The following is a 55,666-nucleotide window of genomic DNA, read 5'->3' on the forward strand; positions in this document are numbered from 1 at the left end:
GTGTTGAGCATCGACTCGCCCTTGGCGTGCGAGGCGTAGTTGAAGATGTCGGCGCGCGGCTGGCCGGCGCGTTCCAGCAGGTCCTTGCGGATGATCACGACCGTGATGCCGACCGGGCCGAGGTTTTTCTGCGCACCGGCGTAGATCACGCCGTACTTCGAGATGTCGACCGGCTCGGAGGCGATGTTCGAGCTGAAGTCGGCGACCAGCGGCACGTCGCCGACGTCCGGGGTGTCGCGGAATTCGACGCCGTGGATGGTCTCGTTGGCGGTGATGTGGACGTAGGCGGCGTCGGGCGTGAGCTGCCAGGTGTCGCGGGCCGGGATGTCGCGGAAGCCGCCGGCCTCGCTGGTCGCGGCGACGCGCACGTCGACGTAAGGCTTGGCCTGCTTCACCGCGGTCTTGCCCCAGTGGCCGCTGAGGACGTAGTCCACGGCCTGGCCGGGGGCGGCGATGTTGAGCGGGATCAGCGCCTGCTGGGTGGTGGCGCCGCCGCCGAGGAACAGCACGGCGTAGTCGGACGGGATCGACATCAGGGTGCGCAGGTCGGCTTCGGCCTGGGCGGCGACTTCGATGAACTCGGCACCGCGGTGGCTGTGCTCGACGATCGACGCCCCGGAATCGCGCCATTCCAGCATTTCGGCCTGGGCCTGGCGGAGGACGCTTTCGGGCAGGGCGGCGGGACCGGCACTGAAGTTGAACGCGCGCGACATCGGAGTTCCAGAAGGTGTGAGGTGGGCCCCCGAGTATGCCGCAGCGCAGCAACCTTGTGGAACTGAACGGAGGTCGATCCGGCATGTCGACATGCCCGAAACCCGCGAATCCGGCGCAACCGAATGCCCGCTGGCCTCGTCTTATAGTCGAATGTGCCGGTCGGCCCCCTTTCCCGGAGATATCGCATGCCCCTGCCCGCCTCCCTCCGCGACGCCCTGCGCGTCCCCGCCGACGAGATCACCGACGAGTCTGTCTGGCGCGACCGCCGGCGGCTGCTCGGCCTGCTCGCCGCCAGCCCCACCCTCGCCCTGTCCGGTTGCGCCGAGGCCGACCCGCCCCCGCCGCCGAAGACGGCCGCCAACCCGGCGCAGGTCAAGGCCGGTTTCCGCACGTCCGAGGAACTGACCCGCTACGAGGACGCCACCCGCTACAACAACTTCTACGAGTTCGGCACCGGCAAGGGCGACCCCGGCGAGGCGGCCAAGACCCTGCGCACGTCGCCGTGGTCGATCGCGGTGTCCGGCGAATGCGCCAAGCCCGGCCGGCTGGATCTGGCCGAGCTGATCAAGTCCCGCAAGCCGGAGGAACGGGTCTACCGCATGCGCTGCGTCGAAGGCTGGTCGATGGTGCTGCCATGGCTGGGCATCCCGCTGGCGGAGGTGCTGAAGCGGTTCGAGCCGACCTCGAAGGCGAAGTTCGTCGCCTTCACCAGCCTGGCGGACCCGCAACAGATGCCCGGCGTGAACTACCGCTCAATCGACTGGCCGTACCGCGAGGGCCTGCGCATCGACGAAGCCATGCATCCGCTGACCCTGCTCGCCACCGGCCTGTACGGCAAGCCGCTGCCGCAGCAGAACGGCGCGCCGGTGCGGCTGGTGGTCCCGTGGAAGTACGGCTTCAAGGGCATCAAGTCGATCGTCGCCATCCGCTTCGTCGAGAAGATGCCGCCGACCTCCTGGAACATGCTGCAGCCGGACGAATACGGCTTCTTCAGCAACGTCAACCCGAATGTCGACCATCCGCGCTGGAGCCAGAAGACCGAGCGCCGCATCAGCGGCACCGCCAGCAAGCTGTTCGCCGAACGCATCCCGACGCGCCTGTTCAACGGCTACGCGGAACAGGTGGCGGGGATGTACAAAGGCCTCGACCTGAAGAAGTGGTTCTGAAGTCCCCTGTTCGGTAGAGCGGCCTTCAGGCCGCTCCATTCCCTCGAAACAGCGGCAGGCGGAACACATTTCCGCTGCCTTCACACGTTTCCTTCGTTTCAAGCGGCCTCAAGGCCGCTCTACCGAACCCGTTCCCATGCCCAACGCTTCCAAACGCCCCATCGCCGCCAAGACCCTCGTCCACGCCCTCTGCCTGACGCCGCTGGCGATCCTCGGCTGGCAGTTCTGGGCGGTCTTCAAGACCGGCAGCGACGCCCTCGGGGCCGATCCGGTGGCCGAGGTCGAGCACCGTCTGGGGCTGTGGGCGCTGCGGTTCCTGATCCTGGTGCTGGCGATCACGCCGCTGCGGCACCTGACCGGGCAGACCGGGCTGCTGCGGTTCCGGCGGATGCTGGGCCTGTACGCCTTCGCCTACGCCACGCTGCACTTCGCCGCGTACCTGGCGCTGGACCTGCGCGGCTACTGGACGCAGATCTTCGAGGAGATCGCCAAGCGCCCGTACATCACCGTCGGCTTCGCCGCCTGGCTGCTGCTGGTGCCGCTGACGATCACCTCCACCCGCGGCTGGATGCGGCGGCTGGGCCGTCGCTGGGGCCAACTGCACAAGCTGGTCTACGCCATCGGCGTCTTCGCCGTGCTGCACTTCTGGTGGCTGGTGAAGTCCGACATCCGCGAGCCGGCGCTGTACGCCGGACTGCTCGCCATCCTGCTGGGCGCGCGGCTGGTGCGGCGGTTGCGGACGCGGGCGGCGACGCCGTCGCGGTCAGTGGCCGCCCAGCAGCAGTAGCGCAGCGATCACCGCCGCCAGCAGCAGGGCGGCCAGCAGCAGCCACGACAGGTTGCGGTCGCGACGCGGCGGCGGCGCAGGCTCCTGGGCGGGCTCGACCACGACCGTGCTGCGCGCGGGCGTCGCGCCGTGGGCCGCGGGGGCCTCGATCACGAACCGATGGTGCTGGTCGAACACGATCTGGTCGCCCGGCGCCAGCAGCGCGTCGCGCACCGGCATGCCGTTGACCACGCTGCCGTCGCCGCTGCCGAGGTCGCGCAGCACCACCCGGTTGCCGATCATCTCGATGCGGGCGTGACGCTCGGCGAAGGCCGGGTCGTCGATGCGGATGTGGGCGTCTTCGCTGCGCCCGACCAGCCGCGGGGATTCGAGCGTGAAGCTGCGGCCGTGGTGCCGCCCGCCCACGCCGCGCACGACCACCCGGCAGTCGCCCTGGAATTCGCCGGGCACGTGGCGCATCGCATCGGGCAGCTTCTCCACGGGTTTCGACGACACCAGCAGCATTTCCACGCCGTCGAGATAGATCGCATCGCCCAGGCGCAGCATCGCCATGCGCTTCACCGGCCGACCGTTGACGTGGATGCCGCGGGCGCCGTCGGCCACCGTCATCCACACCCCGCGCCGATCGACGAACAGCCGCACCGACGGCGCCTCGTCGTCGCCGACCAGGCCGACCGTGTCACCGATGCGGCCGATGGCGTGCACCCCGGCGCCGAGTGGCATTTCCGGATGGTGGTGCTGGGGGAAACGGAGTTTCAGACCTTCCATGCGGGCGCAATCTAGCATGCTCCACGGGCCTGGGCTCCCGGCGACAACAGTCCGCGGCATGGTTAGACTTCCGCCGATTCGACCCTTCGCACGCCCTCGGGAGCCTTCATGTCCGGCATCGACATCCGTCATTCGCATTCCCTCCCGCACGCCAAGGCGCGCAAGGCCGTGGAGGAAGTCGCGAAGAAACTCGCCGAGCGCTTCGATGTCGAGTACAGCTGGCAGGGCGACGACCTGCACTTCAGCCGCTCCGGCGTGGACGGCAAGATCGCGCTCAAGCCGAAGGAACTGCACGTGACCGCGAAGCTCGGCTTCCTGGTGTCGGCCTTCAAGGGCCCGATCGAGCACGAGATCCAGCGCGTCCTCGACGAACGCTTCAGCTGATCGGCTTCACCTGATCGGGCGAGCCCGGCAATCCCCGCGCCTCAGCGCTTCGCGCGCCGGGTCCGGCGGGCGCCGGGCGGATGCGCGTCCGGCAGCGGCGCGAACGGCTGCGGGGCCCCGGCGAACAACCGGCGCGAGACCTCGCGTTCGCTGCGCTCGATGTCGGCAAGGAAGTCCTCGACGTCGTCCAGCTCGCCGTAGGCGCCGAAGCCGCGTTCCAGGAACGACTGCAGCTCGCCGAAGCCCGCCGCCCGCGCCGGGCCGCGCAGCATCGCCAGCAGGGTCGCGACGCCGCGGGTTCGCAGCGCGTGCCCGAGCCCGACACCGGCGACCACGATCAGGTCGATCTGGTGCGCCCGCAACCGCGGCAACCCCACCTCGCGGTAGGCACGGGCGTAGAGATCGTCGTCCAGCACCTTGCGTCGCGGCGCCAGCCGTTCCAATGCCTCGGCCATGCGCAGGTCGAAGGCATGGCTCAGCGCCCCGAGCTCGACCGCGTCGGCCAGCGTCTCCACCAGGCTCTGCGGCATCAGCCGCAGCATCATCGGCGCGACTCGGGCGATGTCGGCGTCGCGGCGACTGAAATCGCGGTCGCCGTAGAGATCGGTCAGGAAGAATTCCGCCGCCGGCCGCCGCTTCGGGTCGCTCATGAAACCCTCGAAACTCGCCGCCAGCCGCGCCGCCTGCCAGCGCCGCAGCTCGGGCAGCCAGCGCAGCCCGTTGCGCGGCTCGCGCGCGGGATCGTGCAGCGCCTGATGCCAGGCGAGCCGTCGCGTCAGCGCCGCGCCGAGGCTGCGGCGATCGAGCCGGCGTCCTTGGAACGCCTTGCCGGGGGTGACCGTCTTCATCGCCGGGATGATCGGCCGCTTGCCGCGATGCGGCAAGCATCGGCGAGACGGCCCGTGAGGACATGCGCCGAATCAAGGACTTGATCGTGCCCGACACCGGAAACCGCGACGGCCGACTGCGCCCCGCGTTGGCCGAACGACCTTTCGGCTACACTCGACCGGTTCCCTTCGTAGCGTCCGCATGCTCTCACTCCACGCCGCACCGCGACCGGTCCAGTCCGGGCCGAACCGTCGCCGGGCCAAGTCCGCCGCCGTCTCCGCCCCCTCCAACGCCCGCATCGGACTCGCCATCGCCGGCGGCGGGCCGATCGGTGCGATGTACGAGCTGGGCGCGCTGCGCGCCCTCGACGACGCGCTCGACGGCCTCGACCTCACCCGGCTGGACAGCTATGTCGGCGTCAGCAGCGGCGCGTTCCTCGCCGCCGGCCTCGTCAACCGCATGAGCACGACCGAGATGTGCCGGATCTTCATCACCGGCGACAGCGACGACGTGCCGTTCCGCCCGGAACAGTTCCTGCGCCCGGCGGTGTTCGAATACATGCGCCGGGCCTCGGCGCTGCCCCGGCTGGCGTTCGAGTGGTGGAGCAGCCTGCTGTCGCCGCGCGAATCGCGCCTGACCGACCTGATGCTGCGCTTTGGCAGCCTGGTGCCCACCGGGCTGTTCGACAACGCCGAGATCGAACGCTTCCTGCGCGAGGTCTTCTCCCGGCGCGGCCGCAGCAACGATTTCCGCCAGCTCGATCGCGACCTGTTCGTGGTCGCGGTCGATCTCGACAGCGGCGAGGCCGTGCGCTTCGGCGCCGACCCGTGGAAGGACGTCCCGATCTCCCGGGCCGTGCAGGCCAGCGCGGCGCTGCCGGGGCTGTACCCGCCGGTGGAAGTGCGTGGCCGGCACTACGTCGACGGCGCCCTGCGCCGCACCATGCACGCCTCGGTGCTGCTGGACCGCGGCATCGACCTGCTGATCGGCATCAATCCACTGGTGCCGTTCGATTCCACCCAGGTCGATCGCGACACCGGCCCGCGCCCCGCGCAAGGCCCGCACCGCATCTGGCAGGGCGGCCTGCCGGCGGTGATGTCGCAGACGTTCCGCACCCTGCTGCAGTCGCGCATGCAGGTCGGTCTGGCGAAATACGCCCAGCAGTACCCGGGGATCGACCAGTTGATCTTCGAACCGAACGCCAGCAACGGCGAGATGTTCTTCACCAACGCCTTCAGCTTCTCCAACCGCCGCCGTGTGTGCCAACTCGGCTACCGCAACACGCTGCAGGACCTGCGCGATCGCGCGGACACCCTCGGCCCGGTGCTGGCCGCGCATGGCATCCGCCTGCGCCGGGACGTACTGGACGATCGTCATCGCACGGTCCTCAGCGGACTGGGCAGCGCGCCCCCGCGCAGCACCGAGACCACGGCGCGCCTGCGCCGCGCGCTCGACGAAACCGAACACCTGCTGCGCAGCCGGCGCGGCTGATCGCCGCGTCACGCGCCTGCGCCGGCCATCGCCAAGCAGGCATGCTGCACGGCGATCCGATCCGATCGCGTGATCGGATCGCGCTTCGTGTGAATACTCTAGACAACTCCCGCATTCTGCCGCGCAATCGATCACGCGCCCGCTGGGAGGGCATATGGCCAAGTTCAAGAAGACCACCGCGAAGAAGACCAGCTCCAAGGCCAAGGCTGCACCGGCCGGCAACGCCGAACAGTTGTCCAAGACCCTCAGTGAATCCGCCCAGCAGGTGTGGCTGGCCGGCGTCGGCGCGTTCTCGCGCGCGCAGGCCGAAGGCGGCAAGCTGTTCGAGGCGCTGGTGAAGGAAGGCATGGGTCTGGAGCAGACCATGCGCAAGTTCGCCGGCGGCCGCGCCGACGTCGTCCGCGATGCGGTCGAGAGCCGCGTCGGTCAGGCCCGCGAGCGCGCCACCGACACCTGGGACAAACTGGAGAAGGTGTTCGAAGACCGCGTCCAGCGCGCCCTCGTCAAGCTGGGCGTGCCCAGCCGCGAAGACCTCAACGACCTCAGCGCCCGCGTCGAGGCCCTGACCGCCGAGCTGCGTCGCCAGGGCGGCAAGCCGGCCGCCGAGCCGCGCAAGGCAAAGGCTGCGAAGAAGGCCGCCGCTCCGGCCGCTGCCGCCAAGGCCCCGGCCAAGCGCGTGCGCAAGCCCAAGCCGACCACCGCGGAGTGATCGCCGGAAGATGAACCGGAACGCCGGCGGGACGCATTTCCGTCTCCCGCCGGCCGCTTTCCTCTGCTAGGGTACGTAAACGGTTACACCGCACTCTCTCGCGCCGCGGAAGCGACGCCCAAGTTGACGGCTCCGACCGTCTCTTACACCCGCCGACCACTGACGAAGTCCGTAGCTCCCCTCCCCTCACGGCTTCTGGTAGGCGGGTTTCTTTTTGCCCGCGATCCGGGAAGCACGGCGACGGAGGCGACTCGCTCGCGACGCGCCGGGATGGCTCCCCCGAACGACGAAAGGCAGCCTCCCGGCTGCCTTTCGTGTGCCCGGCGCAGACGTTCAGGCCTGCATGCATCGATTCACCAGTGCACGCCGCGCATCAGCGCCGCGAAGGCGATCTGTTCCTGGCTCGGCTGTTCTTCCTTGAGCGCCTTCTTGTCGCCCTTGGCCGCGGCCGAATCCGGGAACAGCTCGAACGCGGTACTCATGATGACCTCGTAGGCCTTCGGCGCCACGGCGTTGAGCAGCGCCGAGAAGATGCCCAGGCGCGTCGCGATCCGGCTGGGCTTCTCGATGACGCCCTTCACCACCAGGTCCGCCGCTTCCTCCGGCGTCAGCGTGGGCACGCTGTCGTACATCTTGGTCGGCGCGATCATCGGCGTCTTCACCAGCGGCATGTTGATGGTGGTGAAGCTGATGCCCTTGCCCGACAGCTCGCCCTGCGCGCAGCGGCTGAAGGCGTCGAGCGCGGCCTTCGAGGCCACGTACGCGGAGAACCGCGGCGAATTGGCCAGCACGCCGATCGAACTGATGTTGATGATGTGGCCCTTGCGGCGCTGGATCATCGTCGGCATGAAGCCCATGATCAGGCGCAGGCAGCCGAAGTAGTTCAGCTGCATCGTGCGCTCGAAATCGTGGAAGCGGTCGTAGCTCAGCTCGATCGAACGGCGGATCGAGCGGCCGGCGTTGTTGATCAGGATGTCGACGTGGCCGTGTTCCTTCAGGACGGTCGCGACCAGCCGGTCGCAGTCGGCCATGTCCGCGAGGTCCGCGGTGTACGCGAAGACCTTGCCGCCCCTGGCCTTCATCTCGTCGCGCGCCTTGAACAGTTCCTCCTCGCCACGCGCCACGATGATCGTGACGGCGCCCGCCTCGGCCACGCGCTGGGCGCTGGCCAGACCGATGCCCGACGAACCGCCGGTGATGACCACCACCTTGTTGCGGACCTTGCCCTTGAGGGTGCGGTCGATGAACAGGTCGGGATCGAGGTGGCGCTCCCAGTAGTCCCACAGGCGCCAGGCGTAGGTGTCGAGGTTCGGCACCGCGATGCCGCTGCCCTTGAGCGCACGCTCGGTCTCGCGGTTGTCGAAACGGGTCGGATAGGTGATGAACTTCATCACCGCTTTCGGGATCTTGAAGTCGCGCAGCAGCATGCCGACGAAACGCTTCACCGGCGGCAGGCTGCCGATGGCGCCGCGCACGCCGCCCGGGATGAAGGCGAACATGCGCGCATCGAGGCGCATGGTCATCTCCGGCGCATGTCCGGCGCGGGCGAAGGTGTTCAGCACCTCGCCGACGCGCATCGGATCGGGATCGACCAGGTGGAAGCAGTGGCCGTCGAGCTTGGGCTTGTGCGCGATGTGGTCCATCGCGTCGACGACGAAGTCCACCGGCACCACGTTGATGCGCCCGCCCTCGACGCCCAGCATCGGCATCCACGGCGGCAGCACCTCGCGCATCTTCTTCAGCAGCGTGAAGAAGTAGTACGGGCCGTCGATCTTGTCCATCTCGCCGGTCTGCGAATGGCCGACCACCATGCCCGGACGGTAGATGCGCCATTTGACGCGCTTCTCCTTGCGCACCAGGCCTTCGGAATCGTGCTTCGTGCGCAGGTAGGGATCGTCCAGGCCCTCGGCCTCCTCGAACATGTCCTCGCGGAAGATGCCGGGATACAGGCCGGCGGCGGCGATCGAACTGGTGTGGTGGAAGCAACCCGCGCCGATGGCCGCGGCAAGATCCAGCGCATTCTGCGTGCCGTCGACGTTGGCCTTTCTCTGGCTCTCTGCGTCGGCGGTCAGGTCGTAGATCGCGGCGAGGTGGAAGAAGTGCTTGATCTTGCCCGACAGCGTGCGGAGCTGGGCCGGGGTCAGGCCGCACTTGGGCGCGGTCATGTCGCCATGCACCGGTACCACGCGCTTGGGATCCCACCCCATCTTCTTCGCGAGCGCGTCGTATTTCTTCTGCGAATCCTTGCGCACCAGCACGTAGATCGTGCCCTTGCGCTTGAGCAGGTTGCCGACCAGGAAACGGCCGACGAACCCGGTGGCACCGGTGACGAAATAACTCATGTCCTCGCCCTCACGAGAATGGTGATCAAATGCAAACGGCCGCGGCGCGACCGGCGACCTAACTTGCCAGACCGGGCGGACGAGGACAATCCGAGACCGCACGGTCGCCTCGGATCACGTCCCGGGACCACCTCGGCCGCCCCGCCCCGAGGGAGGCCCGTTGCGGCCTCCCCCGTTGACCCGCCCTCCGGGCCATGCTGTCATGCCGGCCTGACCGGAGGGGAGCACGCATGTCCGACCTGCAGAACAAATTCGAGCAAGCCGCCAAGGACGTCCAGGGCCTCGCGGAGCGCCCCGACAACGACACCCTGCTGCGCCTGTACGCGCTGTACAAGCAGGGCGCCGAAGGCGACGTCCACGGCGACAAGCCCGGCTTCTTCGATTTCGTCGGTACCGCCAAGTACGAGGCCTGGGCCAAGCTCAAGGGCACCGCGCAGGACGACGCGAAGAAGAAATACATCGACCTCGTCAAGAAGCTGGCCGGCTGACGCGGGCGGCCGTCACCCGACGGCCGGACCGCCCGATCGATGGCGAGACAGACCCGCCAACGCATCCTCGATGCCTCCCTCGCGATGTTCAACGCGCAGGGAGAGCCGAACGTCACCACCAATCACATCGCCGACGAGCTGGAGATCAGCCCGGGCAACCTGTACTACCACTTTCGCAACAAGGACGACATCATCGAGCAGTTGTTCCAGCGCTACGAAGAGCGCATGGACGACGCGCTCGCATCGCCGGGCGGACGGCTGCCGGAGCTCGAGGACATCTGGCTGCAGTTGCACCTCGTGTTCGAGTGCATCTGGGACTACCGCTTCCTGTATCGCGACCTGGTCGAGATCCTCAGTCGCAACCGCCGCCTGCGCCTGCGCTTCGCGCGCATCCTCAAGCGCGCCGACGATCGCGCGCACGGGGTCATGCGCGGGCTGACGCAGGCGGGCATCATGCGCGCATCGGCCGACGAGCTGGACGCGGCCGCGACCAACGTCCTCGTGCTGTCGACGTTCTGGCTCAACTATTCCTCGGCGCGCGGCGACCGCGACGAACAGGTCGCGATCCGCCAGGGCATCGTCCAGGTGATGATGCTGCTGGCCCCGTTCCTGCGCGATGCCGAGCGCGTGCATCTCAACACGCTGATCCGCGCCTACTTCGACTGAGCGCCGGCGAAAGCGCCAAAGTGTGGCGGTTGGCAGGAAAACGTGCCGCCATCAGGCATTAAGGTGCGCGCACAGGGGACACCAAGGAAGAAGGAGGATCCACGTCATGAAACGCGCCAAGATCGCCGCCCTCTGCGCCGGCTTCACGCTGATGGTCGCCGCATCAATCGCCGATGCCTGCACGACGAACACCTGCTACTCGGATTACCTGAAGTGCCGCCGCTCCGGCAGCGTATCGATGGCCGAGTGCTATGCCCGCTACGAAGACTGCCTCGCCGCGCACAACTGCCCGATCCCCTGATCGGACGGGCGCATCGACGATGCCGCACACGAAAAAGGGCGCCTCGCGGCGCCCTTTTTCGTTCGACGATGGAATCCGGGGCTCAGCCCTTGCGCGCGCGGCGCGTGGCGACCGGCTTGCGGGCGGGACGGCGGGACGTCTTCTTCGCAGCGGGCTTGCGGCCGCGACGGGCCGGACGCTTGGCCTTGCCCGGAGCGAACTTCGCGACCAGCGGCGACAGCGCCTCGTCGAGCTTGAGGCCGGCCTGGGCGACGCCGGTTTCGACACGGCTGCGCAGCTCGCCGGCACCTTCGAGCAGACGGGACCGGGTCTGCTCGACCATCGCCTTCGCCTGGCGACGCGCCTGGGCGGCGTTGTCGACCGCCTGCGCTGCCGTGGAGACGGTGGCGCGGCTGGCCATGGAGACGAGACCGAGGCCGGCGAGCCAGAAATGACGCGCATTCGCGCTCGGGACGGTGCGGGTGATCTTCTTGCGTGCCATGGATGTGCTCCGTTGCGGGGGTGCCGGTCGATCCGGCAAGGGACACGATCAGCATGCCCCGCACCCGCAGAGCAAACACACTAGGCAAGTGCACCCCCGCAAGGCACGGGGCTTGCCTCGCCCGATGACTCGCGGGATGCTGAATGCTTCCAACGCGAGGATCCGACACATGGCCAAGTCCGATTGGGCCGCCTTCCCCCACGACGCCAAGGGCTACGCCTACGCCGGCGATGCGCTGAAGAAGGCCTGGCCGAAACTGCACGCCGGCGACTGCGAACCGTTCCCGGACGACAAGCGCGCCGCCGCACTCATCAAGGCCGCCGGCAAGGCCGCGCCGAAGGGGCTGGACGCCGCCGGGCTCGCCGAAGCGCTGCAGGACGCCTGGCGGGCCTTCCATCGCGGCGATTTCAAGGCCGCCTACGACGCCGGCGAAGCGCTGGGCCCGGTCGGCGCATCGGTCGCGACCAAGGCGCTGGGCATCCACGCCACGTACCTCGTCGACGACGACAAGGAAAAGCTCAAGCGCTTCGAGCAGGCCGCGAAGCTGGCCGAGGCCGCGATCAAGGCACTGCCGGACGAGGCGAACAGCCATTATCGGCACGCCTTCGCACTGGGCCGCTACAGCCAGGGCCTGTCGATCACCAAGGCGCTGAAGGAAGGCATCGCCGGCAAGGTCCGCGCCTCGCTCGATACCGCGCTGGAACTGGCGCCCAAGCATGCCGAAGCGCACACCGCGATGGCGCTGTACCACGCCGAGATCATCTCCAAGATCGGCGCGATGATCGGCGGCCTGACCTACGGCGCCAAGGCCGCTGAAGCCGAAAAGCACATCAAGGAAGCGCTGAAGCTGACCCCGGCCTCGCCGATCGCGCTGATGGAATCGGGCAACGTGATGATGCTGCTGCACGGCGACAAGAAGGAAGACGACGCGGCCGCGGCGTACGAGAAGGCCGCCAAGACCAAGCCGCTCGACGCGATGGAAGCCCTGGACGCCGACCACGCCCGCTCCGAAATCGAATGACCGCGCCCCCGCTTGCCCGCGGCGGGCCGGGCCCGTAGAATGGCGGGCCCGAACATCGGGCGGTTAGCTCAGCGGTAGAGCATTGCCTTCACACGGCAAGGGTCGCAGGTTCGAACCCTGCACCGCCCACCAGACAGACGTCGCGCTTCGTGCACGACATGACAAAAGCCCGGCTTCCGCCGGGCTTTTGCTTTTCCGCCTTCCCGATACGGGGATGCGGGCGCCTTCGACACCACCGCACCCGATCGGATGCGGTGGTGTCCCTGGGCATCAGCGCTGGGCCACCGTCCGCGGCTGCGGGTCCTGCGGAGTGCCCTGCTGCTGCGGCGCCTGCTGTTGCTGCGCTTCCTGCGGAGCCGTCTGCTGTTGCGCGCGCGCCGCTTCCGCCATGCGCGAACTCTGGTCGACCGTCTGCGTCGTCGCCTGGGTGTAGTCGACGTACGAGTTCTTCGACGCCGGATTGGTCGGATTGCCCTCCACCGCCACCAGCAGCGACTGCCCGCTCGGCGTATTGGTCCTGGCGACGTGGTCGATCGAGTTCAGCCCGCTCGCCTTTGCATCGGCCGCGACGGCCGCCGCGGCCTTGATCAGTTCGTCCTGCGACTTGAAGCCGCCGCTGGGGCCGAGCTGTTGCAGGTTCGCCATCGCCTGCTCGTACAACCGGTGGTCCGGGTGCTTGGGATCGGCGATCGACGGTTTCTCCGTTTCCACCGAACGCTGCGGCTGGCCGGCATCGGTCGGCGGCTTCTCGGACGAGGACGCCGCTGGTTGCTGCGGATTGGGCGTCTGTTGCGGGGCGGTCTGCTGCGGCTGCTGCGGGTTGGGCGTCTGCTGCGGGGCGGTCTGCTGCGGCTGCTGCGGGTTGGGCGTCTGTTGCAGCGCAGTCTGCTGCGGCGGCGTCTGCGGAGCCGGAGTCTGCTGCTGGTCCGGATGGATGCCCAGCGCGGTCAGGGTGTCCTTGCCGGCCTTGCCGTCCACGGGGTGCAGCCCTTTCTGCTCCTGGTACTGCTTCACCGCCTGCTCGGTCAGGTCACCGAAGTGGCCCGTCGTCGGCAGCGGCTTGCCATTGACCTGGATGCCCGCCGCGTTCAGCGCTTCCTGCAACCGCTTCACGCCGGGGCCATCCTCGCCCTTGATCAACAGCTTGTCGTCGAGGCCGCCGCTCTGGCCATGGGCCGGACTGGGCTGGTTCTTGCCGAAGTTCTGCGGATCGCCGCTGAGTGCGCGATACGCATCGGCCTGGCTCATGCCGGCGGCGACGTTCTTCTGGTACTGCTCGCGCATGGCGTCGAGGCGGGTACCGACCTCGTCGGGCGTGATCGATGCGGAATTGTTGGCGGTGCCGCCGTAATGGCTGGCGCCGCCCTTGCGCGGATCGCCCACGCTCGCCCATTCCAGCGCCGCGGCGTACTGCGCGCGTTCGCGACCTTCGGGGCCGTTGGTCTGGCCGGTGATGTAGGCCTTGATGTCCGGGCGCTTCTCGTCGATCAGGTAGTCCGCGAAGATGCGCTCCTGCAACTGCGGGGTGAACTTGGCGTTCGGATCGATGCCCAGCGTGTTGACCGCACCGGTCATCGTGCTGGGGATCACCTGGTACTTGCCGACCGCGAACAGGCGATCGGGATCGCCGGACGGCAACCCCTGGCGACGCATGACCTCGCCGACGGTCATCTCCGAGAAGTCGATCTTGGCGCCATTCGCGTCACCGGCGCGGCCGCGGTTGTACGAGCCGTAGTCGCCCTCGCCGCGCGCAATGAGGTTGCCCAGCGGATTGTCGGAGCCGTAGTCGTTCGGCCCGCCCGAGATCCGGCCCGGCTGCTGCTGCTGCGGCTGCTGCTGCGGCTGCGGCTGCTGCTGCGGCTGCGGCTGCGGCTGCGGCTGCGGCTGCGGCTGCGGTTGCTGCGGTTGCTGCGGTTGCTGCGGTTGATTCTGCGTCGGCTGCTTCAGTCCGAGTGCCGTGAGCGTTTCATCACCCGCCTTACCGTCGACACCGAGACCATGCTGCGTCTGGTACTTGCGTACCGCTGCCTCGGTCATGTCGCCGTAGTAGCCGGTGGTCGGCAACGGCTGACCCCGGTCATCCCGGATGCCCGCAGCGTTCAACGCTTCCTGCAAATGCTTGACGGCATCGCCCCGTTCACCGTGCTTGAGCACGCCGTCGGCCATCGGATCGGCCGGAGTGGTCTGGCCGGTCGGTCCGGGTGTGTCGGGATACTGCTTCGTGTTGATTCGCTCACTCAGCACATCGCCGAGATAACGCTTGAACTGGGCCGGCTCGACCTCGATGTGCGCATGCACAGCCCCGGGACTCCCCACATCCGACTGACGCACGAGCGGCGCACCATACGGCACGAAGTCACCTTCCTTGTACGGAGAGCTGCCTCGTGCGCCGTGCAGGACCTGACCGACCAACTCGTTGTCCGGCGATCCCAGCGGCTTGCTCCAGATGCTGATGGCATTGGTGCCGTCGTTGCGGAACTGGACATAGCCCTGCACCGGATTGGGCACCATCACGGACTTGTTGCCGCTGGTCGTCTCGAGAATGAGATCCTTCATCACCAGTGGAATGCCATTTTGGTCGCCACGGGTGCGGACAGCCTCCAGTTCGCCATCGACGAACGCCCCGGGACGGTCCACTGCGGCCGGGTTGCCGGCGCGTACGGCCGCTGCATTGGTCTGGGGGTGATGAATCGCAAGCCACTCATAAGCTTGCTCGCCGCTGAAATCGCGCGGTACTTCACGATTGGTGCCGAGATCGATGCGGGGTTCGCGGAGAACGATGCGGTCGTCACTCATGGGATGTCCTCTTTCCTTGGTCCTGGTCTTGGTCTGTGTCGGTTATTCGATCTGCTTCGGCCCTGGATCAGGGCACCACATCGGGATCCGAGGTGAGCTGCCAGCAGTCGTTCCGGCGCTCGAAACGATAGGAAATGCCTTCGACATTGCCGGGAAGCGTGACGTAATAGGCGCCGTTGTCTTCGGGTTTTACGGCGACATCCGCCGGGATCACGCGGCCTTCGAGGTCGGGTTGCGGCTTGAGAATCCACTTGCCATCACGAAAGCGCAGCACGAAAGCGTCGTACTTCGCACCCTCCTCGTACACCATCACCGTATCGTCGCCATCCTCGCCGCCGCCGAGTTCGGCGACCTTCACCACCGGCGCGGTGAACGCCTGCTCGATCTTTGCATCGGAAGCGAAGGCCTTGAGGAACGCATCGAAGTCCTGCGACGGACAGGTCGCGGCCGTCGGGGCGGCGATCGGCGTGACTTCCCACGATTTCACCGCGAGCGACGATTCCTGGCCGGGCGTGTTCCAGCGCTCGTACGGGCCGTAGGTGGTGATGCCCATGCGCTGGCCGGTGGCGGTACTGGCGAAGTACATGTTGCAGTAGCCGTCGCCGCTGCAGCTCTCGACCTCCGGCAGCAAGCCGCAGACCTTGGAGCCATCGCCGGCGTTGTTCCAGCACTCCGGATCGCGCAGCGGCAGCCAGCCGGCGTCGGTCAGGCGCTTGCGCAGCGTCGCGTAGGGCATGCCTTCGCTGAAGCCGGCCTCGATCGACGCCGTGGGCGTCACCGCAGCGGTCGCCAGGACGGCCGCTGCTGCAGGCGTTGCCGCGGCCGTCGTGGCGGCGGCGGGCGCGGCATCGCCCGCCTGTGCGGCGGGCTTGCAGCCGACAAGCAGCAGGCCGGCGCTCAGCAGGGAAACGCTCAGCAGGGAGGGGCGGGAAGTGCGCATGGTCCAGTTCCTCGGATCCGTTGGAAGGGGTGATCGAATGAAGGGAAGTCGGACGCCGGCGTCAGAGGCCGCGTCCTCGCGATTCGGGCGACTGGGCGACGGCCGGGGACTCGGCGACGGCGGGCAGCGCCGCCAACTGCGCGGTCGAACGCTCCAGCGGCTGCGAGACGAGCTGCGCCACGTTGAGCGGGACGGCCTGCTGCGACGGCGCCCCGAGCTCGCCCTGCACGGCGAATACCGTGCCCGGCTGGCCGGGAACGACATGGTCGATGCGCACAAGCCCGGCGGCACGCGCGGCGACCAGCAGCGAACCGGCGGCGCGACCGCGCGCCGCCTCGTCGTCCAGGCCGGGCACCTTCGCCAGCGCGTCGCAGGCGCTGCGGAAACGGCCGTGTTCGGGATGCGCGGGATCGGCGAGCGTGCCCGCCAGTCCCGGCGGCACGGCCGCGGCCGCGCGCGCCTGCGGGTCGAGGGCCATGAGCTTCTCGAGGCCGTCGCCGTTGCGGGTGATGTCGTGCATGCGGTCATAGTTGCTGGCGCCGCTGGCGTCGCGGTAGACGCGTCCGCCGACCATGGCGTCGCGGGCGCTGTTGAAACCGACGATGTGCGCGGCCTTGAGGAAACCGGCGACGCGCGCGGGCTTCTCGTCCTCGGCCAGGAAGCCCTGCTCGCGAGCACGGGCATAGTCGCGCTCGGCATTGATGCGGAAGGCCTGGTCCTGCAGCGCGGGCGAAGCCTTGTAGGCGTCCAGGCTGAGGCCGTTCTTCCAGTTGGCCGGGTCCTGCAGGAACTCGGTCATTGCCCCGGTCCGCGCCCATGCCCATTCCGACCGATGGCCGCTCATGGCCCGGTCGAGCTTGTCCTGATCGAGATAGCCGGCCGCGGCGAGAAAGGCGGCGCCGGCCTTGTAGCGGCCCGTGAAGCCCAGACGATCGACGGCGTCGAGGTCGCCGCCGCGGCTTTCGCTGAGCACGGTCGATGCGACCAGCCTGCGCGTGGTCGCATCGTCGAGTGACGCGATGTTCCCCGCGTCCCAGGTGTCGGCAGTGGCCACTGCCTTCTGTCGAATATCAGCCATCCACCGATCTCCAATGGATATTCAACGGTCGAATTGTTCAGCGCGTCCGGACGGGCCGGGCCACGCAGCGATGTGGTGCATCGACCGGGTCGATGCCGTACCGGGACAGGGCCCTCCGCGTCCGTCGGGCGCCGGTGCATGCACCGGCGGCTCCGGCCGCGTGTCGTCCCCGACGGCACGCCGGCAGGAACGGCCTGTCACGGCCGCGACCGGCAGGCTAGCAAGTCCACCCCCGGCTGGAAAGTCCCCGAGTCCGCGCTGCTAGACTTCCGACCCTCTCCCGCACCGGATTCATGTCCATGAAGAGCGCCGGCATCGCCCTGGTTTCCGCGGCCGGCCTGGTGGTCGGCATCCTGGCGTACGAGGCCCTCAAGCCCTCGCCCCTGTCGGCCCCCGACCCGAGCATGGTCCAGGCCGAGGTCGACCGGCTGGAGACGGAGGCCCGCCAGGCACATCCGGGGATGGCGCCCAGCGATGCCATGAAGGAAGTCGCACTGCGCAAGGCCCGCGAAGCCATGACCCAGGGCGACGCCCGGACCCGCGCGCAGAACGCCGCCGGCATCTTCTTCGGCGCCTACGTCATGAACACCCGCGCCCGCGCCACCTACTGCCGGCAGCGCGGCGTCGACCTCACCCCGTTCACGTCCGCCTTCGCCAGCGTCCATCGCGACGAGCTGGCGCGGACGCAGGCGATCTTCCGGGAAGCCGGCCTGAACCCGGACACCTTCGCCGGCACGCTGGAAGCCCAGTTCGTGCCGATGGTCGAGCAGGACATGCGCGACTTCGCCAACGGCGCCGGCGTGCCGGTCGACAAGGCCTGCACCCTGTTCAACGAGAAGGCGACGCAGATCGCACAGCTGATCAGCGTGCCGCAGGAAGTACGGCAGGCGTTGTTCGCCGCGCGCTGAGCCGCGAAGGGCGATGACGACCTCCCCGACGCCCGCCTCCGTCGCGGACGCGGTCGGTCGTCGCCGCGCCTGGTGGATCGCTGCCGTCGTCGGCACGTTGGCGAGCCTCGGGGCGCCGGTGCTGGCACCGTTCCCGCTGCTGGTGGTGTCGCGACTGCGGGGCTGGCGCCTGCCGGAACGTCTGTCGCCGGCAAGCCGCCTGCTGATCGCGACCGTCGTCGCCGGGCTGCTGCTGGAAACCGGTGCATGGGCGCACAACCTGATGCGCGCGGCGCCGGAGCCGGCGTTGTTCCACCCGCAACTCTTCGCCGACCTGCTGATCGGCTTCGGTTTCTATCTCGGCTGGTGGCTGGCGTGGTGGCTGCTGGCGCGGCGGTTCCGCTTCACGGTCCGCGAGGTGTTCGTCGTCACCGCACTGTATGGCGTGCTGATCGAACAGCAGGGCCGCGTCTTCCTGGCCGGCCTGTCGACACTGCCCGCCGGCGTGCTGCTGTGGCTGTTCGTCGCGCTGGCCTACGGCTCGACCATGGCGCTGGCCTGGACCTGGGCGGGCGATCCATGGCCGCCGCAGCCCGGGGCGCCTCGTCGCCGCCGGAAATATCCGTTGGCCTGGATCGCCCTGTTCGCAGGTTCGACGCTGCTGATCATCCTCTGGAACCTGCCGATCGAAGCCCTGCACCTGCTGCCGCCGAAGCGGCTGCCGATGGCCGAACACCCGTTCTGGTGACGACGGCGACGCGCGCAGCGGTTGCGCGCGGTTCACGGCCCGCGCCGGTTTGCTGCGATCATGCACGGGTTTTTCCCAACGCCGGTCCGCCATGCGCCGCTTCCGCCCCGCTTTCGTCGCCTGTTGTCTCGTCGTGCTCGCCGCCTGCGGCAGCCCCACGCGCCCCACCCCGCCGCCGGCGGTCGTGACCCCGCCGCCCGCGCCGAAGCCGGTGAAGATCCGCATCGGCCTGGCCCTCGGTGGCGGTGCGGCCAAGGGCTTCGCCCACATCGGCGTGATCAAGATGCTCGAAGCCAACGGCTTCAAACCGGAAGTCGTGTCCGGCACCAGCGCCGGCAGCGTGGTCGGAGCGCTCTACGCCAGCGGCATGAACGTGTTCCAGATGCAGGAAAACGCGGTCGCGCTGGACGAGGCCGAGATCCGCGACGTCACGTTGTTCAACGGCGGCCTGATCCAGGGCCAGAAGCTGCAGGACTACGTCAACCGCATGGTCGGCAACCGGCCGTTCGAGAAGCTCGCCCTGCCCTTCGCCGCGGTGTCGACGAAGCTGGAAACCGGCGACCGCATGGTGTTCGCGCGCGGCAACGTCGGCCAGGCGGTGCGCGCCTCGTGCAGCATCCCCGGCGTGTTCGAGCCGGTGCGCATCGGCGATGTGCATTACGTCGACGGCGGCGTGGTCAGCCCGGTGCCGGTGGACGCCGCACGCCAGCTCGGCGCCGACTTCGTCATCGCCGTCGACATTTCCACGAAGACCACCGGCGCGACGCCGAAGAACATGCTCGGCGTGGTCAACCAGTCGATCACGATCATGGGCCAGCGCCTCGGCGCGCAGGAGATGACCCGCGCCGACGTGGTGATCCGGCCGAAGGTCAACGACATCGGCGCCGCCGATTTCGAACAGCGCGGTCGCGCGATCCTCGAAGGCGAGAAGGCCGCGCTGGCGGCGATCCCGCAGATCCGCGCGAAGCTGGCGCAACTGCGTGCCACGCGCCAGCGCGCCGAAGCCGACCGCCTCGCCCGCCAGCGCGCCGCCGAGGAAGCGAAACGACCGAAGTGCGAGAAGCCCGGCATGATCGGCGGCCTGTTCGGGAAGGACGAAACCTGCGTGCCGGCGTCGAATCGCTGACGCTGTGCAGCCCTCGCCACTGAAAGAAGAAGGGCCGGCAATGCCGGCCCTTCTCGCGAGGATCACGGCGGGAGCGAATCAGTGGGTGAAACGCAGTTGTCCAGCGAAGAAGTTCTGCAGGAGATTGCTCGCCTCGCAGCTGCCGGATGCGAAGTCCGCGAAATCCTGCCGCCTACGAAGCAGGTCGCCCAGCCGATGCGGGCCGCCCATTCCCGCGGGATCCGGCTTGAGGAAGGTCGACGGCGCGGACAGGCTGCCCTCGCCGACCAGGAACTTCGACAGCGCGCTGGCATGCCCGGGCATGCGCACGTCGACATGCACGAAGCGGGTGTGATCGCCCGCGAGGTTGTCGCGCGCCTCTCCGCCATGACAACCGTTGCAGGTCGCGAGCGAGAACTTGTGCCGGACCTCCGCCCCCACCGGCCAACCGGCGGGAGGCATCCACACGCGATCGTCGGTCACGTCCGGCGTGACGGTCGCCCCGGCGAGAAACGGCACCACCTCGAATATCCGGGGAGAAAAGCTCGCGGGTACCACGTGCCGATCGCCGAGGATTTCGGCGCGACGCTGCGCCATGAACGCCGCCAGCACGGGATCGCGATCGTATCCGGCATCAGGCGTCTGCGCCGTCGACACGAGTTTCAGCCGGGTGTCTCCCGTCGGGATCACGAACTGGCGCAATTCCCATGGTGCCCCGAGCGCGATCTCGTTGGTGCGGACCTGGTTGATCGCACTGCCGTTGGGCTTCGCCGGAGCGGCATTCGCCACGGTCACGCGATCCGTGATGGCCTGCAAGGCGGCGTTGTATCCCGGCGTTCCGAGCGGTGAGACCGACAGGCCCCGCCATTCGCCAGCGTAATCCTTCACGGCGGAACAGCCACGGATCGGAACACCGTATTCGAAGATCACCGTGAACGGCAGCGCCGAGCACCCCTGCTGCTCCTGGCCGTCGACCACGCCGAACACGAATCGCAGTTCGCCGCCGTTGCCGCCGCCGTAGATCGGATTGCCGCGCAGGTCGAGGCGGTTCACGATGGCCAGCAGCCGGAACGGAGCCCGATCCAGATCGAGGCGACCATCCGGCCGGCGCCGCCAGTGATCCAGCACCCGGCTTTTCATCGCAAGCCGGCTGCGCACGGGATGCGTGTTGACTTCGTGGTACGAAAGCCAGTCTTTCATCCACAGTTCCACGAAATCGTCGACCGTGACACCACTGCGGGGCGTGTTGGCCATGCCGGTCATCAGGGTCTTGAAGGTCCACGCACCATCCGGATTGCCGCGGTTGGCGCAGATGTCGTAGGTCCGGACCGGATCTTCGACCACGCCCAGATCGGTGACGGTCAACATGCGCGCAGGGTCGATGGCGCCTGCAGGCACACCCACCGTTCCCCGCGGAATGCGGAACGCGCTGCCGTTCGCACGGGCCAGGCTGACGATGCCCGGATCGAGCACGTCGAGCCGTTCCTCGCCGACCATGTCGCGCCCGTCGAAACGCGGCGCGACCGGTTCCTTGTACTGCGCCAGGTCTGCGGCACGCGCCTTTTGCTCGGCGACGAACGCATCGAAATCGAAATGGACATCGCCCTCGAAGCGCCGCGGATCCTGCTCGCTCCGCTTGAAGACCGCGGAACGCTGGTCGACTTCGATGTCGAACGTGTCCGGAAGCGTTTCCTCGCCGCCGAACCGCACCGAAAGCCTCGCATTGCGTTCGGGATCCTTCGCCCATTCCATCGGCGTGATCTCGATGTCCTCGGCCGGAGGCATGTCGACGGGCGATGCCGACGTCGCGGCAGCAATCGCGTCGGGCATGGCGCCAGGCTTCGTCTTGGCACCGGCCCTTGCGGACATCCCGGCGGCGTCTGCCGGGACCATGCTCGTCGACGCCGAGCGCCCCGCATCCGTCGGCGCGCACGCCGCAAGGCCGAACGACAGCGCGATCGACGCGATCGCATGTGCCGCCGGGAAAGGCCTGCGGCCTGTCCGTGATGGTTTCCTCATCGTGAATTCCCTCTCCGATTGTGGTGCGGGCTCACGATGCGTCCTGCAAGTGACGCGGGGTCACACCGCCCGCACCGGAAGCGCACCCCGGTCAGCGAACGAGGAACGCTCGATGAAGGGGACAAGCGCCGCCGGTGGGGCGGAACAGTCGTCGATCAGACGCTCGAATCGCGACGTCCGCCGGAGCGACTGCGATCCTGCCGCTTCGGGCCCTGCGACGGCGTCTTCTGCCCGGTGTGCGCATGCGCGTGCGCACCGCGATCGGCGGGCTTGCCGTGACCGCGGTTCCCCGGCTTGCGCGGCGGACGCTGGCCACCCGGTCGCTGGCCCTGCGGACGCGGTGCGCCGCTGCGCGGGGCGCCCGGCGCGTTGGCGTCGAGACGGATCGGACGACTCGGCTCGAAGCCATCGACCGGCTCCAGCGCGATGTCCGCCTTCAGCAGGCGCTGGATCTGGCGCAGCAGCGGCGCTTCGTCCGGCGACACCAGCGAGATCGCTTCGCCCTGCGCGCCGTTGCGGCCGGTGCGGCCGATGCGGTGCACGTAGTCTTCGGCGACCATCGGCAGGTCGTGGTTGATGACCAGCGGCAGGTTCGGGATGTCGAGGCCGCGGGCGGCCACGTCGGTGGCGACCAGGATGCGCGCCTTGCCGGACTTGAACTGGTTCAGCGCCTTCTGCCGCGCGGCCTGGCTCTTGTTGCCGTGGATCGCCAGCGCCGGCAGGCCGGCGGCTTCCAGCTGCTCCGCCAGACGGTTGCAGCCGTGCTTGGTCTTGCCGAACACCAGCACCTGTTCGGTGTGGCGCGCGGTGAGGATGTCGATCAGCAGGTCACGCTTGCGCGAGCCGTCGACCGGATGCGCACGATGCGCGATCGTCGCCGCCACCGCGTTCTGCGCGGCGACCTGCACCTGCTTGGGATCGCGCATGAATTCCAGCGCGAGCTGCTTGATGCGCGGCTCGAACGTGGCCGAGAACAGCAGCGTCTGCCGCTCGGCCGGCACGCGGGCGAGGATGCGCTTCATCGCCGGCAGGAAGCCCATGTCGAGCATGCGGTCGGCTTCGTCGAGGATCAGCACTTCGACCGCGTCGAGCTTGGCGCTGCCCTGCTGCATGTGGTCGATCAGGCGACCCGGCGTGGCGACGAGGATGTCGACGCCACGGCGCAGGTTGTCGACCTGCGGGCCCATGCCGGCGCCGCCGAAGATCGTGGTGACGTTGAGGCGGGCGTACTTGCCGTAGGCGCGCAGGCTGTCGGCGACCTGCACCGCGAGCTCGCGGGTGGGCACCAGGATCAGCGCGCGCGGCTTGCGCGGGCCGGTGGCGGGCTTGGCGCCGGCGGTCAGGCGCTGCAGCAGCGGCAGGCCGAACGCGGCGGTCTTGCCGGTGCCGGTCTGGGCACCTCCGAGGACGTCCTCGCCGGCCAGCACCAGCGGGATGGCTTCGGCCTGGATGGGGGTGGGCACGGTGTAGCCGGTATCAGCCAACGCGCGCAGCAGCGCGGGCGCGAGCCCGAGCGTTTCGAAAGTCATGATGATGCTCCGGGCATCCACGAGGGGATGCGTCTGTCACTCGGAGCTTTCCGACCGCGCTGCGAGCAGGAGAAAACGACGCGCCGGACGGCGGATCGTGTTCGCGCAACGAAAGACGTGCGGAGCGCGCTGGTTCGGCAGGCGCGGAAGGCGGTGCCGGAAGGACAGCGGCGACGAGGGAAAACGGACCCGCCGTACGCGAAACGGGGCCGATGCTACGCGAAAACCGCAGGTTCCGCCAGCAACTGCCTGTCCGGACTGCGGTTTTCTGAACGGCCTGCCTCGGCGGGCATGCCCCGGGGCGGGATCAGACGTCGAGTTCCAGCCCCGGCCGCGCCAGCGTGGCGGTGATGCCGAACTTCTCGCCGATCTCGCCGGCCAGCGCCTCGCGGGCCTTGTCCTCGCCGTGCACCAGCGCCAGCGGCGGATGGCCGGCGAACTGGCCGTACCACTCGATCAGCCCGTGCTGGTCGGTGTGCGCCGACAGCCCGCCGACGGTGTGGCGCTTGGCGCTCACGCGCACGTCATGGCCGTGGATGCGCACCCACGGCGCGCCGTCGACGATGCGCCGGCCCAGCGTGCCTTCGGCCTGGTAGCCGACGAACACGATGTGGGTCTGCTTGCGGTGCAGGCGGTGCTTCATGTGGTGCAGGATGCGGCCGGCGTTGGCCATGCCCGAACCGGCGATCACGATCAGGCCGCGCTCGATCCGGTTGATCGCCATCGATTCGTCGACGGTCTCGGTGATGCGCAGGTTCGGCAGCCGGAACGGGTTCGGGCGCGAGCGCCAGATCGCCTGCGCATCGGCATCGAACAGGTCTTGGTGGCGGTCGTAGACGTCGACCACCTTCGACGCCATCGGGCTGTCGAGGAAGATCTGCCAGCGCGACAGCTTCCAGTCGTCCCAGTGGCGGGCGAACCAGTACAGCAGCTCCTGGCTGCGGCCGACGGCGAAGGCCGGGATCAGCACCGCCCCGCCCTGGCGCCAGGCGTCGTCGAGGATCTCGCCCAGTTCCTGGATGGTCTCGGCGCGATCGCGATGCAGGCGGTCGCCGTAGGTCGACTCCATCAGCACCAGGTCGGCGCGGTCGATCACCGCCGGGTCGCGCAGGATCGGCGTGCCCCTGGGGCCGAGGTCGCCCGAGAACACCAGCTTGCGGTCGTCGGCCCACAGCTCGACGCTGCTCGACCCGAGGATGTGGCCGGCGTCGCGGAAGGTCATCTCGACGCCGGGAAAGAGTTCGCTGCGGGCGTCGTACGGCAGCGGCCGGAGCTGGCGCAGCGCGTCGCGGACGTCGTCGCGGGTGTACAGCGGCACGGCCTCGGGCTGGCCACGACGGCGATCGCGGTTGGCGCGCGCCGCCTCGCTCTCGGCGATGCCGGCGGCGTCCAGCAGCATGATCGGCATCAGGTCGGCCGTGGCCTGCTGGGCGAAGATCGGCCCGCGGAAACCACGCTGCACCAACAGCGGCAGGCGCCCGATGTGGTCGATGTGCGCGTGGCTGACGATCAGCGCATCGAGTTCCGAGGGCTCGAACGGGAACGGACCGGCGTTGCGGGCCTCGGCCTCGGGGCTGCCCTGGATCATCCCGCAGTCGAGCAGCAGGCGCTTGCCGGCTGCTTCGACCAGATGCAACGAACCGGTGACTTCACCGGCAGCGCCTTGGAAGGTGACACGCATGGTTCGAGGCTCTCGATCGGATGCGCACACCATCGCGCAAGACGGGCGCTGGAACAAGGGGAAGGCCCGCTCGTGCGGGCCCGCCGATGCAACCGTAGCGCAGTCGCGGTCGCGGTCGGCTGCGCTGCCCGGATGGGTGTGAAGGCCGCCCACGGAAATCTGGGGGATAAATGCATCACTCCATTCCGGGGGCTCGCAGTTACTCGCTTACCAGATCGACTCGTTAGCGACCGGGAATTCTGCAACAACGAACAGCCGCAGTCCCATCGCCTATGTATGCACTTTGCGTTCCAGCAAACTTGCATCTGTAGTAATTCTGTCCCAACTGCGAGTGCGCGACCGCCAAATTTATGGTCGCGCCGTCGCAAGCCCCTCCAACAGCGGAATATCCAACCGGGCACGTGGGGCTGTCTACCGTCGTAGCGAAATATCCACCGAATCTAACAGGATCGGAGGCGAGCGAAATACACTCCAACGCCGTCGCCTCCGGCTCCCGGAAATACCCCACGATATCCGCCACCAGATGCGTCTGCGCAAAGCTGTAAACGCTGAACTCGTAAGTCGCCGCGCTCTGATCCAGACGCACGATCGCCAAACCATTGCGGATGTCGCCAGCGACATAATTCAGCGTCGCCGCCGTCGGCTGACTGGCCAGATACGGAAAGGCGGTGACGTAGCCAGCCGCATTCGGGCTGACCACCGTGATGTTCAGCGCCGCGGCCGCGAACGAGCCCTTGTCGCCGACGTTGCAGTTGCTGGTGTCGCCGCCCTGCGGCGCGAAGCGGATCACATCGGTGATATCGAAATCGCGGAAACTTCCTGCGGGGATGGGCCCGCCGACGATACGGGTATCGAGAATCCGGCACGGCGTGACCGGCACGTAGACCAGATCCTGTCCCGGATCGCCGAGGGCCTTGCCGCCCGGCATCGATCGCGTCGGCGCGACACCCGCCGGCGAAGACGTCGCCAGCAACGCGTCGTTCATCGCCGCGAACCCTTTCGCTTCCGCCGCGGCACGCAGCGCCGGCAGCGATGCACGCGCGAACACTGGCCCCATCGAGTCGGCCCATCGGCGCGGATCGACGCGGTAGGCCTCCTGCACGTGGCCGCCCCATTTCGCGACGATCCGGTACACCCGCTGCGCGCGCTCCGAACGCGGCGCCCCCTGACGGTCCACCCGCGCCGGATCCTGCGCCCACGCGGGCGCGGCGAATGCGCAGGCCAGCGACAGCGCGACGACGAACCGGCGGACGGACTTCGAACGTTCCCCTTGCATACAGACCTCCTGTCCAGATCGAGTGAGGTCCACGGGATGCGTCCCTGCATCGTGCGCGGACGTCGCATCGGCGGATGCCACCGACGCGGCCGACCGGAAGGGCGGGATGCCGATCCGGCAGACGACACTTCCGTGTGCAGCCCCGCGCTCGGACCGGGACCAGGAGTCCCGCGGGCGTCCATCGAGACTAGTCGCGCTTTTCCTCTCACGGAAATTCCTTTTCGGCATCATGTCGGGACGTGATTCGTCGATTCGATCGTGAAATCGACCGCAATGAATCAAGTGAATCGAACCGCCCGGCCGCGCCGAGACGGAGACACGATCCAGGCAAAAAGAAAGGCCCGCTTGCGCGGGCCTTTCGGGGGCATGCCGGGTGAAACGCGAAAGCGTTACGGGCGACCCGGCGTCCGGCAGCAACGGCCGTAGGCGACGCCTTCGTTGGCGGCGGTGCCCTGGTTGGCGAAGGCGCAGAACTGTTGCTCCGAGTCGGACAGCATGCGGGTAGTGATCACGCGGCCGCCGAAGTCGCTCATGCTGCAACCGCCACCGGTCATCACGTAGCCGGACGGGCAGGTCGGCGAGAGTACGGTGCCGACGGAGCCGGCGTTGATGATCGAGGGAAGCGAGCTGACTTCCATGCAGTCCAGCGCCGTCGCCTGCGGGTGGATGTAGTAGCCGACGAGATCGGCGACCAGGTGCGTGTCCGCGTACGAAAAGACGCTGAGGTCCTGGCTGGCGTCGTCCTGGTTGAGCTTGACCACCGCGAGGTTGCCGCGGATGTCGCCGGCGGTGTAGTTCACCGTCGCCGCCAGCGGCTTGGTGGTGCCGAACGGGTACGCGGTGACGTAGCCGGCCGCGGTCGGCGTGACCACGGTGAAGTTGATGACCGCCGCCGCGAACGGGCCGGCCGTGCCGACGCCGCAGTCGGTGGTGTCACCGCCCTGGGTGGCGTAGTTGGTGGTCTCGGATACGTCGAAGCTGCGGGTGCCGTTGGCCGGGATCACGCCGCCGGCGAGGCGGGTGTCGATGATGCGGCAGGGCGTGACCGGCACGAACACCAGGTCGTTGGCGATTTCGCCCAGCGCCTTGGTCGGGCGGCGCAGCGTGCCCTTGTTGACTGCGGCGATGAGGTTGCCCGAGGCCGTGCGGCCACGGCTGTCGACGAGGAAGGCGTTGTTCATGGCTTCGAAGGTCGGGGCCTTGGCCGCCACGCCGAGGCTGCCGAGCGAGGCCTTGGCGAAGATCGGGCCCATGTCGGAGGCCCACTCGTGGACGTCGGCGCCATAGACGCGTTGGACGTGGACACCCCACTTCAGCACGATCTGGCGAACGAGCTCGCCTCGCGGGGTGCGGGGCTTGCCGGCGGCATCGGCGGCGCCGGAGAACAGGACAGACAGGACGCAGGCCAGGGCGGCCGCGACGATAGGACGGAACTTCACGGTGAGCGTCTCCACAGGGAGGGATGGCCGCCCGTCCCCCCGGGCGGCATGGGGCCGCCTATGGTGCCCGATCTGGATGACGGGCGTCATACATTCCAATGCCCTCCGTCACAGCCCGCCTCTCCGGGGCAGCGTCTGGCCCACACACGACACGGGCCCGCCAAGGCGGGCCCGCGTTCCGGTCGACCGAGAAGCCGGGCCGGGTCAGTTGATGCGCGCCCGGCAGCAGGTGCGCGAGGCGCGCAGCTGGGCGGTCCCCGTCGAGTTGTTCTGCGCCGAGCAGGTGCCGTCGGAGAAGTAGACGAATGGCATCTGCCAGGTCGAGGACTCGCAGTTGGTCGAGGTCTGGGTGTAGCTCGCCGGGCAAGCCGGGGCGACGGTGTTCTTGGTCGAGCCGGCGGCGACGCTGTCGATCTGATCGCCGGAGTTGACGCACTCGAACACCAGCGCCCCCGGATTGCGGTAGTAGCCCACGATGTCGGCGACCAGATGGGTCTGGGCGAAGGTATAGACGCTCAGTTCCGAAGCGGCCGCGCCCTGGTCCAGCTTCACCACCGCGAAGTTGCCGCGGATGTCGCCGGCGGTGTAGTTGACGGTGGCCGCCAGCGGTTGGGTGGCGCCGAACGGGAAGGCGGTGATGTAGCCGGCGGCGCTCGGGGTGACCACAGTGAAATTGATCGCCGCCGCCGCGAACGAGCCGGCACTGCCCGCGCCGTTGCAATCGCTGGCATCGCCCCCCTGGGCGGCGTAGGTCGCCGCCGCGGTCACGTCGAAACTGCGGACGGTATTGGCCGCAATGGCGCCGCCGGCCACGCGGGTGTCGATGATCCGGCAAGGCGTGATCGGCACGAAGATCAGGTCCTTGTCGGCGTCGCCGAACACCTTGGCGGCGGCGGTCGGCAGCATCTTGGACACGCCGGCCGGGACAGCACCCGGCGTGCCGGCCTGAGCCAGCAGTTCATTGTTCATCTGGTCGAAGGTGCGTGCGTCCGCGGCACGGCGCAGCGCGTCGATCGAGACCTTGCCGAAGACGGGGACCATGCTGCTCGCCCACTTGCCGACGTCGGCGCGGTAGGCCTCCTGCACGTGCCCGCCCCACTTGAGCACGATCCGGCGCACCAGTTCGCCACGCTCGGTGCGGGCATTGTTTCCTGCGGCGAAGGCGTCCTGGCCGACGATGAGCGCGGGGAAGGCGAGCGCGAGGCAGGCGGCGAACAGATGCGATGTTTTCACGGGACTTTCCTCTGGACAGGATGGCGGCGGCGGGATGGAACGCGGCGACGGTCGGACGCGGTGGCGCCTGTCCTCTTCAACGCAGATCCCATCAAGGACGGGACAGTTGCCATGACCTTCGACACCGGACCGGAGGCGATGCCGGCGCTAGAGTCGCGGCACCACGCCCCGACCGGGGCGACCCCTCGCATGCCCGCCCGGGCCGGAGACTCCGTGAACGCTCGTCAATCCGCTTCCACCCCACCCCGCCTGCTCCTGCTTTCGGCCGCGGTCGCGGTCGCCGTCTCCGGCATCGCCCTGTTCGGCGCGGACACCGCGCAGGCGGCCAAGGCCGCCCAGGCCGCGGCGCCGGCGCTCGATACGTCCAAGCTGCCGCCGTACAACCAGTTCAAGGCGGCCGACGTCGACGCAGCGAAGAACGTCTGCAACGACTTCGGCGGCTACGTCAACGGCAAGTGGCTGTCCTCGAACCCGATCCCCGGCGACCGCACCTCGTGGGGTGCCTTCGAGATGCTGGCCGAGCGCTCGCTGGCCGTGCAGCACCAGTTGGTCGAACGCGCCGCGGCCGATCGCAACGCCGGCGGCGTCGAGAAGATGATCGGCGACTTCTGGGCCACGGGCATGGACGAGGCGAAGATCAACGCCCAAGGCATCACCCCGCTGAAGAACCACCTGGCGGCCATCGACTCGCTGACCGACAGCGCCTCGGTCGCCGAGTACCTGCGCACCAGCGCAGCCAAGGGCGAGAACATCCTCTTCGGCTTCGGCCCCAGCCCGGACTTCAAGGACTCTTCGGTCAACATCGCCTACGCCTTCCAGGGCGGCCTGGGCCTGCCCGACAAGGCCTACTACTTCGACGCGGACAAGAAGGACAAGCTCGAGGCCTACGAGAAGCACGTCGCCAAGGTGCTGGAACTCTCGGGCATCCCCGCCGCCGACGCCGCGAAGCAGGCGAAGGACGTGGTCGCGTTCGAAACCCGCCTGGCCAACGTGTCGAAGTCCAGCGAAGAGCTCTCGCGCGACGCCGAGCTGTCGTACAACCCGGTGACCCCGGCCGAGGCCGACAAGCTGACGCCGAACTTCCCGTGGACGAAGTTCTTCGAGTCGCAGGGCGTCGCGGTGCCGAAGATGTTCTCGCTGGCGATTCCCGCCTTCCACCAGGAAGTCGGCAAGATGCTGGGCGACACGCCCGTCGCCACCTGGAAGAGCTACCTGCGCTTCCACACCGTCGACGGCGCCTCGCCGTTCCTCAGCGCGCCGTTCGTGCAGGAGAACTTCGACTTCTACAGCCGCGCCATGCGCGGGCAGAAGGAGATGAAGCCGCGCTGGAAGCGCGTGCTGGGCACCATCGAAGGCGAGGCCGGCGAAGCGCTGGGCCAGCTCTACGTGAAGGTCGCCTTCCCGGCCGAATCCAAGGTGCGGATGGAGCAGCTCGTGCAGAACCTGCGCGACGCGCTCAAGGTCCGTCTGGAGCAGCTGTCGTGGATGAGCCCGGAGACCAAGAAGAAGGCGCTGGAGAAGTGGGCGTCGTTCACGCCGAAGATCGGCTATCCGGACAAGTGGCGCGACTGGTCGGGCCTGAAGACCTCGCGCACCAGCTACCTCGACAACATCCTGGCCGGCAATGCCTTCAACTACCGCTTCGAGCTGTCGAAGATCGGCCAGCCGGTGGACAAGACCGAGTGGGGCATGAGCCCGCAGACGGTCAACGCCTACTACAACCCGCAGCAGAACGAGATCGTGTTCCCGGCGGCGATCCTGCAGCCGCCGTTCTTCGACCCCAAGGCCGACGATCCGATCAACTACGGCGGCATCGGCGCGGTGATCGGCCACGAAATGATCCACGGCTACGACGACCAGGGCAGCCGCTTCGGGCCCACCGGCAACTTCGAGAACTGGTGGACCGATGCCGACGCCAAGGGCTTCTCGGCGCTCACCGACAAGCTGATCGCGCAGTTCGACGGCTACGAGGCGGCGCCGGGCAAGCACGTCAACGGCAAGCTGACGCTGGGCGAGAACATCGCCGACCTCGGCGGCATCAACGTCGCCTTCGACGCGATGCACCATGCCACCGCCGGCAAGGCCGACCCGATGATCGACGGCCTGACCCGCGACCAGCGCTTCTTCCTGAACTTCGGCACCGTGTGGCGCCGCAACTTCACGCCGAAGGAACTGGAAGTGCGCCTGGTCACCGATCCGCACGCGCCGGCGAACTTCCGCGCGATCGGTGCCCCGTCGAACATGCCCGCCTTCGCCAACGCCTTCCAGTGCAAGGCCGGCGATGCGATGGTCCGCGACGGCGACAAGCGCATCCAGATCTGGTGATGGCCTGATCTGGTGAGGCCATGATCTCGCAATGGTCTGACCTGCTGATGGTTTGATCGGGACGCCGCCCCCGGCGTCCCGCAAGACCCGCACGGGCCCGGAGCGATCCGGGCCCGTCGCGTGTCCGGCTGCATCCGGTCCGGGCCGCCCTGCGTATCGTCGGCATGCGCCTTTCCCCTCAGCCCCGGCCGATGCCGTGCCCGATGCGACCGCCGGGTCGCAGGATGCACGGCCGCTTGATCCGGCACGCGCCGCCGCCGAACATGGCGCACCGCCCTCCTCCTTCGCCCCGGGAACCCGGAATGCCCGAACTGCGCGCCACCCCGGACGACGGTCCACGACTCGACGCCCTGCTGCTGGCGGTCGCCGCCGGCGAGCGCCATGCCTTCGAGGCCCTGTACCGCGCGGCGTCGCCGCGGCTGTTCGCGATCTGCCTGCGCCTGCTGTCCGACCGCGCCGAGGCCGAGGACGTGCTGCAGGAAGTCTTCGTCTCGATCTGGCACAAGGCCGCGCAGTTCGACCCCGCCCGCGCCAGCGCACCCGCCTGGCTGGCGACGGTCGCGCGCAATCGCGCGATCGACCGACTGCGCGCGCAGCCGGCGCGCGGCGCGCTGGCCCCGATCGAGTTCGCCGACGACATCGCCGACGCCGGCGCCACGCCACTGCAGTCGGCCACCGCCGCGGACGACCGCGCCCGGCTCGACGCCTGCCTCGGCCAGCTCGAACCGCGCCGCCGGACGCTGATCCGCACCGCGTTCTTCGAAGGCGCCACCTACGAGGAACTGGCGGAACGCATCGCCTCGCCGCTGGGCTCGGTGAAGAGCTGGATCCGCCGCGGCCTGCTGCAACTGCGGGAGTGCCTGGACGCATGAACATCCGCGACCTGCACGACCAGGATTTCGAGGGCCGCGAGCCGCCGTCGGCCGACCTGCTCGCCGGCGAGTACGTGATCGGCGTGCTCGACGCCGAACAGCGCCGCGAGGTGGAAGCACGCATCGAACGCGATCCCGGCTTCGCGCGGCTGGTCGCCGAATGGGAGCGCCGGCTCGCGCCGCTGCTGGACGATCTGGCGCCGGTCGAGGTGCCCGCGCACCTGTGGCCGCGGGTGCGCACCCGCCTGGGCTGGGCGGCCGTCGGCGACGACAGCGCCCGCCCCGCCGCGCCGAGCGGACTGTGGCAGAACGTCGGCTTCTGGCGCGCCGCCGCCGGGCTTGCCGCCGCCGCGGCCCTGCTCGCGATCGTCGCGGGCCCGATGGACCTGTTCGGCCCGCGCGGCCCCGGCCCGGTCGCGGTCACGCCGCCCGTCGAGCGTCCGCCGGTCGAAGACCCGAGCGCGCCCAAGCCGGTCACCACCCTCGCCCACGACGACGGCAGCCCCGGCTGGCTGGCGTCGGTCGACGCCCGCGCCGGCACGGTGCTGATGGTGCCGGTGCCCGCACCCGCCGACGCGCGCGGCCGCGAACCCGAGTTGTGGCTGATCGCCCCGGGCGGCACGCCGAAGTCGCTGGGCATCGTGTCGATCAACCGCTCGCACACGGTCAAGGTGCCCGACACCCTGCGCGCCGGCCTGACCCAGGGCGCGGTGCTCGCGATCACGCTGGAACCGCACGGCGGCGCGCCGCACGGCGTGGCCACCGGCCCGATCATCGCCAAGGGCGAGATCGCGACGCTCTGACGCCGCCATCCCGCGGTACGACCGGGGCCGCCTTCGGGCGGCCTCGTCGTGTCCGCGGCATGCCCGGGATTCAGGCACCGGCGGCCCGCGGAAAAACTTTCGGCGACGCGTGCATCCGGATCGCGACGGGGCCCGTATCAGGCAACGACTTTCGAGGAGTCGTCCATGCCGGATGCCGTCGCCCCACGTTCCGAAGCCCCCGCCGCGCCGTCGGCGCCTGCGGCCCCTGCCCGTTCGCTGCGGATCGCGCTGCGGCGCTGGTTCGACACCGGGGTTGCCGACACGCCCGCCGACGCGCACGCCGGCGATGACGACGACCGCATCGACTGGGCCCGCGCCCTGCCCTTCGCCGCGCTGCACCTGGCCTGCCTCGGCGTGTTCGCGGTCGGCGTCTCGGCGACGGCGCTGGGCGTGGCCGCGCTGCTGTACGCGGTGCGGATGTTCGCGATCACCGGGTTCTACCACCGCTACTTCTCGCACAAGACGTTCCGCACCTCGCGCGCGGCGCAGTTCGCGTTCGCGCTGATCGGCGCCGCCAGCGTGCAGCGCGGGCCGCTGTGGTGGGCCGCGCACCATCGCAACCACCATCGTCATTCCGACACCGCACTCGACATGCATTCGCCGAAGGTGCACGGCTTCTGGCGCAGCCACGCCGGCTGGTTCCTCACCCGCAGCGGCTTCCGCACCGACTGGGACCGCGTGCGCGATCTCGCCCGCTTCCCCGAGCTGCGCTGGCTGGACCGCTTCGACACCCTCGTGCCGGTGGCGCTGGCGATCGCGCTGTACGCGCTCGGCGCACTGCTGGAACACGTCGCACCGTCGCTCGGCACCAGCGGCCCGCAACTGCTGGTGTGGGGCTTCTTCGTGTCGACGGTGGTGCTGTTCCACGCCACCGTCACCATCAACTCGCTGGCGCACCGCTTCGGCCGCCGCCGCTTCGACACCCGCGATGACAGCCGCAACAACGGCTGGCTGGCGCTGCTGACCTTCGGCGAGGGCTGGCACAACAACCATCACTTCTTCCCGGGCAGCGCGCGGCAGGGGTTCCGCTGGTGGGAGATCGACCTCACGTACTACGGCCTGCGCGCACTGGCATGGGTGCGGGTGGTGCATGACCTGCGCCCCGTGCCCGCCTGGGTGCTCGAACGCGCGGCGTCGACACGGGCGAGGGCCGCCTGATGCGCATCGCCGTCATCGGATCGGGCATCGCCGGCCTCGCCTCGGCGTGGCTGCTGTCGCGAGAACACGAGGTCGTGCTGTTCGAGGCTGACGACCGCCTCGGCGGCCACACCCACACCCACGACATTGAACTTCGCGGTCGCCGCTACGCGGTCGACACCGGCTTCATCGTCCACAACCCCGCGCACTATCCGCTGCTGACCGCGCTGTTCGGCGAACTCGGCGTGGCCACGCGGCCGACGACGATGAGCTTCTCGGTGCGCAACGAAGCCAGCGGCCTCGAATACAACGCGACGAATTTCGACGCGCTGTTCTGCCAGCGACGGAATCTGGTGTCGCCGCGGTTCTGGGGCATGCTGCGCGACCTCACCCGCTTCTATCGCGAAGCGCCGGCCTTGCTCGACCTGCCCGGCGAAGGCCCGACGCTGGGCGATTACCTCGATGCCGGCGGCTACGGCGCGCTGTTCCGCGACGACCATCTGGTGCCGATGGCGTCGGCACTGTGGTCGTCGCCGTCGAACCGCATCCTCGCCTTCCCGGCGAAGTACCTCGTGCGGTTCATGGCGAACCACCACATGCTGCAGATCGACGACCGGCCTGAATGGCGCGTGGTCGACGGCGGATCGAGCGCCTACGTGCACGCACTCGCCGCGCGCTGGCGCGTGCAGGTGCGCCTGTCCGCGGCCGTGCGCATGCTGCTGCGCGACGCCGACGGCGTCACCGTGTTCACCGCCGAGGGCGCCGAACGCTTCGACCATGTGGTGCTCGCCTGCCACAGCGACCAGGCGCTGCGTCTGCTCAACGACGCCAGCGATGCCGAGACCGCGATCCTCGGCGCCATCCCCTACCAGGCCAACGACACCGTGCTGCACACCGATGCCGCATTGCTGCCGCGCCGACGCAAGGCGTGGGCGGCGTGGAACGCATTCGTGCCGCGCGATCCCGCCGACGTCTGCACGGTAAGCTACTGCATGAACCTGCTGCAGGGCCTCGACGCGCCGGAACCGCTGGTGGTCACGCTCAACCGCACCGACGCGATCGATCCCGACCGCGTGCTGCGGCGCATGCGCTACCACCACCCGGTCTACACCCACGCCTCGGTCGCCGCGCAGGCGCGGAAGGCCGAGATCCAGGGTCGCCGCCGCACGTGGTTCGCCGGCGCCTACTGGGGCTGGGGCTTCCACGAGGACGGCATGCGCAGCGCGGTCGACGTGGCCACGGGCCTCGGCGTGCGCTGGCCGGCGGCATCGACCGCGACGTCGCCAGTGCGCGAGACGGAAACGGCATGAGCAAAGCCTTCGCCAGCGCCGTGTACGAAGGCACCGTGCGTCATCGCCGGCATGCGCCGCGGCCACACGCGTTCGGCTACCGCATGGCGCAGCTGTACCTCGATCTCGACGAGGTCGAGCGCGTGTTCGACGGCCACGCGCTGTGGTCGAAGGACCGCCGCAACCTCGCCGAATTCCGCCGCAGCGACTATCTCGGCGATCCGGTGACGCCGCTGGCCGAGGCCGTGCGCGAGCGCGCGGCGAGGGTGCTGGGTCACCGCCCTGAAGGCCCGGTGCGGCTGCTCACGCACCTGCGCTACTTCGGCTACGTGTTCAACCCGGTGAGCTTCTATTACTGCCACGCCGCCGACGGCACACTGGACTGCATCGTCGCCGAGATCACCAACACGCCGTGGAAGGAGCGCCACGCCTACGTGCTACCCGTCGACGCCGCGCAACACCGCGGCCGCGCACTGGGCTGGACCTTCGCCAAGCGCTTCCACGTGTCGCCGTTCATGGCGATGGACCGCGACTACGCCTGGCGCTTCACCGTGCCCGGCGACGATCTGCACGTGCACATGGACGTCCTGCGCGACGGCACGCGCGAGTTCGACGCCACGCTGCATCTCGAACGACGCGCATTGGACACCGCATCGCTGCGCCGCGTGCTGTGGCGCTATCCGCTGATGACCGCGCAGGTCGTCGGCGCCATCCACTGGCAGGCGCTGCGGCTGTGGCTCAAGCGCACGCCAGTGCACGACCACCCGCGCCACGCCCTGTCCCCATCGCCCCGAGGTTCCCGATGAACGAGATCGCCGACCCCGCCGTCGTCGCCGGCGCCGCGCCCTACGGCCGCTTCGACCGTTTCCTGCGCGAACGTCTGGTCGCGCAGCTCGCCGGCCTGCGCCACGGCCGCGTGCTGCTGCGCGATGCGTACGGCACCACGCCGATCGGCACCGCGGACCGCGACGACGACCTCGTGGTGCGCCTGGACGTGCTCGATCCCGGCTTCTACCGCGCCGTCGCCGCCAACGGCAGCGTCGGTGCCGGCGAGGCCTACATGGACGGCCTGTGGCGCTGCGACGATCTCGTCGGCCTCGTGCGCCTGCTGGTGCGCAATCGCGACCTGCTCGACGGCATGGAAACCGGCACGGCGCGGCTCGGCGGCTTCGCGATGCGCGCCTGGCACGCGCTGCGCCGCAACACCCGCGACGGCAGCCGTCGCAACATCGCCGCGCACTACGACCTCGGCAACGATTTCTTCGGCCTGTTCCTGTCGCCGGACCTGATGTATTCCTCGGGCATCTGGGCCGGCGACGGGGACACGCTGGAGGCCGCGTCCACCCGCAAGCTCGACCGCATCTGCCGCAAGCTGGACCTGAAACCCGGCGACCGCGTGATCGAGATCGGCACCGGCTGGGGCGGCTTCGCGGTACATGCCGCCACACACTACGGCTGCCACGTCACCACCACCACGATCTCGAAGGAGCAGCACGCGCTCGCCGCGCAGCGCGTTGCCGAAGCAGGGCTGCAGGACCGCGTCACGCTGCTGCTGCAGGACTACCGCGACCTCGCCGGCACCTACGACAAGCTGGTCTCGATCGAGATGATCGAGGCGATCGGCGCCGAATACCTCGACACCTACTTCGCGAAGCTCGGCACGCTACTGAAGCCCGACGGCATCGGCCTGGTGCAGGCGATCACCATCGAGGATCATCGCTACGCGCAGGCGCTGCGCTCGGTCGACTTCATCAAGCGCCATGTGTTCCCGGGCAGCTTCATTCCGTCGATCGCGGCAATGCTGGCGGCCAAGACCCGCGCCAGCGACCTCGCGCTGGTGCATCTGGAGGATTTCGGGCTCTCGTACGCGCGCACGCTGGAAGCGTGGCGACAGCGGTTCCTCGCCGCGCTGCCGCAGGTACGCGCGCAAGGCTACGACGCGCGCTTCGCGCGCATGTGGGAGTTCTACCTCGCCTATTGCGAAGGCGGCTTCCGCGAGCGTTCGATCGGTGTCTCGCACCTGCTGTTGGCGAAACCGGCGCATGCTGCGACGGTCGCGGCCCCGGAATGGCCGCGTGCGGAGCGGCCGGCATGACCCGTGGCGCGATCGTCCTCAACGCCGTCGCCTACCAGCTGGTGTGGTTCGCGACGGTCCTCGGTGCCGGCCGCGGCCTGTGGTGGCCGGGTCCGCTCGCCGCATTCGCGTTCGCGACGCTGCACCTCGGCGTCATGGTCCGCGACCGCGACGTGCGTCGGCGGGATCTCGCGCTGATCGCCGCGGCGGTTGCCTGCGGGCTGGTGATCGACGGCGTGCTGTCGGGGTCGGGCGCCATCGTCTTCGCCGCGTCCAGCCCCGCGCTGCCGCCCGGCGGCGCGCCGCTGTGGATGCTGACGCTGTGGGCGGCGTTCGCGCTGACGCTGCGCCACTCGCTGCGCGTGGTGACGGCACGGCCGGTGCTGGCCGCGCTGCTGGGCGCGGTCGGCGGGCCGCTGGCCTACCTCGGTGCCGCGCGCACCACCGGCTCGGTGACGTTCCCGGAGCCGTCCGGCACGACGCTGGCGATACTCGCCGGCGGCTGGTGCCTCGCGCTGGGCCTGCTCGCGATGTTGGCCTCGCGGCCTGTCGATGCCGCACCGGCGTCGCGTGCGCCGCTGGCGGGAGGTGCCGCATGAGCGCGCTGTCGAATCTCGGCCTCGTGTGGATGCTCGCCGCGCTGATGATGAGCGCCGGCTGGGTGTGGCAGAAGCGCCGCCGCAACGCCGGCATCGTCGACGTGCTGTGGTCGTTCGGCGTCGGCGGCAGCGCGGTGCTGCTGTGTGCATTGGGCGACGGCGCGCTGTTGCCGCGCGTGGTCGGCGGCGTGCTCGGCGGGCTGTGGGGCGCGCGGCTCGGCCTGCACCTGTGGCATCGCGTGCGCAGCGAGCCCGAGGACGGCCGCTACCGCGCGCTGCGCGAGCACTGGCATGGCCGGCAGCTGTATTTCTGGCTGTTCTTCCAGTTCCAGGCGCTGCTGATCGTGCTGTTCGCGCTGCCGTTCGTCGCGGTCGCCGCGAACCCGCAGGCGTCGATCGGCTGGGCCGCCGCCGCGGTCGCGATCTGGTTGTTCGGCGCCGGCGGCGAGGCCATCGCCGACGCACAGCTCGCGCGGCATCGCGCCGATCCCGCGAACCGCGGCCGCACCATGCGCAGCGGCCTGTGGCGCTATTCGCGGCATCCGAACTATTTCTTCGAGTGGACGCAGTGGTTCGCCTACCTGGCGCTGGCAGTGGGCTCGCCGCGCTTCGCGCTGGCCTGCGCCGGCCCGGTGGTGATGTTCGTGTTCCTGCGCTGGATCAGCGGCATTCCGTTCACCGAACGACAGGCGCTGCGCACCCGCGGCGACGACTACCGCGACTACCAGCGCACCACGCCGATGCTGTTCCCGTGGTTTCCGAAGGCCTCGTCGCCTTCCGCTTCCGAATCTCCTTCCCCCGAATCCGCCGCGTCACGAGGAACCGACCGATGAACGCCACTGCCATCCCGCCGCAGGTCCTCGCCGCCGATCGTCCCGGCCCCGGACTCATCGGTCTCGCCGAACGCGGGCTGCTGCCCGATGCGCTGCTGCGTTACGGCATCCGCCGCCAGTGCGAGGATCGCCTGCGCGCCGAAAGCGCCGGCGGCCCCGAGGCGCAGGCCGAACGCTTCCGCCAGCGCATCGAACAGCTGCGCCACAGTCCGGTCGCGATCCATACCGACGCCGCCAACGCGCAGCACTACGAGTTGCCGCCGGCGTTCTTCCGCGCCTGCCTCGGCACGCGGCTGAAGTATTCCTGCGCGTACTACCCGCGCGGCGACGAGACGCTGGACCAGGCCGAGGAGGCGATGCTCGCGCTGTACGGCGAACGCGCGCAGCTCGCCGACGGCCAGCGCATCCTCGAACTCGGCTGCGGCTGGGGCTCGCTCACGCTCTGGATGGCCGAGCACTATCCGAACGCGCGCATCACCGCGGTGTCGAACTCGCGGCCGCAGCGCGAACACATCGAAGGCGAATGTCGCCGCCGCGGCTTCCGCAACGTCGAGGTGATCACCTGCGACGTCAATCGACTCGAACTGCCGGCGGCCACGTTCGATCGCTGCGTGTCGATCGAGATGTTCGAGCACATGCGCAACTACCAGACGCTGCTGGGCCGGATCGGCGGCTGGCTGGCGCCGGGCGGGCGGCTGTTCGTGCACATCTTCGTCCACCGCACGCTGATGTACCCGTTCGAGGTCGAGGGCGAGGACAACTGGATGGGCCGGCACTTCTTCACCGGCGGGCTGATGCCGGCCGCGGACACGCTGCCGTGGTTCCAGCAGGACCTGCGGATCGAGGAACGCTGGCTGGTCGACGGCACGCACTACGAGAAGACCGCCAACCACTGGCTGCAGAACCAGGACGCGCGCCGCGACACGGTGATGCCGGTCCTGCGCGAGGCCTACGGCGACCTCGCGCCGCTGTGGTTCCAGCGCTGGCGCATGTTCTGGATGGCCTGCGCCGAACTGTTCGGTTACGCCGGCGGCCGCGAATGGCTGGTCGCGCACTACCGCTTCGCCCGCCCCGACTGACCCGCCGCCATGCACCGGAGAACGACCATGTTCAAGTTGCTCGCACTGCTCGTCCTGCTGGGCGGCGGCGGCCTGTACGCCTTCGGCCGCGAGAAGCCGCCGACGATCCCGACCGCCGGATCGGTCGACCTGCCGCGCTTCATGGGCGACTGGTACGTGATCGCCAACATCCCGACGTTCATCGAGAAGGACGCCTACGACGCCGTGGAGTCCTATGCGCTGCGCCCGGACGGGAAGATCCAGACCACCTACCGCCAGCGCCGCGGCGGCTTCGACGCGAAGCTGAAGACGATGCGCCCGGTCGGCACCGTGCGCCCGGGCACCGGCAACGCGATCTGGGGCATGCAGTTCGTGTGGCCCATCAAAGCGGAATACGTGATCGCCTACGTCGACGCTGACTACACCCGGACGATCGTCGCCCGCAGCGACCGCGACTACGCCTGGATCATGGCGCGCACGCCGACCCTCGCCGACGCGGACTACGCCGCGCTGGTCGACCGGCTCAAGGCGCTGGGCTACGACACGACGAAGCTGCGCAAGGTGCCGCAGCGTCCGCGCGGCGGCTGACGGACGAAGGCGACGGGCGAACATGGCTGAACAAGGGGCGTCCGGAACGTGATGCCCGCGCTACCCGGCGGGTGCGGGGGGCTTGTTACACTCCCCCGACTTCCCAGGACTGCCCCCGCATGCCGACCCAGAACGCCCCGTCCCGCCTGCGTCCCGCCGCCCTCGCCCTCTGCCTGACCCTCGCCGTCGCCGCCATTCCGCAGGCCGACGCCGCGAAGAAGCGCAAACCGGCAACGCCCGCACCGAGGGCCGCCACGGCGCCCGGCGCCTGCACCGACCTCTACGCCTTCGCGAACGCCGACTGGATCAAGGCGCATCCGCTGCCGGCCAGCGGCACGACCAGCGCCCTCGGCGAACTGGCCGAGCGCAGCGTGCAGCAGCAGCGCGACCTGCTGGACGGCGCGATGACCGCCCCGCAGAACGGCATCCAGAAGCTGCTCGGCGACTTCTGGGCCAGCGGCCTCGACGAGGCCGCGGTCGAACGCGACGGCGCCGGCCCGATCGCACCGCTGCTGGGGCGCATCGGCGCGATCAAGAAGCCGCAGGACGTGGCTCCGGCGATCGCGGCGCTGCACCAGGTCGGCATCCCGGTCGCGTTCAACTTCACTGCCGACATCGACCTGAAGCAGCTCGACACCTACATCGGCTACTTCACGCAGGGCGGTCTGGGCCTGCCCGACGCCAGTTTCTACACGCGCACCGATCCCGACGCCCGCGCGCTGCTCGGCCGCTACAACGGCCACGTGCAGAAGATCCTCACCCTCGCCGGCACGCCGCAGGACAAGGTCGCGGCCGAGGCGGCACTGGTGATCGACCTCGAGACCCGCATCGCGCGCCTGTCGAAGACGCAGGAACAACTGCGCAGCCTGCGCGCGACCTACAGCCCGGTGCCGACCAAGGATTTCGCGAAGAAGTACCGCAACCTGCAGCTCAACGCCTTCCTCAAGGCGCAGGGCGTGAACGCCGAGCAGGTGTCGATGGCCGACCAGGCGCTGTTCGCGCAGCTCGACAAGCTGGTCACCAGCCTCAAGCCGAACGAATGGCAGGCCTACCTGCGCTTCCAGGTCGGCAACACCATGGCGCCTTACCTCGCCAAGAGCTGGCGCGACGTCGATTTCGACTTCAACGGCCGCCTGCTGCGCGGCGAGACCGAGCAGGCGCCGCGCTGGCGCCAGGTGCTGGACGCGATCAACCTCTCGGCCGGCGACATGCTGGCGCACGAATACGTCGCCCGCCACCTGCCCGACGCCACCCGCGAGCGCGCCGACGCCATCGCCCGCAGCGTGAAGCTGGCGCTGGGCGAGGCGATCGACCGCAACACCTGGATGGACGGGCCGACCAAGCAGGAAGCCCGCGCCAAGGCCGACCGCGTGAAGATCGAGATCGGCGCGCCGCGCAGCATCTTCGACTTCAGCCTGCAGCCCATGGGCCGCGGCAGCTTCGGCGGCAACATCCTGATCGCCTCGACCTGGCACCACCGCGAGGAAATGAAGCGCATCGGTCGCGCCAGCGCCGACCGCCGCTGGGACGTGCTGCCGCAGTCGCCGTCGATCAGCTACGACCTCGCCCACAACCGCGTGTTCGTGACCGCCGCGCTGCTGCAGCCGCCGGTGCTGGACATGCAGCAGCCGCTCGCCGCGCAGTACGGCAGCTTCGGCGCGATGGTCGGCCACGAGCTGACCTACGTCGTCGACACCCGCGGCCGCGTGGTCGACTCGACCGAAGCGCTGCGCGACTGGTGGTCGGCCGACACCGCGACCGCGTGGCAGACCCGCACCGCGCCGCTGGCGCCGCTGTTCTCGCGCTTCGCCTGGCCGGGCAGCCCGGCGACGAAGATCGACGGCGTGCGCACGCTGCCGAACAACGTCGCCGACCTCGGCGGACTGGAACTGGCCTGGAACGCCTATGCCAAGGCCGAACCCGACGCCAAGGCCACGGACCAGCAGGCGTTCTTCCGCGGCTGGGCGCGGTTGTGGCCGCAGCAGACGGCACCCGCCGCCGTCGCCGCGCTGGCCGCCACGTCGCCCTACCCGCCGGGCCAGTCGCGCGCGAACGTGCCGGCGATGCAGTTGCCGGGCTTCGCCACCGCGTTCGCCTGCAAGGCCGGCAACCCCATGCTGGTGCCCGAGGCGGACCGCCTCTCGCTCTGGCGCTGAGGCCGCACCGCGCATGACGACCGGTCCGAACGATCCCGCCTCCGTCGATCCCCAGGTCGCCGCGTTGCTCGCCGCGCTGCGGGCGACGCCGGACAACGCCCCGCTGCGCGCGCTGGTGCTCGACGCCTGCCTCGACAAGGGCGACGTCGCCGGGCTGCTGCAGGCGCTGGACCTGTGCGGCCCGGACCTGCTGGCCGATGCCGACCGCCGCGCACGCGCGCTGAAGCGGCTCGCCGACGCCGGCGAGCACGACGCGCTGCTGCGCTTCGCACCCGGGGACTCCGGCGAGGCGCTGATGGCCCGCGCCCGCCTGCTGTTCGGAGAGGGTCGCCGCGCCGAGGCGCTGGAGGCCTACCGCGCCGCGATCGCCGCCAACCCGGCGATCGAGGACGCGACGTTCTTCTCGCAACTGACCGGCAAGCTGGTGTCGCTGGCCGACGCGCGCAGCGGCCGCGGCGGCGAGGCGGTGCCCAGCATCGCCAACGACGACACCGCGGCGTACGACATGGTCCGCCACCTCGAACCGGTCGCGGCGCGGATCGGGTTCGACGACGTCGGCGGCCTGGACGAGGTGAAGCGCGAGATCCGCCGCCGCATCATCACCCCGTTCCTCAAGCCGTCGCTGTTCCAGCGCTTCAAGCGTCAGTCCGGCGGCGGCATCCTGCTCTACGGCCCGCCGGGCTGCGGCAAGACGCTGCTCGCGCGCGCCACCGCCGGCGAATGCGGCGCGAAGTTCTACAACGTCTCGATCACCGACGTGCTGGACATGTACATCGGCGAATCGGAGCGCAAGCTGCACGAGATCTTCCAGCAGGCGCGACGCACCGCGCCGGCGGTGGTGTTCTTCGACGAGATCGAGGCCATCGGCGGCAAGCGCCAGCATTCGCGCGAGGCGACCTCGGCGAAGCTGGTGAGCCAGTTCCTGACCGAACTCGACGGCTTCGCCCAGAACAACCACCACGTGCTGGTGCTGGGCGCGACCAACGTGCCGTGGGCGGTCGACCCTGCGTTCCGGCGCCCGGGCCGTTTCGATCGCGTGCTGTTCGTGCCGCCGCCGGACGCCGCCGCGCGCGAAACCATCCTGCGCCTGCTGCTGGACGGCCGCCCGCAGGCCGGCGATCTCGACCTGCGCGAACTCGTGAAGCGCACGTCCGGGCACTCGGGTGCCGACCTGCGCAACCTGGTCGACACCGCCGCGGACGAGGCGATCGAGGAGTCGATCGAGACCGGCCGCGAGACCGAGATCGCGATGCGCCACCTGCGCGACGCGCTGGCGCGCATCCGGCCGACGACGCTGGAATGGCTGACCAGCGCCCGCAACCACGCGCGCTATGCCAACCAGGCCGGCCAGTACGACGACGTGCTGAAGTTCCTGGACAGCCAGGGCTGACGCATGGCGACCGTGCGCTATCGCATCCCGGACGAACCCCGGCCCACCGGTCTGGTGAAGTACGCCGTCGACCCGATGTGGCCGCTGCTGGCCTGCATGCTCGGCGGCAACGGTATCGGCCTGCTCTGGTTCGCGTTCAACACCCGCGCGCTGGGCAGCGTGTCGGCGGCGCGCGAGTACGGCTACGCGCTGCTCAGCCCGCTCGCCTGCGTGGCGGTGTCCTTCGCCATCGCCTCCGGCATGGAGAGTCACTGGCTGGCAAGCGAGGCGTCGGTCCGGTACGCGGAACTGGCCTACCCGGCGGTGAAGCTGACCTTCGCCTACCTGCTGTACCTCAGCCAGGCGCGCAGCGCGGAACTGCTGACCCATTACGGCGGCACGCTGCGCAACGGCGCGATCGGCCTGTTCGCCTGCTTCCTGCTGTCGCGCAACGTGATCGACGGGATGCTGCTGCCCGCCATCCTCAGCGAGGCGCTGCGATGAGCGACGACCTGCGCCTGGAACGCCTGCTCGACCACGGCCTGCGCCTGATGCGCAACGGCCACGTCGACCAGGCCATCGACGTGCTGACCCGCGTGCTGGGCGAAGCGCCCGACCATGCCGACGCGCATGCGGCGCTCGCGCTGTGCCTGGTCTCGCGCAACCGCCTGCACGCCGCGAAGCTGGAAGCGTCGCAGGCGGTGACGCTGGATCCGGACGCGCCGCTGGCGCACCTCGCGATGGCGGCGGTGTCGATCGCGCGCCGTGAATTCCCGGCCGCCGAGGCGCACATCGACGCCGCGCGCTCGCTGTCGCCCGAACATCCGGAAGCCTACCGGCTGGCGGCGGCGCTCCATCGCAGCCGGGGCCACATGGACCGTGCCCGCGACGAGATCGCCAAGGCGCACGCGTTGGACCCGGACAACCCCGACACGCTCGCCCGCTACGGCTGGATCGAGTTCGAGGACGGACGCCGCGGCGAAGCCCGCGCGCTGGCCGACCGCGCGCTCGGCCGCGATCCGGAGCATGTCGATGCACTGACCCTGCTCGGACACTGCGACCTGGCCGAGGGTCGGGGCGAGGACGCCCGCGCGCATGCGGTCTGGGCGCTGCAGAACGACCCCGGCGACGCCGGCGCGCTGACCTTGCTCGCGGCGATCAAGGCGCGGCAGAGCTGGGTGCTCGGCGTGTGGTGGCGCCTCCAGACCTGGCTGACCGCCGGCACGCAGCGCCGCACCATCGCCCTGCTGGTCGGCGTGTATCTGGTCTACCGCGTGTGTGGCGTGACCCTGCGCGTCGAAGGCCATCCCGATGCCGCCGCGCTGTTGAGCTACGCGTGGCTGGCGTTCTGCGTCTACACCTGGTTCGCGCCGTCGATCTTCCGCCGCAGCCTGAAGCGCGAAATGGAAACGGTGCGGCTGCGGCCGGATTACTGAACCGGGCGGCGGCGCGTCAGTCCGGCTTCGTCGCCGGCGGCCGCGCCCACTCTTCCTTCGTCGCCGCACTGGAATTGGCGCTGAGCCACGGCCACCAGCCGCGGCCGGTCAGTGCGTAGCGGTCGGCCGCACGCTCGAAGCGGTTGCGCACGCTCACGCCACCGTGCAGGAAATACAGCGGCAGGAACAGCGGCCCCAGCGCCATGTACTGCAGCACGTGCGCGCGCTCGTGGTCGCCCAGTCGCGTGCGCGGCTGCATGCACCAGCCGGCACGGTGCGCGTAGGTGTCGCACATCGTGTCGAGCGACTCGCCGGTGCAGAGGATCACGTTGCCCAGCGTCATCGCCCCGCCCGGCCCCAGCGGGAACCGCCGGAAGACGAGCGCATGGTCGCGCCGGTCGAACACCGGTCGCGCGCCCAGCGCCATGCCGGCCAGACCGGCCACCAGTCCCGCCAGACTGTTCGGTGCCGCCCACAGCACGCCGAGCGCGAACGCCGCGCCGCGGGCGAGGCTCAGGCCTCGGGGGCTTCCGGGATCAGCAGCCACAGCACGATGTAGACGAGGATGCCGGGAAACGCCGCCGAGAACGCCGACACCAGCACGTAGCCGATGCGGGTGAGCGTGGGGTTCCAGCCGAAGCGTGCGGCGATGCCGCCGACGACACCGGCGATGACGCGTCCGTCGCGGATGCGGGCCAGTCGTGGCGCGGTGCTCACGGGCGCGGACTCAGTGCGCCGCCGGCGCAGCGCGCAGCGCCTGCAGCCGGTGCTTGAACCACTGCGCCGACGGTTCCACCGCATGGCCGGCGCAGCGCACGTGGTAGGGCTTGCCGCTCATGCTGCTCTCGGTCGCGGCGCGCTCGATGAACAACTCCGCGGTGTCGGCCATGTCGCGCTTGCGCAGATAGTCGTACTTCTGCTGCAGGTGTGCCTGCGCCTTCTTCGCGTCGTACCAGCTGCCGTTGCGCTCGAACTGGCAGCCGGAGGCGCCCAGACCGGTGATCAGCGCGGTGATCTCGCGCTGCGCCTGCGGCGCCGGCGCGGCCGACGCGACGCCGGCGAAGGCCAGCGCCGCGGCCGCGAGGAAACGGAATTTCGATGTCATCGTGCGCGCCTCGCCAGCCAGTCGTGGATCGCGCCGGGCACTTCCTTCTGCGCACGCCCGGACACGTAGATGCCGATGTGGCCGCCGCGGAACGACAGCTCGGAATAATCGGCGCTGCCGACCAGCCCGCCCAGCGGCTTCGACGCCGACGGCGGCACCAGGTGGTCCTGCTCGGCGTAGATGTTCAGCACCGGCATGTCGACGAAGCCGAGGTCGACCGGACGGCCGCCGATCTCGATCCCGCCGTTCACGAAGCCGTTGCCCTGGTAGTACTGCTTGATGAACTGGCGGAACGCCTCGCCCGCCTGGTCCGGCGAATCGAAGATCCACTGCTCCATGCGCAGGAAATCCTCCATCGCCTTGCGGTCGTCGAGGATGTCGACCATGCCCACGTACTTCTGCACGAACAGCCGCCACGGCTTGAGCGTGAGGTAACAGTGGTTCATCAGGTCGGCCGGCACGTTGCCCAGCGTGTCGACGAACAGGTCGATGTCGAGGCCGCGCGTCCAGTTCGACAGCATGTTGTCGTCGGTGTGGAAATCCACTGGCGTCACCATGGTGATGAGGTTCTTCACCTTGTGCGGATGCAACGCGCTGTAGCTCAGCGAGAACGCGCCGCCCTGGCAGATGCCGAGCAGGTTGATCGCGTCCAGCCGGTGCGCATGGCGCAGGTGGTCGACCGCGCCGCCGAGGAAGCGCTCGATGTAGTCCTCCAGCGTGAGGAAGCGGTCCGAGCGGTCGGTGTAGCCCCAGTCGATGAGGTACACGTCCTCGCCCAGCGCCAGCAGGTTCTTCACCAGTGAGCGGTCGTCCTGCAGGTCGACCATGTACGGCCGATTGACCAGCGCGTAGCAGATCAGGAGCGGCACCTTCGCGGTCGGCGCGCGCGGGCCCTTGAAGCGGTACAGCACGACCTTGCCGTCGCGCCAGACTTCTTCCTTGTCGGTGACGCCGTAATGCACGTCGCCGAGTTCGCCGAGCGTGGTCAGGCCGGCGCCCAGCTTGCGCTGCACGGTAGCGGCTTCTTCGGCCAGCTTCTCGGGCGAGAGATCGAACGGGGAGTCGTACATCTCAGCGCGTCCTCTTCGCGGCCTTGGCCGGCATCGGCTTCAGCGGCTCGGGCATCGGGATGGCGGCGATCGCCGGACGCGGCGCGCGCCGGGTCGCCGGGCGCGCGGTCGCGGCGGCCGGCTTCACGGCGGTTTGTTTCACGGCGGCCGGTTTCGTCGCCGCCTTCTTCGTCGCGGCTTTTTTCTTCGCGGCCGGCGTCTTGTCGGGCACCGCCCTCACGACGGGCGCCTTCGCCGCACGCGGCTTGCGCGCGGGCGCAGGCTTCGTCTCGGCAGTCGCCTGTTCCGGTGCGGGTTCGACCGGCGCCGCGACCGGACGACGCGCCGGTTCGGCAGTGCGACCTGCGGCGAGGCGACGCACCTGGCGTTCGAGTTCGGCGATGCGGCGATGCGCGGCGTCGACTTCGGTACGGCCCGGCAGACCGAGCAGACTGCCCATGCGTTCGATCTCGCCCTGCACGCCGGCGCGGACGCGCATCTGCGCGTTCACCAGATCGCCGTAGACGCGGCGGAAGCGCGGCGACAGCGCGATCTCGGCGTACGCCTCCTCGGCCGCGTCGATCCACAGGTCGAACAGCGCGCGGGCGGACTGCAACTGGCGGCCCGGCTCGCTGCGCTCGGCCAGCTTGCGCTCGAAGCGCTCGAACGCATCGCGCCCGGCTTCCAGCATCAGCTGGCTGTAATCGTCGTTCTTCTGCTGCAGGTCGAGCATCGCCGCTGCGAGCGCCTGCCAGCGTTCCTGGTGCTCGCGTGCCGGCCCGAACGCCGGCATCTGCAACCAGTGCAGGCTGTCCTGGCGCAGGCCGCCGAACGCCGCGCCCAGCGGCATCGCGGACAGCAGCGGCGCGACCTGCGCGTACCACGTGTCGAACCCGGTCTGGCCGCGGCCGCCGAGCGCGTCGAAGATGCCGCCGAAGGCCTGTCCGCCGCCCATGGCCTGCTTCCATGCCGCGGCGATGTCGCCGGCGCTGGCCGCACGGCCGGAGAACTGTTCGGCGACGCCCTGCATTGCCCCGAACCACTGCCGCGCCTGCGCGGAGAAGCGTTCGACGAGATCGGCGACGTCGTTGCGCGGTGCGCCGCCGGCGAGCCGGGTCCAGCCGTCGAGCGCTGCACGCCAGGGATCCTGCGGCGCACCGCCGCCGGCCATGCGCATCGCGTCGGTCATCGCCCGCCAGTACTGCTGGGCCAGCGCGCCGACATCAGGCGTGCCGCCGAATCCGGCTCCGGATCCGAATCCCGATCCGAATCCATGACCACCCGCCCCGCCTGCAGTCCACATCGCATCGCTCCCGGTCAGAGGCGGCCATCATAGCAACGGCTGCCGCAGTGCATCATCGATGCGGCCGGCCATCGATCGGTCGGTCTTCAGACCTTGGTCGAGCCATGCAACGCCCGCGCAGGGCGCCGGTCGCTCACCACTTCGGGATGCGCAGGGTCTTGCTGATCATCAGCGAGCCGGACAGCGCGTAGGCCAGCACCAGCGGATGGAACAGGCCGCCGGCCGCGCGATACGCGCCGAACCAGAAATCGTGGCCGATGCGGCCGGCGTCGACCGCCATCACCAGCATGACCACCAGTGCGAGGCTGGTCGGGATCGGCGTGCCCTCGAAATACTTGACCTTGTCGTCCTCGCCGGCCAGTTGCTCGGCGGTGATGTTGAAGCGCGCCAGCCGGCTGACGCCGCAGCAGACGAAATAGCCCAGCACCAGCCAGTCCCAGAACCCCTGCAGGCCCGCCGCGAAGCCCAGCGCCGCCGGCGCGACGCCGAACGAGATCACGTCGGCCAGCGAATCCAGCTCGCGGCCCAGCGTCGACGACGACTGCCGCCAGCGCGCCACCCGGCCGTCGAGTGCGTCGAACACGAACGCCAGCGGCACCAGCGCCGCGCCGATCAGCAGGTCGTGCTTGTTGCCGGACTGCATGTAGCGCAGCGCGCAGAACACCGCGCTCACACCGCAGAAGGCGTTGGCCAGCGTCAGCCAGTCGGCCAGGTGGAAGTCGCGCAGCATCGAGAAATGGCGGCGGATCATGCCTTCAGTGCTCCCGGCCGGCGGAGGCGGCCACCCGCTGATCGTACTCGCGCCGGTTGCGCAATGCCTGCAACGCGGCAGCGGACAGCGTGCCGCTGCGGCGCGCCTCGGCCACGAACTGCCGCGCCAGCGCCGCAGGCAGGCGCATGTTCGCGGCATCCGCACGCCGGTAGTCGTACAGCCGCGGCTGCGTCCACGGATCGAACGCCCGGGTATCGAGGCCCTGCGCGCCGTCGAGGAAGATCTGCGAGGTCGGCACGACCACGCGGACCTCGCGCCCGTCGGCGCCGGCGAAGGCCCAGACCGCCACGGTATGGTTCGAGGCCGGCCAGAACAGGCCGACGCGCGAGCGCGACGACAGTCCTAGCGCGTGCGCGACCACGGCGAACAGCGCCGACAGTTCGTCGCATTCGGCGATCGCGGTGTGCAGCGGCAACCGATCCGATGGCACGGCGTCGCGCCACTGCGCCCAGACCCGGTCCGAACGCGGCTCCTGGTCGGTGATCCGCCACTCCAGTCCCCACAGCCCGCCGGCGCGCGTGGCCTCGAAGGCGAGGCGCACGCGCACGAAGTCGGCGAACAGCGCGGGATCGTCGGCGAGGTCGTGTGCCTTGCGCAGCCGGGCCCAGTCGTCACGGACTGCAACGGAGGCTTCCTGTGCAGGCAGCTCGGCGCGCAACGCCGCGAAGAAGGCCTCCGCGGCCACGTCGCGTTCGCCTGCGAAGGGCAAATCAACGTCCTCGGGCACCACGGCTGCGGGCGAGATGTCGCGCGTTTCGGCTGCCCGGGCCGACGCGGACGCGGGCGAGGCCGTCTCCGGCCCGTGGCAGCCCGCCACGACACAGGACAGGCACCCCGCGAGGAAGGGGAGCCTGCTGCGCGCCGCCCGCGTCGATGGCATGCGTCCGTCGGTCATCCCGCCAGCCTGCCAACGACGGGGGCGGCGCTCAAGCCGCCTCGGATCAGTGCAGCGCCAGATGCTCCGCCGCCAGCGGCTTGCCGGCGCGCGGCACGGTGTCGAAGGTGGCGTCAACCGGCAGCGCGCCCTCGCCTTCCAGCGAGGCGAGCGTGCGATCGAGCGCGGCGTAGACGTAGGGCAGCATGGGCAGGTAGCGCGCGCCGTAGTCGGGCAGGCCGAGGAAGGCGTCGAAATGCTGTGCGTGGCGCACCTGCCAGAAGCGCACGTCGCGGCCCGCGGCGCGGGCGTGGGCGACGTAGGGCGCGCTGGTGAAGGCCATCGGGATCAGGCCGTCGTCGACGCCGTGGATCACGGTCACCGGCAGCCCGGCGCGCGGCAGGCCCGCGCGGGTCTCGGCGATGCCCTTGCGCACGCGGTCGGCGTCGACCGACGCCCCGCCCCACAGGTCGCGCAGGCAGCGCAGGCGGGTCAGGCCGGGATCGGCCTTCGCCACCTGATCGATGATGCCGACCCCGGCACCCGGCGGGATGCCGCTGGCGTCGCTCCACCACGCGGCGCGTTCGGCCACGGTCGCGGCGCGCAGCGCGCCGGCGGCATCGTGCATCGCGAACGCGTAACCGCAGGGATGCTCGCCCACGCCGTAACGGCCGTAGGCGGAGGCGTAGGTGACGGCGACGGCGCGCCACAGGTCGAAGCCGACGCTCAGCGCCCCCGCACGCAGCGCCTCCTCGGTCCAGCCGTGCGCGCGCAACCGCGCGTGCGCGTCGCGCGACTGCGCGGGCGCGTCGTCGCCATCGATCAGGCCCGCCGCGCGCAGCGACGCGCACTGCAGCGTCCACAGCGGCTTCGCCTGCGCCTGCAACGGCGGCTGCGGCAGGTTGTCCATGCCGAGCAGCGCGCACGGCATCAGCAGCGCGGCCTCGGTGGTGTAGTCGTACAGCGCACGCGCGCCGGCGGCGTCCGCGTACACGCTGGGCTCCCCGGCGACGACCGCGTCCAGCCAGTCGCCGTCCAGTTCGGCCGCGCGCAGCACCGCGCCGCCGCCGTTGGAGATGCCGACCGCGATCACCTTGGTGTTCGCGAAGGTGAACGGCGCGTCGTCGGGGAAGGCGCGGTCCAGCGCATGCAGGCCGAACTCGGCGGCCTGGCGCACGTGCCGGCCCCAGTCGGCCTCGGGGTTGTCCTGCGAATGCGCATGGCGGAACGCGACACCCTGCGCGCCGGCGGTCGCGGTCGGCGCGAACGCGAGATCGCCGTCCTTTGCCGCGCCGACGGTGCCGTCCGCGCGCACGCCGAGGCCGGCGTCGAGATCGAAATAGTCGGTGCCGGTGCCCTTGTCGGTGTAGGCGACGGCGCAGCCCTTCGGCAGGCCCCAGGCGCCGGCGACCGAAATCGCGCCGTACACGCCGCGCGACCCCGACGACGGCGACACCACGAGGCAGCGACGCTTGCGGTCGAAGCCGTCCGGCACCTGCGTCACCACGCGGTGCGGCTGGTGCGCGCCGGGCAGGCGCGCCAGCGCCGCGTATTCACGACCCGGCACCGCGGCGGTGCTGCCGTAGAGCTCGCCGTAGCCGCCACCCGGGGCGAGGTCGGCGATGCCGCGCCAGTTGCTCCAGATCGCCCGGCGCCGCAGTTCCGCCGGCGTGGGCGCGGCGGGATCGGCGAACGGCGGCGGTGCGAGGTTGCGCAGGCCGGCCAGGCCGAGCCCCGCGGTCAGCAGATCGTCGCCGTCGCGGTGGAGGGTGTCGCGCTCGGCGCTGAACATCGTGGGGGCTCCGGCAAGAGAGGCGTTGGCGGCCGATCCGCGCGCAGGCGCGCCGGCGCAGGCGGCCAGCAGGGGCGCGAGCAGCGCGGCAAGCAGCGCGGTGCGGACGGAGGCGGAACGCGGGCGCGGCAGGGCGCGCAAAGGGAAGGCGGTCATGACTTTCCAACGTAGCAGCCGCGGCGGCCCGCGGCATCGTACTTTGGTACGAGTGCGGCGATGCAGCATCGCGACGCCCGGGGTCGGCCGCGCCTGTTAGGCTTGACCGGATCACCCGCCGTACCCGCGTCCATGCCGCAGTTGCTCATCGCCGACGACCACCCCCTGTTCCGGGCTGCCTTGCGCGGCGCGGCGGTCGAAGCCGCGGAAGGCGTGACCACCTGCGAGGCGGCGTCGCTCGACGAGGTCCTCGCCACGCTGGAGGCGCGCCCCGACATCGACCTGGTGCTGCTGGACCTGCACATGCCCGGCAACCACGGCCTCGCCGGCCTCGCCGCGATCCGCGCGCAGTTCCCCGCGGTCGCGGTCGCGCTGGTGTCGGCGAACGAGGACCCGCAGATCATCCGCCGCGCGCTGGACCACGGCGCCGCCGGCTACATCCCCAAGAGCGCCGGGCTGGAGGAACTGCGCGACGCCATCCGCGCCGTGCTGGCCTGCGAGGAATGGCTGCCGCCGGCGCTGCGTCCCGCGGTCGCGCGCGCCCGCTCCGCGCCCGACGACGCCGACCTCGCCGCCCGCCTCGCCAGCCTCACGCCGCAGCAATTCCGCGTGCTGGCGCTGGTCGCCGAAGGCCTGCTCAACAAGCAGATCGCCGACCGTCTCGATGTGCAGGAACGCACGGTGAAGGCGCACCTCAGCGCGATCTTCGAGAAACTCGGCGCCCGCAACCGTACCCAGGCCAGCGTGATCCTGCGCGGACTGGAGATCGGCGACCCGGCGCAGCGCGTCGACGAGGGCTGAAGCCGCACCCGGCCGCGCATGCCAGAATCCGGCGATTCCCCCGCACCGGAGCGCAGCATGTCCATCCGCCACCTGTCCATCCGCAACGCCCTGCTCGCCCTCGCGTTGGCATCCGTTGCCGCAACCTCGCCGGTGTTCGCGGCGGAGACACCCGAAACACCCGCCATCACCGTCACCGCAACCAGCGAAGTGAACGTCGAACCGGACGTGGCGGTGCTGACGCTGCGGGTGGAGCGCTTCCACCGCGAGTTGCAGGCCGCGAAGCGCGAGCACGACCGCGCCATGCAGGACGTGCTGGCGCTCGCCCGCCGTCACGGCGTGCCGGAGCGCGATCTGCAGACGCCGAACCTGCGGATGGACGTCGTCCGCGAGTCGCGCAGCCGATCCAGCGTCACCGACGAAGAGCGACGCAGCGCCCCGGTCCGCGGCTACCTCGTGACGAGCACGCTGGTGATCCGGTTGTCGGACCTGTCGCGCTTCGAGGCGTTCTACGGCGACCTGCTCGGCACCGGCATCACCGAAGTGGACAGCGTGCGGCTGGAGGACTCGAAGGCGCGCGAGCACCGCGAAGCCGCGCGCCTGCTGGCGATGAAGGCGGCCCGCGACAAGGCCGCAGCCATGGCCGGCGCGCTGGGCCAGACCATCGGCAAGGCCATCGGGATCGTCGAAGGCGATCGCGGGATGTCCGCGCAGCCCTACGCGAATGTGGCCATCGGCGGCTTCGCCGCGCCCGGCGCACTGGCCGGCGGCGACACCTTCGCCCGCGGCGAATTGCGCGTCGCCGCCACCGTGACCATCACTTTCAGGCTCGACTGAGCCGATGCGCCGTGCGACTGCGCTGAAGCTGGCGGGGACACTCTGCGTTCTCGCCGCCATCGGCCTCTACTGGCGCCACTGGATCCACGAACAACGCGCGCTCGAACGCGGCGCCGTCATCGCGCAGAAACGCGCGGCGGCGGCGCGGCGCGCGGAATGGGCACGCCGCTGGGCGCAGCCCGAACCGCCGCTGGCCGGCGCGCGCACGGTGGAGACGGCGCATTACCGCATCGCCTCCACCGCCGACGACGCGCAGACGCGTCAGGTCGCCGATGCCGTCGAGGCGCTGCACACCGCCTACATGGACTTCTTCCGCGATGTCACTCCACGGCAGGCGTTCGCGAACGGCGACAAGCTGCAGTTGACGCTGTACGCGAACCGCGCGCAGTTCCGCAGCTACAACCGCAGCTTCTGGTGGGCCGAGGCCTACTACCGCCGCCCGACCTGCTACGCGTACTTCCCGGCGGGCGAGCCCAATCCATACCACTGGATGCTGCACGAAGCGACGCATCAGCTGAACACCGAGGTCGCGGGCCTCACCCTGCCGAAATGGGCGAACGAGGGCCTCGCGGCGTATTTCGGCACCAGCGAACTGCGCGACGGCGTGCTGCATCCGGGCCGCATCGATCCTGACACTTACCCGGTCTGGAAGCTCGGCGGCCTGGGTTTGAGCGGCAGCCTCGATCGTGACGTGCGCCGCGGCCGGATCATCCCGCTGCGCGCGCTGATCACCGGCGTCGACGCGCCGCCGTTCGAGCGCAACCTCAATCTCTACTACGTCGAGTACTGGAGCCTCGTGCACTTCCTGCTGCACGGCGACGGCGGCCGCCATGCGGCGGCGTTCAAGCGGGTGCTGGCCGAAGGCGCGACGATCGATGCCTTCGAGCGCGCGTTCGGGCCGCCGGAGCGGATCGAGCTGGCGTGGTACGCCGACCTGCGCGACAAGATCACGACCTTCGCGCCGGATCCGGTCGGAGGCGCGGTCATCGTGACGGTGCCGAAGACACTTTGAACGCGACCGCGACCGGCGCCACGCGGGCGCCGGTCGCGACGCATGCGGTCAGTCGGTTTCGGTCCGGCAGCAGGGCGCGATTTCCCAGTTCGTGCCGTTCGGATACACGCCGTGGCAGCGCTCGATCTTGGTCGCGCCGGCCGGGCAATCGCCCTTGGCGTCCGTGCTGCTGAAGCTGATGATCTTGCCCTGCCCACTGCTGCCGGGCAGGCCGCCGGACACCGTGCCGTCGCTGTGGACGACGACCGCGCGCGGCATCGGCGCCGGCGCCTGGGCCTGTTCCGGCTGCGCGCGCGGCGCCTGCCGGGCACCGCCCGCGGCCGCGCACTCGAATGCGACCAGCGTGGCCAGCAGCACGAAGCGCAATGTCCGCGCGGTCTTGTTGCGCGTTGTCATGGTGACGCCCTCCCCTCTGCGATGGGCGCCGTCGACGGTCGCGCCCGACACCTGCAACTAACGCGGCGGATGCGGACTCCGGCATCCGACGCGGTGAACACGGTTGCGGTCGACGTGGGGGCGTCGGGGCGGCACGCGGCCGCCCGGGTAAAG

Annotated in this window: 53 protein-coding genes and 1 tRNA gene (1 of these 54 only partly in view); 31 read left to right on the top strand and 23 right to left on the bottom strand. The window is 69.8% G+C overall.

Annotation, left to right across the window (positions count from 1 at the left end):
• On the bottom strand, positions 1–713 hold the 5' portion of the coding sequence (gene serC / locus ACT53R_RS09675; protein WP_476171660.1) for a 3-phosphoserine/phosphohydroxythreonine transaminase. Its footprint begins 373 nt before the window's first position; the window shows 713 of its 1,086 coding nt (coding positions 1–713); it begins with the start codon at positions 711–713; the stop codon falls past the left edge of the window.
• Positions 714–899: 186 nt separating this feature from the next.
• On the opposite strand from serC, the gene msrP reads away from it, so the two are divergent.
• Together msrP and msrQ are read left to right on the top strand one after the other, a co-directional pair.
• Positions 900–1,880, top strand: a complete 981-nt coding sequence (msrP, locus tag ACT53R_RS09680; protein ID WP_476171661.1) for a protein-methionine-sulfoxide reductase catalytic subunit MsrP — start codon at positions 900–902, stop codon at positions 1,878–1,880.
• A 136-nt stretch (positions 1,881–2,016) separates the two neighbouring features.
• A complete protein-coding gene (gene msrQ / locus ACT53R_RS09685) occupies positions 2,017–2,667 on the top strand; it encodes a protein-methionine-sulfoxide reductase heme-binding subunit MsrQ (RefSeq protein ID WP_476171662.1) in 651 nt (216 codons plus the stop codon).
• Here the strand turns inward: msrQ and ACT53R_RS09690 are convergent.
• Entirely contained in the window at positions 2,644–3,435 is a 792-nt protein-coding gene (locus ACT53R_RS09690) for an FHA domain-containing protein (protein ID WP_476171663.1), read from the bottom strand. The genes msrQ and ACT53R_RS09690 overlap by 24 nt on opposite strands.
• Positions 3,436–3,543: 108 nt before the next feature.
• Between ACT53R_RS09690 and ACT53R_RS09695 the strand changes: the two genes are divergently transcribed.
• Complete coding sequence (locus tag ACT53R_RS09695) at positions 3,544–3,819, top strand: polyhydroxyalkanoic acid system family protein (protein WP_476171664.1); 276 nt, start codon at positions 3,544–3,546, stop codon at positions 3,817–3,819.
• Positions 3,820–3,860: 41 nt separating this feature from the next.
• Here the strand turns inward: ACT53R_RS09695 and ACT53R_RS09700 are convergent, their stop codons facing one another.
• On the bottom strand, positions 3,861–4,667 hold the full coding sequence (locus ACT53R_RS09700; protein WP_476171665.1) for a DUF8198 family protein: 807 nt from the start codon (positions 4,665–4,667) through the stop codon (positions 3,861–3,863).
• Positions 4,668–4,848: 181 nt separating this feature from the next.
• Between ACT53R_RS09700 and ACT53R_RS09705 the strand changes: the two genes are divergently transcribed.
• Positions 4,849–6,138 carry a patatin-like phospholipase family protein gene (locus ACT53R_RS09705; protein ID WP_476171666.1) on the top strand — a complete coding sequence of 430 codons (1,290 nt, stop codon included), beginning with the start codon at positions 4,849–4,851 and terminating at the stop codon, positions 6,136–6,138.
• Positions 6,139–6,292: 154 nt separating this feature from the next.
• Positions 6,293–6,847, top strand: a complete 555-nt coding sequence (locus ACT53R_RS09710; protein ID WP_476171667.1) for a phasin family protein — start codon at positions 6,293–6,295, stop codon at positions 6,845–6,847.
• A 353-nt stretch (positions 6,848–7,200) separates the two neighbouring features.
• Here ACT53R_RS09710 and ACT53R_RS09715 read toward each other — a convergent pair whose 3' ends face one another.
• Complete coding sequence (locus tag ACT53R_RS09715; RefSeq protein ID WP_476171668.1) at positions 7,201–9,189, bottom strand: SDR family oxidoreductase; 1,989 nt, start codon at positions 9,187–9,189, stop codon at positions 7,201–7,203.
• Between the two features lie 230 nt (positions 9,190–9,419).
• Here ACT53R_RS09715 and ACT53R_RS09720 point away from each other — a divergent pair, with 230 nt between their 5' ends.
• The 3 genes from ACT53R_RS09720 (at position 9,420) to ACT53R_RS09730 (ending at position 10,644) form a co-directional block, all read left to right on the top strand.
• Positions 9,420–9,677, top strand: a complete 258-nt coding sequence (locus tag ACT53R_RS09720) for an acyl-CoA-binding protein (RefSeq protein WP_476171669.1) — start codon at positions 9,420–9,422, stop codon at positions 9,675–9,677.
• Between the two features lie 39 nt (positions 9,678–9,716).
• Positions 9,717–10,343 carry a TetR/AcrR family transcriptional regulator gene (locus ACT53R_RS09725; RefSeq protein ID WP_476171670.1) on the top strand — a complete coding sequence of 209 codons (627 nt, stop codon included), beginning with the start codon at positions 9,717–9,719 and terminating at the stop codon, positions 10,341–10,343.
• A gap of 106 nt (positions 10,344–10,449) precedes the next feature.
• On the top strand, positions 10,450–10,644 hold the full coding sequence (locus ACT53R_RS09730) for a hypothetical protein (RefSeq protein ID WP_476171671.1): 195 nt from the start codon (positions 10,450–10,452) through the stop codon (positions 10,642–10,644).
• Positions 10,645–10,726: 82 nt separating this feature from the next.
• Here the strand turns inward: ACT53R_RS09730 and ACT53R_RS09735 are convergent, their stop codons facing one another.
• Positions 10,727–11,125 carry a hypothetical protein gene (locus tag ACT53R_RS09735; protein WP_476171672.1) on the bottom strand — a complete coding sequence of 133 codons (399 nt, stop codon included), beginning with the start codon at positions 11,123–11,125 and terminating at the stop codon, positions 10,727–10,729.
• A 169-nt stretch (positions 11,126–11,294) separates the two neighbouring features.
• Between ACT53R_RS09735 and ACT53R_RS09740 the strand changes: the two genes are divergently transcribed.
• Both ACT53R_RS09740 and ACT53R_RS09745 read left to right on the top strand, forming a co-directional pair.
• Positions 11,295–12,146, top strand: coding sequence for a hypothetical protein (locus tag ACT53R_RS09740; protein WP_476171673.1), 852 nt, complete (start codon positions 11,295–11,297; stop codon positions 12,144–12,146).
• A 57-nt stretch (positions 12,147–12,203) separates the two neighbouring features.
• Positions 12,204–12,278: transfer RNA gene (locus ACT53R_RS09745), tRNA-Val, on the top strand.
• Between the two features lie 138 nt (positions 12,279–12,416).
• Here ACT53R_RS09745 and ACT53R_RS09750 read toward each other — a convergent pair.
• The 3 genes from ACT53R_RS09750 to ACT53R_RS09760 all read right to left on the bottom strand — a co-directional run bounded on the left by ACT53R_RS09750 (position 12,417) and on the right by ACT53R_RS09760 (position 16,960).
• Positions 12,417–14,942 carry a peptidoglycan-binding domain-containing protein gene (locus tag ACT53R_RS09750; RefSeq protein ID WP_476171674.1) on the bottom strand — a complete coding sequence of 842 codons (2,526 nt, stop codon included), beginning with the start codon at positions 14,940–14,942 and terminating at the stop codon, positions 12,417–12,419.
• A gap of 67 nt (positions 14,943–15,009) precedes the next feature.
• On the bottom strand, positions 15,010–15,882 hold the full coding sequence (locus tag ACT53R_RS09755; RefSeq protein ID WP_476171675.1) for an early set domain-containing protein: 873 nt from the start codon (positions 15,880–15,882) through the stop codon (positions 15,010–15,012).
• A 61-nt stretch (positions 15,883–15,943) separates the two neighbouring features.
• A complete protein-coding gene (locus ACT53R_RS09760; protein WP_476171676.1) occupies positions 15,944–16,960 on the bottom strand; it encodes an XVIPCD domain-containing protein in 1,017 nt (338 codons plus the stop codon).
• A gap of 299 nt (positions 16,961–17,259) precedes the next feature.
• On the opposite strand from ACT53R_RS09760, the gene ACT53R_RS09765 reads away from it, so the two are divergent.
• The 3 genes from ACT53R_RS09765 to ACT53R_RS09775 all read left to right on the top strand — a co-directional run bounded on the left by ACT53R_RS09765 (position 17,260) and on the right by ACT53R_RS09775 (position 19,721).
• On the top strand, positions 17,260–17,868 hold the full coding sequence (locus ACT53R_RS09765) for a hypothetical protein (RefSeq protein ID WP_476171677.1): 609 nt from the start codon (positions 17,260–17,262) through the stop codon (positions 17,866–17,868).
• A 13-nt stretch (positions 17,869–17,881) separates the two neighbouring features.
• A complete protein-coding gene (locus tag ACT53R_RS09770; RefSeq protein WP_476171678.1) occupies positions 17,882–18,595 on the top strand; it encodes a hypothetical protein in 714 nt (237 codons plus the stop codon).
• A gap of 91 nt (positions 18,596–18,686) precedes the next feature.
• Positions 18,687–19,721 carry a patatin-like phospholipase family protein gene (locus ACT53R_RS09775; protein WP_476171679.1) on the top strand — a complete coding sequence of 345 codons (1,035 nt, stop codon included), beginning with the start codon at positions 18,687–18,689 and terminating at the stop codon, positions 19,719–19,721.
• A 78-nt stretch (positions 19,722–19,799) separates the two neighbouring features.
• Here ACT53R_RS09775 and ACT53R_RS09780 read toward each other — a convergent pair whose 3' ends face one another.
• The 6 genes from ACT53R_RS09780 to ACT53R_RS09805 all read right to left on the bottom strand — a co-directional run bounded on the left by ACT53R_RS09780 (position 19,800) and on the right by ACT53R_RS09805 (position 28,877).
• Entirely contained in the window at positions 19,800–21,530 is a 1,731-nt protein-coding gene (locus ACT53R_RS09780) for a hypothetical protein (protein WP_476171680.1), read from the bottom strand.
• A gap of 344 nt (positions 21,531–21,874) precedes the next feature.
• On the bottom strand, positions 21,875–23,248 hold the full coding sequence (locus ACT53R_RS09785) for a DEAD/DEAH box helicase (protein ID WP_476171681.1): 1,374 nt from the start codon (positions 23,246–23,248) through the stop codon (positions 21,875–21,877).
• A 307-nt stretch (positions 23,249–23,555) separates the two neighbouring features.
• A complete protein-coding gene (locus ACT53R_RS09790) occupies positions 23,556–24,929 on the bottom strand; it encodes an MBL fold metallo-hydrolase (RefSeq protein ID WP_476171682.1) in 1,374 nt (457 codons plus the stop codon).
• 223 nt (positions 24,930–25,152) lie between these two features.
• On the bottom strand, positions 25,153–26,205 hold the full coding sequence (locus ACT53R_RS09795) for a hypothetical protein (protein WP_476171683.1): 1,053 nt from the start codon (positions 26,203–26,205) through the stop codon (positions 25,153–25,155).
• Positions 26,206–26,594: 389 nt separating this feature from the next.
• Positions 26,595–27,644: a hypothetical protein gene (locus tag ACT53R_RS09800; protein ID WP_476171684.1), complete on the bottom strand. Its 1,050-nt coding sequence runs from the start codon at positions 27,642–27,644 to the stop codon at positions 26,595–26,597.
• Positions 27,645–27,848: 204 nt separating this feature from the next.
• On the bottom strand, positions 27,849–28,877 hold the full coding sequence (locus ACT53R_RS09805) for a hypothetical protein (RefSeq protein ID WP_476171685.1): 1,029 nt from the start codon (positions 28,875–28,877) through the stop codon (positions 27,849–27,851).
• Between the two features lie 213 nt (positions 28,878–29,090).
• Here ACT53R_RS09805 and ACT53R_RS09810 point away from each other — a divergent pair, with 213 nt between their 5' ends.
• From ACT53R_RS09810 to ACT53R_RS09880, 15 genes are all read left to right on the top strand, one after another.
• Complete coding sequence (locus tag ACT53R_RS09810; RefSeq protein WP_476171686.1) at positions 29,091–31,202, top strand: M13 family metallopeptidase; 2,112 nt, start codon at positions 29,091–29,093, stop codon at positions 31,200–31,202.
• A gap of 311 nt (positions 31,203–31,513) precedes the next feature.
• Positions 31,514–32,074, top strand: coding sequence for a sigma-70 family RNA polymerase sigma factor (locus ACT53R_RS09815; RefSeq protein ID WP_476171766.1), 561 nt, complete (start codon positions 31,514–31,516; stop codon positions 32,072–32,074).
• Positions 32,071–32,877: an anti-sigma factor gene (locus ACT53R_RS09820; protein ID WP_476171687.1), complete on the top strand. Its 807-nt coding sequence runs from the start codon at positions 32,071–32,073 to the stop codon at positions 32,875–32,877. Before ACT53R_RS09815 ends, ACT53R_RS09820 begins: the two co-directional genes overlap by 4 nt.
• Before the next feature lie 165 nt (positions 32,878–33,042).
• Positions 33,043–34,056 (top strand): acyl-CoA desaturase, encoded by a 1,014-nt coding sequence (locus ACT53R_RS09825; protein WP_476171688.1) that lies wholly within the window; start codon positions 33,043–33,045, stop codon positions 34,054–34,056.
• Positions 34,056–35,345, top strand: a complete 1,290-nt coding sequence (locus tag ACT53R_RS09830) for an NAD(P)/FAD-dependent oxidoreductase (RefSeq protein ID WP_476171689.1) — start codon at positions 34,056–34,058, stop codon at positions 35,343–35,345. Before ACT53R_RS09825 ends, ACT53R_RS09830 begins: the two co-directional genes overlap by 1 nt.
• Positions 35,342–36,130 carry a DUF1365 domain-containing protein gene (locus ACT53R_RS09835; RefSeq protein ID WP_476171690.1) on the top strand — a complete coding sequence of 263 codons (789 nt, stop codon included), beginning with the start codon at positions 35,342–35,344 and terminating at the stop codon, positions 36,128–36,130. The genes ACT53R_RS09830 and ACT53R_RS09835 overlap by 4 nt, the downstream gene beginning before the upstream one ends.
• The gene (locus ACT53R_RS09840; RefSeq protein WP_476171691.1) at positions 36,127–37,419 is read left to right on the top strand and encodes a class I SAM-dependent methyltransferase; all 1,293 of its coding nucleotides are present in this window, start codon (positions 36,127–36,129) and stop codon (positions 37,417–37,419) included. Before ACT53R_RS09835 ends, ACT53R_RS09840 begins: the two co-directional genes overlap by 4 nt.
• A complete protein-coding gene (locus tag ACT53R_RS09845) occupies positions 37,416–37,997 on the top strand; it encodes a DUF2878 domain-containing protein (protein ID WP_476171692.1) in 582 nt (193 codons plus the stop codon). The genes ACT53R_RS09840 and ACT53R_RS09845 overlap by 4 nt, the downstream gene beginning before the upstream one ends.
• Entirely contained in the window at positions 37,994–38,830 is an 837-nt protein-coding gene (locus ACT53R_RS09850) for a DUF1295 domain-containing protein (protein ID WP_476171693.1), read from the top strand. The genes ACT53R_RS09845 and ACT53R_RS09850 overlap by 4 nt, the downstream gene beginning before the upstream one ends.
• Positions 38,827–39,909, top strand: a complete 1,083-nt coding sequence (locus tag ACT53R_RS09855) for an SAM-dependent methyltransferase (RefSeq protein ID WP_476171694.1) — start codon at positions 38,827–38,829, stop codon at positions 39,907–39,909. Before ACT53R_RS09850 ends, ACT53R_RS09855 begins: the two co-directional genes overlap by 4 nt.
• Before the next feature lie 27 nt (positions 39,910–39,936).
• The gene (locus ACT53R_RS09860; RefSeq protein WP_476171695.1) at positions 39,937–40,476 is read left to right on the top strand and encodes a lipocalin family protein; all 540 of its coding nucleotides are present in this window, start codon (positions 39,937–39,939) and stop codon (positions 40,474–40,476) included.
• Positions 40,477–40,595: 119 nt separating this feature from the next.
• Positions 40,596–42,632 (top strand): M13-type metalloendopeptidase, encoded by a 2,037-nt coding sequence (locus tag ACT53R_RS09865; protein WP_476171696.1) that lies wholly within the window; start codon positions 40,596–40,598, stop codon positions 42,630–42,632.
• A 13-nt stretch (positions 42,633–42,645) separates the two neighbouring features.
• The gene (locus ACT53R_RS09870; RefSeq protein ID WP_476171697.1) at positions 42,646–44,022 is read left to right on the top strand and encodes an ATP-binding protein; all 1,377 of its coding nucleotides are present in this window, start codon (positions 42,646–42,648) and stop codon (positions 44,020–44,022) included.
• A 3-nt stretch (positions 44,023–44,025) separates the two neighbouring features.
• On the top strand, positions 44,026–44,505 hold the full coding sequence (locus tag ACT53R_RS09875; protein WP_476171698.1) for a hypothetical protein: 480 nt from the start codon (positions 44,026–44,028) through the stop codon (positions 44,503–44,505).
• The gene (locus ACT53R_RS09880; protein WP_476171699.1) at positions 44,502–45,437 is read left to right on the top strand and encodes a tetratricopeptide repeat protein; all 936 of its coding nucleotides are present in this window, start codon (positions 44,502–44,504) and stop codon (positions 45,435–45,437) included. Before ACT53R_RS09875 ends, ACT53R_RS09880 begins: the two co-directional genes overlap by 4 nt.
• 16 nt (positions 45,438–45,453) lie before the next feature.
• Here ACT53R_RS09880 and ACT53R_RS09885 read toward each other — a convergent pair whose 3' ends face one another.
• The 8 genes from ACT53R_RS09885 to ACT53R_RS09920 form a co-directional block, all read right to left on the bottom strand.
• Positions 45,454–45,984, bottom strand: coding sequence for a hypothetical protein (locus ACT53R_RS09885; RefSeq protein ID WP_476171700.1), 531 nt, complete (start codon positions 45,982–45,984; stop codon positions 45,454–45,456).
• On the bottom strand, positions 45,951–46,154 hold the full coding sequence (locus ACT53R_RS09890; protein ID WP_476171701.1) for a PspC domain-containing protein: 204 nt from the start codon (positions 46,152–46,154) through the stop codon (positions 45,951–45,953). Before ACT53R_RS09890 ends, ACT53R_RS09885 begins: the two co-directional genes overlap by 34 nt.
• A 10-nt stretch (positions 46,155–46,164) precedes the next feature.
• Positions 46,165–46,542 carry a YfeK family protein gene (locus ACT53R_RS09895; protein WP_476171702.1) on the bottom strand — a complete coding sequence of 126 codons (378 nt, stop codon included), beginning with the start codon at positions 46,540–46,542 and terminating at the stop codon, positions 46,165–46,167.
• A complete protein-coding gene (locus ACT53R_RS09900; protein ID WP_476171703.1) occupies positions 46,539–47,612 on the bottom strand; it encodes a class III poly(R)-hydroxyalkanoic acid synthase subunit PhaC in 1,074 nt (357 codons plus the stop codon). The genes ACT53R_RS09895 and ACT53R_RS09900 overlap by 4 nt, the downstream gene beginning before the upstream one ends.
• Position 47,613: 1 nt before the next feature.
• Positions 47,614–48,894 (bottom strand): class III poly(R)-hydroxyalkanoic acid synthase subunit PhaE, encoded by a 1,281-nt coding sequence (gene phaE, locus ACT53R_RS09905; RefSeq protein WP_476171704.1) that lies wholly within the window; start codon positions 48,892–48,894, stop codon positions 47,614–47,616.
• Positions 48,895–49,027: 133 nt separating this feature from the next.
• Positions 49,028–49,645, bottom strand: a complete 618-nt coding sequence (locus ACT53R_RS09910; protein WP_476171705.1) for a CDP-alcohol phosphatidyltransferase family protein — start codon at positions 49,643–49,645, stop codon at positions 49,028–49,030.
• Between the two features lie 4 nt (positions 49,646–49,649).
• On the bottom strand, positions 49,650–50,375 hold the full coding sequence (locus ACT53R_RS09915) for a hypothetical protein (protein ID WP_476171706.1): 726 nt from the start codon (positions 50,373–50,375) through the stop codon (positions 49,650–49,652).
• Between the two features lie 232 nt (positions 50,376–50,607).
• On the bottom strand, positions 50,608–52,488 hold the full coding sequence (locus tag ACT53R_RS09920) for a 3-hydroxybutyrate oligomer hydrolase family protein (protein WP_476171707.1): 1,881 nt from the start codon (positions 52,486–52,488) through the stop codon (positions 50,608–50,610).
• A gap of 132 nt (positions 52,489–52,620) precedes the next feature.
• Here ACT53R_RS09920 and ACT53R_RS09925 point away from each other — a divergent pair, with 132 nt between their 5' ends.
• Genes ACT53R_RS09925 through ACT53R_RS09935 form a run of 3 tightly spaced genes read left to right on the top strand, consistent with a single transcriptional unit; the run spans position 52,621 to position 55,117 of the window.
• On the top strand, positions 52,621–53,289 hold the full coding sequence (locus tag ACT53R_RS09925) for a response regulator (protein ID WP_476171708.1): 669 nt from the start codon (positions 52,621–52,623) through the stop codon (positions 53,287–53,289).
• 57 nt (positions 53,290–53,346) lie between these two features.
• Positions 53,347–54,105, top strand: a complete 759-nt coding sequence (locus tag ACT53R_RS09930; protein ID WP_476171709.1) for an SIMPL domain-containing protein — start codon at positions 53,347–53,349, stop codon at positions 54,103–54,105.
• A 4-nt stretch (positions 54,106–54,109) separates the two neighbouring features.
• Positions 54,110–55,117, top strand: coding sequence for a hypothetical protein (locus tag ACT53R_RS09935; RefSeq protein ID WP_476171710.1), 1,008 nt, complete (start codon positions 54,110–54,112; stop codon positions 55,115–55,117).
• Positions 55,118–55,165: 48 nt separating this feature from the next.
• Here the strand turns inward: ACT53R_RS09935 and ACT53R_RS09940 are convergent, their stop codons facing one another.
• The gene (locus tag ACT53R_RS09940; RefSeq protein WP_476171711.1) at positions 55,166–55,513 is read right to left on the bottom strand and encodes a hypothetical protein; all 348 of its coding nucleotides are present in this window, start codon (positions 55,511–55,513) and stop codon (positions 55,166–55,168) included.
• Positions 55,514–55,666 lie beyond the last annotated feature (153 nt).

It is taken from the genome of Lysobacter sp. DMC104 (assembly GCF_056313665.1).

Excerpts from the sequence above, each read along its gene's own strand:
- ACT53R_RS09870 (WP_476171697.1), top strand. The coding sequence starts at position 42,646 with ATGACGACCGGTCCGAACGATCCCGCCTCCGTCGATCCCCAGGTCGCC.
- ACT53R_RS09845 (WP_476171692.1), top strand. The coding sequence starts at position 37,416 with ATGACCCGTGGCGCGATCGTCCTCAACGCCGTCGCCTACCAGCTGGTG.
- ACT53R_RS09895 (WP_476171702.1), bottom strand. The coding sequence starts at position 46,542 with ATGACATCGAAATTCCGTTTCCTCGCGGCCGCGGCGCTGGCCTTCGCC.
- ACT53R_RS09840 (WP_476171691.1), top strand. The coding sequence starts at position 36,127 with ATGAACGAGATCGCCGACCCCGCCGTCGTCGCCGGCGCCGCGCCCTAC.
- ACT53R_RS09875 (WP_476171698.1), top strand. The coding sequence starts at position 44,026 with ATGGCGACCGTGCGCTATCGCATCCCGGACGAACCCCGGCCCACCGGT.
- ACT53R_RS09830 (WP_476171689.1), top strand. The coding sequence starts at position 34,056 with ATGCGCATCGCCGTCATCGGATCGGGCATCGCCGGCCTCGCCTCGGCG.
- ACT53R_RS09740 (WP_476171673.1), top strand. The coding sequence starts at position 11,295 with ATGGCCAAGTCCGATTGGGCCGCCTTCCCCCACGACGCCAAGGGCTAC.
- ACT53R_RS09715 (WP_476171668.1), bottom strand. The coding sequence starts at position 9,189 with ATGAGTTATTTCGTCACCGGTGCCACCGGGTTCGTCGGCCGTTTCCTG.
- msrQ (WP_476171662.1), top strand. The coding sequence starts at position 2,017 with ATGCCCAACGCTTCCAAACGCCCCATCGCCGCCAAGACCCTCGTCCAC.
- ACT53R_RS09765 (WP_476171677.1), top strand. The coding sequence starts at position 17,260 with ATGAAGAGCGCCGGCATCGCCCTGGTTTCCGCGGCCGGCCTGGTGGTC.
- ACT53R_RS09925 (WP_476171708.1), top strand. The coding sequence starts at position 52,621 with ATGCCGCAGTTGCTCATCGCCGACGACCACCCCCTGTTCCGGGCTGCC.
- ACT53R_RS09825 (WP_476171688.1), top strand. The coding sequence starts at position 33,043 with ATGCCGGATGCCGTCGCCCCACGTTCCGAAGCCCCCGCCGCGCCGTCG.
- ACT53R_RS09775 (WP_476171679.1), top strand. The coding sequence starts at position 18,687 with ATGCGCCGCTTCCGCCCCGCTTTCGTCGCCTGTTGTCTCGTCGTGCTC.
- ACT53R_RS09850 (WP_476171693.1), top strand. The coding sequence starts at position 37,994 with ATGAGCGCGCTGTCGAATCTCGGCCTCGTGTGGATGCTCGCCGCGCTG.
- ACT53R_RS09720 (WP_476171669.1), top strand. The coding sequence starts at position 9,420 with ATGTCCGACCTGCAGAACAAATTCGAGCAAGCCGCCAAGGACGTCCAG.
- ACT53R_RS09930 (WP_476171709.1), top strand. The coding sequence starts at position 53,347 with ATGTCCATCCGCCACCTGTCCATCCGCAACGCCCTGCTCGCCCTCGCG.
- ACT53R_RS09865 (WP_476171696.1), top strand. The coding sequence starts at position 40,596 with ATGCCGACCCAGAACGCCCCGTCCCGCCTGCGTCCCGCCGCCCTCGCC.
- ACT53R_RS09750 (WP_476171674.1), bottom strand. The coding sequence starts at position 14,942 with ATGAGTGACGACCGCATCGTTCTCCGCGAACCCCGCATCGATCTCGGC.
- ACT53R_RS09900 (WP_476171703.1), bottom strand. The coding sequence starts at position 47,612 with ATGTACGACTCCCCGTTCGATCTCTCGCCCGAGAAGCTGGCCGAAGAA.
- ACT53R_RS09725 (WP_476171670.1), top strand. The coding sequence starts at position 9,717 with ATGGCGAGACAGACCCGCCAACGCATCCTCGATGCCTCCCTCGCGATG.
- ACT53R_RS09920 (WP_476171707.1), bottom strand. The coding sequence starts at position 52,488 with ATGACCGCCTTCCCTTTGCGCGCCCTGCCGCGCCCGCGTTCCGCCTCC.
- ACT53R_RS09910 (WP_476171705.1), bottom strand. The coding sequence starts at position 49,645 with ATGATCCGCCGCCATTTCTCGATGCTGCGCGACTTCCACCTGGCCGAC.
- ACT53R_RS09780 (WP_476171680.1), bottom strand. The coding sequence starts at position 21,530 with ATGCCCGACGCGATTGCTGCCGCGACGTCGGCATCGCCCGTCGACATG.
- ACT53R_RS09730 (WP_476171671.1), top strand. The coding sequence starts at position 10,450 with ATGAAACGCGCCAAGATCGCCGCCCTCTGCGCCGGCTTCACGCTGATG.
- ACT53R_RS09690 (WP_476171663.1), bottom strand. The coding sequence starts at position 3,435 with ATGGAAGGTCTGAAACTCCGTTTCCCCCAGCACCACCATCCGGAAATG.
- ACT53R_RS09755 (WP_476171675.1), bottom strand. The coding sequence starts at position 15,882 with ATGCGCACTTCCCGCCCCTCCCTGCTGAGCGTTTCCCTGCTGAGCGCC.
- ACT53R_RS09795 (WP_476171683.1), bottom strand. The coding sequence starts at position 26,205 with ATGCAAGGGGAACGTTCGAAGTCCGTCCGCCGGTTCGTCGTCGCGCTG.
- ACT53R_RS09935 (WP_476171710.1), top strand. The coding sequence starts at position 54,110 with ATGCGCCGTGCGACTGCGCTGAAGCTGGCGGGGACACTCTGCGTTCTC.
- ACT53R_RS09705 (WP_476171666.1), top strand. The coding sequence starts at position 4,849 with ATGCTCTCACTCCACGCCGCACCGCGACCGGTCCAGTCCGGGCCGAAC.
- ACT53R_RS09790 (WP_476171682.1), bottom strand. The coding sequence starts at position 24,929 with ATGCGTGTCACCTTCCAAGGCGCTGCCGGTGAAGTCACCGGTTCGTTG.
- ACT53R_RS09940 (WP_476171711.1), bottom strand. The coding sequence starts at position 55,513 with ATGACAACGCGCAACAAGACCGCGCGGACATTGCGCTTCGTGCTGCTG.
- ACT53R_RS09695 (WP_476171664.1), top strand. The coding sequence starts at position 3,544 with ATGTCCGGCATCGACATCCGTCATTCGCATTCCCTCCCGCACGCCAAG.
- ACT53R_RS09880 (WP_476171699.1), top strand. The coding sequence starts at position 44,502 with ATGAGCGACGACCTGCGCCTGGAACGCCTGCTCGACCACGGCCTGCGC.
- ACT53R_RS09860 (WP_476171695.1), top strand. The coding sequence starts at position 39,937 with ATGTTCAAGTTGCTCGCACTGCTCGTCCTGCTGGGCGGCGGCGGCCTG.
- ACT53R_RS09820 (WP_476171687.1), top strand. The coding sequence starts at position 32,071 with ATGAACATCCGCGACCTGCACGACCAGGATTTCGAGGGCCGCGAGCCG.
- ACT53R_RS09855 (WP_476171694.1), top strand. The coding sequence starts at position 38,827 with ATGAACGCCACTGCCATCCCGCCGCAGGTCCTCGCCGCCGATCGTCCC.
- ACT53R_RS09735 (WP_476171672.1), bottom strand. The coding sequence starts at position 11,125 with ATGGCACGCAAGAAGATCACCCGCACCGTCCCGAGCGCGAATGCGCGT.
- ACT53R_RS09770 (WP_476171678.1), top strand. The coding sequence starts at position 17,882 with ATGACGACCTCCCCGACGCCCGCCTCCGTCGCGGACGCGGTCGGTCGT.
- msrP (WP_476171661.1), top strand. The coding sequence starts at position 900 with ATGCCCCTGCCCGCCTCCCTCCGCGACGCCCTGCGCGTCCCCGCCGAC.
- ACT53R_RS09835 (WP_476171690.1), top strand. The coding sequence starts at position 35,342 with ATGAGCAAAGCCTTCGCCAGCGCCGTGTACGAAGGCACCGTGCGTCAT.
- phaE (WP_476171704.1), bottom strand. The coding sequence starts at position 48,894 with ATGTGGACTGCAGGCGGGGCGGGTGGTCATGGATTCGGATCGGGATTC.
- ACT53R_RS09700 (WP_476171665.1), bottom strand. The coding sequence starts at position 4,667 with ATGAAGACGGTCACCCCCGGCAAGGCGTTCCAAGGACGCCGGCTCGAT.
- ACT53R_RS09785 (WP_476171681.1), bottom strand. The coding sequence starts at position 23,248 with ATGACTTTCGAAACGCTCGGGCTCGCGCCCGCGCTGCTGCGCGCGTTG.
- ACT53R_RS09760 (WP_476171676.1), bottom strand. The coding sequence starts at position 16,960 with ATGGCTGATATTCGACAGAAGGCAGTGGCCACTGCCGACACCTGGGAC.
- ACT53R_RS09710 (WP_476171667.1), top strand. The coding sequence starts at position 6,293 with ATGGCCAAGTTCAAGAAGACCACCGCGAAGAAGACCAGCTCCAAGGCC.